The following is a 57,404-nucleotide window of genomic DNA, read 5'->3' on the forward strand; positions in this document are numbered from 1 at the left end:
ATGGGTCCCGCCGAGCCCTGGGTGTAGCCGGCGAACTCGACCTCGTCATACCCGTATTTCTCCAGTTCCGCGAAGACGGGGGCGAAGCCGAGCGTGGAAACCTTGTCGCGCAGGCTGTACAGCTGGATGCCGAGCCGGCCGGGCGGCAGGACGGGGCGACCGCGGCCCGCCGCCGAGCTCGCGGCGTCCGTGCCGTCCGCGGCGGCGGTGGCGGGGGCCGCGGCGGCGCCCAGCAGGGCGGCGGCGGAGGCACCGGCGGCCACGCCGAGCATGCCTCGTCTGGTGAGCCGGTGGGTGAGTTCGGGGTCGGACCGGAAGGTGCGGCTCATGCTGGAACTCCTCGAGGTCTCGGGGCGTTGTCAGTGGTGAGTGCTTCACTTGTGACCAGTCAGGACAGATGACTGTCCGGACAGACGACCTGTCAGGACAGGCCGGCCAGTTGGAGCAGGAGTGACTTCACGTCGGTGGCCGCGACACGGTCGCCGACTGCACGGGGGGTGGAGCAGATGAGGAGCGGACCGTCGTCGTCGCTCGCCGGAAGGCGGCCGTGGCTGCCGCGAATAGGTGAGGCGTCCAGGGGCACGACCGCCATGCGGTAACGCATGCCGAGCTTCTTGCGTGCCAGGGCCGTGGCCGCTTTGACCTTCACATACGGGTCGAGCGGATCCATGAAGAGCTCGACGGGGTCGTAGCCGGGTTTGCGGTGGATCTCGACGAGCCGCGCGAAGTCGGGCGCGTGGGCGTCGTCGAGCCAGTAGTAGTACGTGAACCAGGCGTCCGGCTCCGCCACGGCAACGAGTTCGCCGGAGCGCGGGTGGTCGAGATGGTGCTCCTTCTTGCCCTCGTCGTCGAGGATTCGCTCGATGCCGGGCAGATCGGCGAGCGCGGCCCGGGTGGCGTCGAGGTCCTCGGCGCGGCGCACGTAGACATGGGCGATCTGGTGGTCGGCGACGGCGAAGGCACGGGACGCCATCGGGTCCAGGTACTCCATGCCGTCCTGCGTGTGCACCTCGAGCAGTCCGGCGCGGCGCAGTGCCCGGTTGATGTCGACGGGCCTGCTCACGCGGGTGATGCCGTATTCGGAGAGCGCGACGACGGTACGGCCCTCGGTGCGGGCGTCGTCGAGGAGCGGGGCGAGGGCCGCGTCCAGGTCGGTCGCCGCCTTCAGGGAGCGCGGGTCGTCGGGGCCGAAGCGCTGCAGGTCGTAGTCGAGGTGAGGGAGGTAGCAGAGCGTCAGGTCGGGGTGGCGGGTGCGGATGACGTGGCGGGTCGCGTCGATGATCCAGCGGCTGGAGACGAGGTCCGCGCCCGGGCCCCAGAAGTGGAAGAGCGGGAAGGTGCCGAGTTGCGCGGTGAGTTCGTCGTGGAGGGCCGGGGGCCTGGTGTAGCAGTCGGGTTCCTTGCGGCCGTCGGCGTAGTAGATCGGACGGGGGGTGACGGTGATGTCGGTGTCGGCGCCCATGGCGTACCACCAGCAGATGTTGGCGACCGTGTAGCCGGGGTGGGCCCGACGGGCCGCGTCCCACAGCTTGTCGCCGGCGACGAGGCCGTTGTGCTGCCGCCACAGCAGTACGTCGCCGAGCTCGCGGAAGTACCAGCCGTTGCCGACGATGCCGTGCTCCGACGGGAGGGTGCCGGTGAGGAAGGTCGACTGGGCGGCGCAGGTGACGGCGGGCAGGACGGTACCGAGCGGCGCCCGGGAACCGGATCCGGCGAGGGCGTTGAGGTGGGGCATGTGGTCGAGGAGACGGGGGGTGAGGCCGACGACGTCGAGGACGAGGAGAGGAGTGGGGCCCGGGGTGGCCTGGCGGGTACTCATGGCAGTGCGGTGGGTGCTCATGGCAGCTCCTTCAGGCCGAGGTCCGTCAACAGGTCGCGTGCGAGGGCGAGTTCGGCGGCGATGCCGTCGGTGAGCTGGGTACGGGCGCGGGGGCGCAGCTCGGGCGGGAGGGCCTGCCAGGTGTAGGTCTCGACCTCCAGGTGGTGGGTGAGCGGGTGCGGGCCGCCGACGAGCCGGGTCAGCGCGGTCTTCAGCACGGGGAGCGTGGAGGTGAGGGGCGCGGCGGGGGCCGCGTGCAGCGGTACGTGGAAGTGGGCGCGCCAGGGTGTGGTGTCGGGCAGGGCGTCACCCTTGAGCGCCTCGCCGAGGTCATCGGTGCCGCGCAGGCCGACGGCGATGGGGGCCTCTCCCGCTCGGGCCGAGTTGAAAGTGGGGGATGTGCGGGTCTGGTGCAGGAAGCGGGGTTCGTCGAAAGCGGCGAGGGCCTCGCGGACCTCGGGGAGGTGGGGGTGCTCGGCGTGCAGGGCGGCCGAGAGCTGGGACTTGACGATGGGGACGCGGGCTCGGGTGAGGGCGTCCAGGGCGGTGTGCGGGTCTTCGAAGGAGGTGGCGAGGTGACAGGTGTCGACACAGATGCCGATGCGGTCGTGGGCGATCGCGGTGAGCGGGGCGATGGCATCGCCGGTGGTCTCGACGACGCAGCCGGGTTCCGGTTCCAGACCGACGCGGATGGAACGGCCGGTCAGCTCCGCCAGCGCGTCGAGGCGTTCGGCGAGGGCGCGCAGCGCGGCGCGGGCGGCATCGGCGCGGGCGGAGTCCTGGGCGGTGCGCCAGGCGAGCGGCAGGGTGGAGACGCTGCCCTCGGTGACGTCGTCCGGGAGGAGACCGGCGAGGACGCGGGCCAGGGAGGTGGTGTGGTCGAGGCGTTCGGGGTCGGCCCAGTCCGGCTTGTAGACGCGGTACTTGACCTCTTCGGCACCGAAGCCCTCATAGGGGAAGCCGTTGAGAGTGACGACCTCGAGGCCGCGCCGGTCGAGTTCGGTGCGCAGTCCGCGCAGCGCGGACGGGTCGCTGACGAGGGTGCTCGCCGCGTCCCTGGCGAGCCACAGGCCGATGCCGAGGCGGTCGCGGCCCAGGCGTCGGCGGACGGGTTCGCAGTGGTCGCGGAGCTGGGCGAGGACGCCGTCGAGGGTTTCGGCGGGGTGCACGTTGGTGCAGTAGGCGAGGTGGACGGTGGTGCCGTCGGGGTGGCGGAAGCGCATCGCTCACTCCCCGCCACGCAGCAGGGAGTTGCCCTCGTGGGTGGCATCGGGCGCGCCGACGTCGAGGTTCAGGCGTCCGCTGAGTCCGTAGAAGGCGACGGGGTTGCGCCACAGCACCCGGTCGACATCGTCCTCGCTGAAGCCCTCCGTCAGCATCAGGTCGCCGACCCTGCGGGTCTTGAGGGGGTCGCTCCTGCCCCAGTCGGCGGCGGAGTTCACCAGGACCCGCTCGAGCCCGAAGGCATGGAGGATCGCCACCATCCGCCGCTCGTCCATCTTGGTGTCGGGATAGACGGAGAAGCCCAGCCAGCAGCCGCTGTCCCTGGCCTCCTTGACGGTGGTCTCGTTGAGGTGGTCGACCAGCACCCGCTCCAGGGGCAGTGCGGACTCGCGGACGACGTCGAGGGTGCGGCGCAGTCCGGCGAACTTGTCGCGGTGCGGGGTGTGGACGAGCGCGGGCAGGCCGTGGTCGGCGGCGAGCTGGAGCTGGGCCGCGAGGGCCGTGTCCTCGGCGGGGGTCATCGAGTCGTAGCCGATCTCACCGACGGCCACGACGTGGTCCTTGACGAGATACCGGGGCAGTTCGTCGAGGACGGGGACGCAGCGCGGGTCGTTCGCCTCCTTGGGATTGAGGGCGAGCGTGCAGTGGTGGGCGATGCCGTGCTGGGCCGCGCGGAACGGCTCCCAGCCCAGGAGCGAGTCGAAGTAGTCGAGGAAGGAGGCGGGCGAGGTGCGGGGCTGCCCGAGCCAGAAGGAGGGCTCGACCACGGCGCGGACACCCGCGGAGTGCATGGCCTCGTAGTCGTCGGTGGTCCGGGACGTCATGTGGATGTGGGGGTCGAAGATGCGCATCAGGACTCCTCGCCGTGGGGGCGGTCCGTGCGGGGCTCGGAACACGCGGACCGGGTGAGGGTGAGAACGCGGTTCAGGTCCGCAGGGACGGGGCGGTCGGCGGCGGTGCGTTCGGCGGCGTAGTCGGCGAGCATGCGGGCCAGTTCGGGGTCGGCGCGGGCGCGGCGGTCGAGGTCGGTCACCTCGTCGACGGGCACGCCGGTGAAGAGGCACTTCAGAACGGCGTGGCGCCAGGTGTGGGCGTCGAGGTGCCGGGCGCCGTAGGGGCCGACGGCGGCGGCCAGCAGCCGGGTGTCGTTGGTGCGCAGGGCGTCCTCGACGAGCGTGAGGGCGTCGGGGCCCGGCACGAGGTGGGGCAGGGCCTGGAGGACGGCGCGGCGTTCGGCGGCGGTGCCCTGGAAGTAGACGTGGGCGAGTGCGGTCGGATCGGCCCGGGACGCGTGCAGGATGAGGACGCGCACGGCGTCGGCGTGTTCCGCACCGCAGCGGCGCCCTGCCTCGGCAAGGCGCAGCTCCCACACGGAGATGGGCCCGTGGAGTCCGGGGTGGGCGGTGGCGTCGTCGAGAGCTCGCCCGAGCCAGGCGCGGGCGGGGGCGTCGAGGGCGGCGTCGAGGTGGGCGCGCACCTCGGGAAGTGGGGTGTGGGCGACGGCGGGGCCCTTGACGTCGGGGGCCGGTGTCTCTGGGGTCGGGGGCGTCGAGTCGGCCGGGGGGCGGGCCGGGTGGGCCGCGTGCGGGCGCGTCATGAGGGGTTCCCTTCTGGGGTGGCGGAGGGCTCGCCTGGGGGTGGGGCTGCTGGTGCTGTCGGTGGGCTGGGCGGTGCGGTGGCCGTGGCCCGTGGGGGCATCGGCGGGGTGTCCGTCTCTGCCCGGGTGTGAAGAGGTGCGGTGGGTGAGGCGGCATGGCGCAGGAACGGAAGGGAGAGTTCGGCGAAGTGGGGGCCGGCGTGGGAGTGCCGGGGCAGCTCGACGACGGTCAGGCCCCGATAGCCGGTGGCGGCGAGAGCGGCGAGGACGGGTGGGAAGTCGATGTCTCCGTCTCCGAAAGGGAGGTGTTCGTGGACACCGCGGCGCATGTCCTCGATCTGGACGTGACGCAGCCAAGGGGCGGCGGCTCGTACGCAGTCGGCGGGAGAAAGGGGCTCGAGGCACTGGCAGTGGCCGATGTCGAGCGTGAGACCGAGGAGATCCGGGTCGCCGAGGGCTCGGCGCAGTCGGTGGAAGTCGGCGAGAGTGGCGAGGAGATGGCCCGGTTCGGGTTCGACGGCGAGGGGGATGCCGGCGGTGGTGGCGGCGTCCAGGACGGGGGCCAGGGACTCGGCCAGGCGCTTCCAGGCCGTGTCCTCGTCCGTGCCCCTCGGCACGGTCCCGCTGAAGCAGTGCACGGCGTGCGCGCCGAGCTCCGCGGCGACCTGGACGGCACGGATCAGCAGATCGACGCGGCGGTCCCGGTCGTCCGGGTCGGGGTCGAGGAGAGAGGGCCCGTGTTTGCGGCGCGGGTCGAGGACATAGCGGGCGCCTGTCTCGACGGTGACCTCCAGCCCCAGCTCGTCCAGCCGGTGGGCGAGGTGGCGCGTGCGGGCGGCGAGGTCCGGGGCGAGCGGGTCAAGGTGCATGTGGTCGAGGGTCAGGCCGACACCGTCGTAGCCGAGGTCGGCGAGGAGGGCGAGGGCGTCGTCGAGGCGGAGGTCGGCGAGGCCGTTGGTGCCGTAGCCGAAGCGGAGGGAGCTGTTCGGCGGGGCGGGTTCTGCGGCGACCGGGGCGGGGACGGCGGGCGCGGGGGTGGCAGGCGGGGCGGCCCGACCGCCGGGGCGAGGGCTCATGTGACGCTCACCTTCCTCGCGAATCTGCCGGCCGCCGGGGCGAGGGCCGCGACGAGCAGGGCGGTGACACCGGCTCCGGAGCGGGCGGCGAGCGCGGCCTGGAGCGGGATCGTGGCGCGGATGCCGCCGCCGACCGCCCGTTGGGTGAGAGGGGGTGACGGGTTGAGGGCCGCGTGGAAGTAGGGGCGGGCGGCGGTCGCGGCATAGACGGCACCGAGGGCACTACCCAGGGCGTCGGTGACGGGCTGTGCGGGGCGGTCGGGCCCCGGCGGCCCGCCTGCGGGTCGCCGGATCAGCCGGGGCAGGAGTCCGGTCAGCAGGGCGGTCGCCGCGAGGGCTGCCAACGGGGTCCGTGCCGAGCCGCCTCGGGTCTCGTGGCGGGAGACGGCCGTGACCGTGAGGGTGTGGGTGGCCAGCAGGCCGGCCGAGGGCAGCGCCTCGCGGGTGCGGCCGGCGGTGGCCGCGGCGCCCAGGAGGAGGTCCAGGGCACGCGCGGCGGCCATGGCAGCGGGACCGGCCGGCGTGTGCTTCAGGGCGAGGTCGTACGCCCAGACCGTGGCCGCGAGTGGGGCGGCGACCGTGAGTGCGGGGCGGCCGGCGCGGGCCGCGAGGGCCAGTCCGCTCACCGTGAGGGCGCAAGCAGCCGTCAGAGCGGCGGAGGGACGGACTCGGCCGGACGGGAGGGGGCGGTGCGGGCGTTCGGCGGCGTCCTCCTCACGGTCGGCCCAGTCGTTGAGGGCCATACCGGCCTCGTAGAGACACAGGGAGGAACCGATGGCGAGCAGAGTGCGGGAGCTGGGAGGCGCGGTGGTCGCCGCGGCGCCCGCCAGTGCGTCCCCGGGGACGGTGAACAGCGCGGGGATCCGCAGGAGTTCGGCCCAGGCACGGCCGCGTTCCCGGCGGTCGCCCGGGGAGACGGACCGGCCCACGGCCCCACTTCCCCGCCTCACTCCTGCTCCCCCGTTCGGGCGTTCCTCAGCCGTTGCGCGAAGCCGGCCAGTGCCGCGTACTGCTCTCCCAGGGCCGGCGGCCCGTCCCCCACCGGGTCCTTGAAGAAGAAGCCGAGTTCGGTGAGGGGGCCGGAGAGGCCTGCCTCGTGGGCGCGGGAGGTCAGGCGGGCGAGGTCGAGGACGAGGGGTGCGGCCAAGGACGAGTCGCAGCCCTGCCAGATGGTCTGGAGGATCATGCGGGTGCCGAGGAAGCCGTCGAAGGCGATGTGGTCCCAGGCCGTCTTCCACTCGCCGAGCGCCGGTACGTCGTCGATGTGGACCTGGCCCTCCGGGGCGGTGCCCAGGGTGTCGGCGAGGACACGTTCCTTGCCCGCGTTCTTCGCCGCCGCGGCCGCCGGGTCGGCCAGGGCCGCGCCGTCGCCGCCGCCCAGCAGGTTGGTGCCGGACCAGGCCCGGACCGCGAGGGCGCGCTGGGTGAACATCGGGCCGAGGACGGAGCGCAGCAGCGTCTGGCCGGTCTTGCCGTCACGGCCGGCGTACGGCAGGCCGCTCGCGTCGGCGGCGGAGGCGAGAGCAGGATGGTGCAGGCCGGTAGAGGGGGTGAAGTTGACGTACGGACAGCCGGCGCGCAGGGCGGCCGCGGCGTACAGCGAGCTCGGCGGCAGCGTGGATCCGGTCGGCGCGGGTTCGGTGGACGCCACGTTCACCACCACCGCCCGCGCCAGACCGCGCCGTCGTACGAAGTCCCGTAGGTCGGAGGCGAAGGTGCTGATCAGCTCCTCCGCGTCCCGGGTGTCGCCCGGGACCGGGCCTCCTGGCCTGATCTCCCGCTCCGCCGCGTCCAGTTCGGCGGCGACGGCGGACGGCAGGCCGGGGGGCAGTACGCCGCCGGCCGCCAGTTCCTCCGCCCGTTTGGGCAGCGGGCAGTCCACCGTGTCGTGGCCGCCGAAGACGAGCGACGACAACGCCGGCAGGCCGCTCTCCGCGAACGCCGGTGTCTCGGTGACCAGGCCGGTCGGCGGGTGCAGGCCCGCGGTGACGGCGGCGCATCCCGCGACGACGGTGGTGGCGACGGAACCGCGTGCTCCGATCAGCCAGACACCGACACGCGAGCGTGAAACGGATGCGGACATGAGCAGCCTCCTTGTCGAGGACACCGACACGGACAGGACCGACACGGACGGGAAGGAGAGGGACGGCAAGGAGACGGCGGGCGGGAGTCCGGCGTCCCCCGCCCGTCGCCGTTCAGTCGCCCTGCGAAGCCGTACGGACCGAGGGCTTCGCGGGCAGTTCCTTGAGCCGGACGTCACGGAAGGACACCTGGTCGTCGGCTCCGTGGTTCTGGAGACCGAGGTGTCCGTCGCGCAGGCTCCGGGCCGGATCGGTGTTGGTGAAGTCATTGATCTTCACGCCGTTGAGCCACACGCGGAGTCGTTCGCCCTGCACGCGGATCTCGTAGGTGTTCCACTCCCCCGGCGGGTTCAGCGCGCGGTCGCGCTTCCTGATGTCGGCGGACTGGAAGCCGTACACGGCCCCGGTGGTCTTCTCAGGTACGTCCGTGGCGTCGATCTGAACCTCGTAGCCGTTGTTCACCGCCGACCACGGATCCGTCGAGGGCGGAAAGCCCACGAACACACCGGAGTTGTCGTCACCGGAAGCACCGGACGTCTTCCAGTCGAGCTTCAGGGAGTACGCCCCGAAGCTCCGGTCGGCGTACCAGAGCAGGCCCATCCCGCCCGACGACGTCAGCGTGCCGTCGTCGTCGAGAGTGAAGGAGCCCGGGCCCGCCTGCTGCCAGCCGGCGAGCGAAGCCGACGTACCGTCGAAGAGCGGCCGGTAGCCGTTCTCCGGGCGGCAGTCGGCCTGCGCGTCGCCGATCGCCCAGCGGATGCCGCCCAGCAGGTGGGCGAGGAAGGCGGGTTCGGCGTACGACTCGCCCGTGTGGCCGCCTCCCGTGTAGAAGGCGCGGCCGCCCCGGTAGTTCTGGCACCAGGCGATCGGATGGTCGCCGTTCATGGTGCCGCCGGTGTAGGACGACTCGTCGAGCGAGGCGAGGACGTGGGCGTGCTCGCGCGGGTTGGAGCGGTAGTTGTACCACTCGTCGGTGCGTTCCCAGGCCCGCGGCAACCCCGAGGTCGCCGGGTGGGCCCGGTCCTCGACGTTCACCTCGGCCTGCTGGATCGCCGGGTGCGACTGGAAGTAGGCGCCGGCGAGGCCGCCGTAGAACGCCCAGTCGTACTCGGTGTCGGCGGCGGCGTGGATGCCGACGTAGCCGCCGCCGTGGCGGATGTAGCCCTCGAAGGCGGTCTGCTGGGCGGCGTCGAGGACGTCTCCCGTCGTCGACAGGAACACGACCCCGTCGTAGCGGCGCAGGTTGGCGGACGTGAACGCGCCCGCGTCCTCGGTGGCGTCGACGGTGAAGCCGCCGCGTTCGCCGAGCTGCCGTACCGCGGCGACGCCGGCCGGGATCGAGTCGTGGCGGAAGCCGGCCGTCTTGGAGAAGACGAGCACGCGCCTGCCGTCGTGATCGGGCTGGGAGACGGCCGGGTGCGCGACACAGCCGAGGAGCAGGGCCGCCCCCGCGACCGCGGTGGTCAGTTGGCCTCTTCGGCGCATGGGAGCCTCCTCTCAGCCCGTGGTGAAGGTGAAGTCGTCCACGTCGAACAAGGCGCCCGAGCCGCCCTTGAAGACCAGGTAGAGCGTGGTCGTGGCCCTCGGTGCGCGGGACAGGGCGGCGGTGACGTCCTGGAAGTTCTCCCAGCCGCCGGTCACCGGGACGGTCGCCTTGCCGAGCAGGGTGCCCCTCGGGGATCCGGCGCGGACCTCCAGCGTGCCGCCAGCGCCGCCGGAGGAGACGCGTGCCGTGATCTGCCGGGCGTTGCTCAGGACGTACGGCGTGAAGGAGATCCAGTCGCCGTTGTCGATGTCGCCGACGGTCCGGCCGCCGTGCGCGGTGTCCTTCGTGATGACGGTGACGCCGGAGGAGTCACCGAAGTGCTCGGCCTGGCGGTGGCAGGGCTGGGCGACGTTCTGGTCGTGCGTGGTGAGCGCGGCCTGGCCGCCGCCCCCGCCGTCGGTGTACTCGGCGTCGAGGACTCCGAAGATGTTGGCGTCCTCGTCGTGGCCGCCGTCGGCGCTGGTCTGGAGGGTGCCGGTGCAGCCGTTGGCCGAGGTCACCGGGTGGCCGTGGCTGTCGTGGCCGAGGACGAAGGTGACGGTGACCTTGGAGCAGTCGATGCTTCGGTCCTCCGGGTCGGTGACCTTCACCTTGAAGGGGATCGCGTCACCGAAACTGAACAGCTGCCCGTCCTTCGGTGCCTCCAGCACGACCGTGGGCGCGGTGTTGCCGACCACGATCTGCACGCTCGCACTGCCGGTGCGGCCGGTGGTGTCCCGGGTGGTCAGGGTCGCGGTGTAGGTCCCGTTCCTGCGGTACGTGTATGTCGGGTTGGCCCGCGTCGACTTTCCGCCGTCGCCGAAGTCCCAGCTGTAGGTGAGCGCGTCGCCGTCCTGGTCGGCGGTGCCCTCGGAGGAGAACCGGACCTTCAGCGGGGCCTGCCCGGAGGTGCGGCTCGCCGCAGCCTGCGGTACCGGGGAGTGGCCGTCGGTGGCGTTCTCGATGCGGTACAGGGCCGAGTGCTCGTCGCCGCCGAACCACGAGACGCCGTAGTCGAGGACGTACAGCGCGCCGTCGGGGCCGAAGGCCATGTCCATGATCTGGGTGCCGGTCCACGGGATGTCGCTGATCGACTGCACGGTGCCGTTCGCGTCGCTCGTGATCCGCTTGATCCAGCGACGGCCGAACTCCCCGGCGAAGAAGTCCCCGTCGTAGGCCTGGGGGAACTTCACCGGCGAGTCGAGCGAGGCGTCGTAGTGGTAGACCGGGCCGCCCATCGGGGACTCGGAGCCGCTGCCGAACTCGGGGACGGACCCTCCGTCGTACGGGATCCAGGCGGGCTGGGCCGGGGGCAGGTCGGTGAGGCCGGTGTTGTTCGGGGAGGTGTTCTTCGGGGCGGCGCAGTCGAAGGCGGCTCCGGAGGCGCCGGTGGCGAAGTCGTAGTCCACGTAGGCGTCGTTGTCGCCCGTGCAGTACGGCCATCCGAAGTTGCCGGGGCCGGTCACCCGGGCGAACTCGACCTGGCCGCCCGGTCCGCGGGCCGGGTCGGCGGCGCCCGCGTCGGGGCCGTAGTCGCCGACGTAGAGGATGCCGGTCTTCTTGTCGACGCTGAAGCGGAACGGGTTGCGGAAGCCCATCGCGTAGATCTCGGGGCGCGTCTTCTCCGTACCGGGGGCGAAGAGGTTGCCGGCGGGGACGGAGTACGAGCCGTCGGCGTTCACCTTGACGCGCAGGATCTTGCCGCGCAGGTCGTTGGTGTTGCCGGACGAACGCTGGGCGTCGAAGGCCGGGTTGCGGTTCGCCCGCTCGTCGATCGGGGTGAAGCCGTCCGACTGGAAGGGGTTGGTGTCGTCGCCGGTCGACAGGTAGAGGTTGCCCGCCGCGTCGAAGTCGATGTCGCCGCCGACGTGGCAGCACAGGCCCCGGGAGGCCGGGACGTCGAGGATCTTCGTCTCGCTGGCGTTGTCGAGCGTGCCGTCGGTCTTCAGGACGAACCGGGAGAGGCGGTTGACGCCGTCGAAGGGCGCGAAGTCCGCCGCGGTGCCGGTCTCGGGGGCGTCGCCGGCCGGGGTGTTCAGCGGAGGCGCGTAGTAGAGGTAGATGAAACGGTTCTCTGAGAAGGCCGGGTCGACGCCGATGCCCTGGAGGCCCTCCTCGTCATGGGAGTAGACGTCGAGCTTGCCGGCAAGCCTGGTGTTGCCGGCCGCGTCCGTGAGACGGAGTTCGCCGTCGCGTGAGGTGTGCAGGACCGAGCGGTCCGGGAGGACGGCGAGCGACATCGGCTCGCCGACCTCCGCCTCGCCCTTGGCGAGGGTGACCTGCTGGAAGTCCTCGGCGGCGGCCGCCGCCTCCCGGCCGGCGACGGCTGCGCCGGCCGTGGGTGCGGTGAGGCCGAGCGACGCGCCTGCCAGCAGAACCCCGCTGATCAGGGCGGCTGACTTGCGCCAGGACAGGCGTCGTCTGTGGGTCATTGTTCGGTCGGTGCGGGTGGTGCGGGTGGTGCAGTCGTTCCCGTGCACGGATGCCTCCAGAAAGGGGCCGGTTGTACGGGCGGGTACCTGCGCCGGGATGCGCCGTCATCCCGGAGAACCAGAGAGCCGGAAAGCCGAAGAGCCAAGGAGCCGGAGAGCCGGAGAGCCGGAGAGCCGGAGAAGAGCTGACGAAAGGTCAGTTACCGAACGCCGCGTCGAAGGAGACCGAAGGCGGCTCGAAGTCGTACGCCTTGAGGTGGGTCAGGGCCTCGGGGGCGCCCTGGAGCCGGTCCATGCCGGCGTCCTCCCACTCCACGGAGATGGGGCCCTGGTAGTCGATGGAGCGCAGCATCCGGAAGACGTCCTCCCAGGGGACGTCGCCGTGGCCGGCCGACACGAAGTCCCAGCCGCGGCGCGGGTCGCCCCAGGGCAGATGGGAGCCGAGGCGGCCGTTTCGGCCGTCGAGACGTCTGCGGGCTTCCTTGCAGTCCACGTGGTAGACGCGGTCGCGGAAGTCCCACAGGAAACCGACCGGGTCGAGGTCCTGCCAGACGAAGTGGCTGGGGTCGAAGTTGAGGCCGAAGGCCGGTCGACGGTCGACTGCGTCCAGCGTGCGTACGGTCGTCCAGTAGTCGTACGCGATCTCACTCGGGTGGACCTCGTGCGCGAACCGCACGCCCTCCGAGTCGAAGACGTCGAGGATCGGGTTCCAGCGCTCGGCGAAGTCCTCGTATCCGCGCTCGATCATCGACTCGAGTGCGGGCGGGAACATGGCGACCAGGTGCCAGATGGCGGAGCCGGTGAAGCCGACCACGGTCTCGACGCCGAAGGCGGCCGCGGCGCGGGCGGTGTCGGCGATCTCGGCGGCGGCCCGCTGCCGGACGCCTTCCGGCTCACCGTCGCCCCAGATGCGGTCGGGCAGGATCGCCTGATGACGTTCGTCGATGATGGCGTCGCAGACCGCCTGGCCGACCAGGTGGTTGGAGATCGCCCAGCACTTCAGGCCGTACTTGTCGAGGAGTTGGTGGCGGGAGGTCAGATAGGACGGGTCGGCGAGGGCCTTGTCGACCTCGAAGTGATCGCCCCAGCAGGCGAGTTCGAGCCCGTCGTAGCCGAAGTCGCGGGCGAGACGGCAGACCTCCTCCAGGGGCAGGTCGGCCCACTGGCCGGTGAAGAGCGTGAACTGGCGCGCCATACGGGGGCCTCCTCAGACCGCTATCGGGGTGTAGACGGAGTTCTTCTCGGCGCTCTCCTCCACCGCCGCGAGGACGCGCTGGACCTGGAGTCCGTCGGCGAAGGAGGGTTCGGGGCGGCGGCCCTCGGCGATGGCGTGGACCAGGTCGCGGGCCTGGTGGACGAAGGTGTGCTCGTAGCCGAGACCGTGACCCGGGGGCCACCAGGCGTCGATGTAGGGGTGGTCGGGCTCGGTGACGAGGATGCGCCGGAAGCCGGCCTGTGCGGCGGGCTCCGAACCGTCGTGGAACCAGAGCTCGTTGAGGCGCTCCAGGTCGAACTCCAACGAGCCGTGCTCGCCGTTGAGTTCGATGCGCAGGGCGTTCTTGCGTCCGGTGGCGTACCGGGTGGCCTCGAAGGAGGCGAGGGCGCCGGAGGCGAAGCGGCCGGTGAACAGGGCGGCGTCGTCCACGGTGACCGTGCCGGTTCCGGCGGTGGACACGGCAGCCAGTCCGCCGGTCGCTCCCCCACCGGGCAGCGGCCGCTGCCGTACGAAGGTCTCGGTGAGCGCGGAGACACCGGCCAGCCGCTCCCCCGCCAGGTGCTGTGCGAGGTCGACGATGTGCGCGCCCAGGTCGCCGAGTGAGCCGGATCCCGCGAGTTCCTTGCGCAGCCGCCAGGTCAGCGGGAAGTCCCGGTCCACCAGCCAGTCCTGAAGGTACGTCACCCGCACGTGCCGCAGGGTGCCGAGCCTGCCCTCCGCGACCATCCGGCGGGCCAGCGCGGTGGCCGGCACCCGGCGGTAGTTGAAGCCGACCATCGCCAACTGGCCGCGCCCGTATGCCTCTTCGGCCGCATGCGTCATGCTCTCGGCCTCCTCGACGGTGTTCGCCAGGGGCTTCTCGCACAGGACGTGCTTGCCGGCCTCCAGGGCGGCGAGGGCGATCTCGGCGTGACTGTCGCCGGGGGTGCAGATGTCGACGACGTCGATGTCGTCCCGTGCGATCAGGGCGCGCCAGTCGGTCTCGGCCGCCGCCCAGCCGTGCCGGTCGGCCGCCGCGCGCACGGCCGCCGCGTCCCGGCCGCAGATCGCGGCGAGGACCGGGCGGCGGGGCAGGTCGAAGACATGGCCCGCGGTGCGCCAGCCCTGGGAGTGGGCGGCGCCCATGAAGGCGTAGCCGACCATGCCGACGCGCAGTGGTGGCTTGTCGGCCTCCGGTCCTGCTGACTGCTGCGGCTGTTCCATGCAGAGGTCCTCCTCGTCGTCATGGCGCGGTGGGGGGCGCGGGGCGGGGCGCCTCATGGGAAGGGGGTGGACATGTCCCCACGGGTGTGGCTCAGCGGAAACCCGTGGACATGTACTGGTCGACGTTGTCCTTGTCGACGACGGCCGAGTAGAGCGTGATCGACGCGGGGATCTCGTACTCGGCGAGGCCGCCCACGCCCTTGCCCTGGCCGAGGGCGCGGGCGAGGTCGATCGCGGAGGCGGCCATGGTCGGCGGGTAGAGGACGGTCGCCTTGAGGACGCCGTTGTCCTGCTTGATCGCCTGGAAGGCGGAGAGCGCGCCCGCGCCGCCGACCATCAGGAAGTCGTCGCGTCCGGCCTGCTCGACGGCGCGCAGGGCGCCCACGCCCTGGTCGTCGTCGTGGTTCCACAGCGCGTCGAACGTGGACTGGGCCTGCAGGAGTTGGGCCATCTTGGCCTGGCCGGACTCGACCGTGAAGTCGGCGGCCTGGCGGGCCACCTTCCTGATGTTGGGGTAGTTCTTCAGCGCGTCGTCGAAGCCCTGGGTGCGCTGCTTGGTGAGTTCCAGGTTGTCCAGGCCGGCCAGCTCGATGACCTTGGCGTTCGACTTGCCCTTCAGCTTCTCGCCGATGTAGCGGCCGGCGTTGAGCCCCATGCCGTAGTTGTCGCCGCCGATCCAACACCGGTAGGCCTGCGGGGTGTTGAAGATACGGTCGAGGTTGACGACGGGGATGCCGGCGCGCATCGCCTTCAGTCCGACCTGGGTGAGGGCCTTGCCGTCGGCGGGCAGGACGACCAGGACGTCGACCTTCTTGTTGATGAGGGTCTCGATCTGGCCGATCTGCGTGGCGGTGTCGTTGGAGCCCTCGGTGATCTCCAGGGTGACGTCCGTGTACTTCTTCGCCCGGTCCTTGGCGTTGTCGTTGATGGCGTTGAGCCAGCCGTGGTCGGCCTGCGGTCCGGCGAAGCCGATGGTGACCTGCTTGCCGGGCTTGTCGTCGGCGGCCGGCTGATCGTCGGCGGCCGGCTTCTCGTCGCTGGGTTCGTTACTCGTGCAACCTGCGAGGAGGGCACCCGCGGACACGGCGGCGGTGCCGAAGAGCAGTCCTCTGCGACTGGTGAGGTGCGACATGGCGGTGAACCCTTTCCTCAGGTCGTGCTCGCGGTACGGCGCTGGACCAGCACGGCGGCGACGATGATCGCGCCCTTGGCGATCTGCTGGACGTCGCTCTGCAGGTTGTTCAGGGCGAAGATGTTGGTGATCGTGGTGAAGATCAGGACGCCGAGCACGGAGCCGGTGATGGTGCCGCGGCCCCCGCTGAGCAGCGTGCCGCCGATGATCGCGGCCGCGATCGCGTCGAGTTCGTAGAGGTTGCCGTTGGTGTTCTGGCCCGAGCCGGCCAGGACGATCAGCAGGAAGGCGGCGATGCCGCAGCACAGCCCGGACAGCAGGTAGAGGTAGAGCCGCTGGCGGCGGACGTCGATGCCGGCGAGGCGGGCGGCCTCCGCGTTGCCGCCGACGGCGACCGTGCGGCGCCCGAAGGTGGTCCGGTTGAGCAGCAGCCAGCCGATGACCGTCACGACCGCGAAGACCAGGACGAGCGGCGGGATGCCGAGCACGTAGGAATCCCGCTCGCCCAGATCGAGGATCCCCTCGATGGTGACGACCTGCGTCCTGCCGTCGGTGATCTGCAACGCCAACCCGCGTGCCGAAGCCAGCATCGCGAGCGTGGCGATGAAGGGGACCATCGCGCCGTACGCGATGAGCAGCCCGTTCACCAGGCCGCAGCCGAGCCCGACGAGCAACGAGGTGAAGAGGATGCCCGCGAAGCCGAACTCCTGGGTGGCGACGGTGGTCGCCCACACCGAGGCGAGCGCGACGATCGCGCCGACGGAGAGGTCGATGCCGCCGGATGTGATGACGAAGGTCATGCCGACGGTGACAACGCCGATCACCGAGGCCTGGGTGAGGACGAGTTGGAGGTTGCGGGTGTCGAGGAACTCGTCCGGCTTGGTGATACCGCCGATGACGATCAGTACGGCGAGCACACCGAGGAGGGAGAGGGTGCGGACGTCGGCGAGGGCCACGAGGACGCGCCACGCGGGGAGTTGGTGGATCGGCGGCACCTTGTCGGTGCTGTCCCGGGGCGGGGAGACGGGCTGCGTCATGACACCGGGCTTCCTTCCATGACGAGGTCGAGTACGCGGTGTTCGTCGAGCTCCCGGGCGGGCGCCGTGTGGACGACGCGGCCTTCACGGAGCACCAGCACGCGGTCGGCGAGGCCGAGCACCTCCGGCACCTCGCTGGACACCAGCAGCACGGCGAGGCCTTCGTCCGCCAGTCGGCGGACGACTGCGTACAGGTCGGCGCGGGCGCCGACGTCGACACCCCGGGTGGGCTCGTCGAGCAGCAGGACACGGCAGCCGCGCAGCAGCCAGCGCGCCAGGACGGCCTTCTGCTGGTTGCCGCCGGAGAGGGTGCGCACGGGGACCGACGGGTTGTCGGGGCGCAGCGACAGCTCGCGGGTCGCCGCCCGCGCCGCGCCGAGTTCGGCGCGCCGGTCGATCCAACCCCCGTGCGAGAAGCGGGACATGGAGGAGACCGAGACGTTGCGGGTGACGGACTCCAGCATCAGCAGCGCCTGCGCCTTGCGTTCCTCGGGCGCGAGACCGAGGCCGGCGCGGACTGCCGCGCGCACGCTGCCGGGCCGCAACGGCCGTCCGTCGACGAGGACGTGGCCCTTGCTCGGCTTGCGGGCGCCGTAGACGGTCTCCAGGATCTCCGAGCGTCCGGAGCCGACCAGCCCCGCGAGTCCGACGATCTCTCCCGGGTGCAGGTCGAGGTCGAAGGGCGCGAACTCGCCGTCCCGCGCCAGCCCCCGCACCTGGAGAAGCGGCGGCCCGGCCGGCTCCGCCCCCGCCGCCGACCGCTGCGGGAAGACGTACTCCACGTTCCGCCCCGTCATCAGCGCTACGACCTCACGGGTCGGGGTCGTCTTCGCGGGCAGCCCGCCTGCCACCGCGCGGCCGTCCTTCAGCACGGTCACGCGGTCGCCGATGCGGCGGATCTCCTCCAGGCGGTGCGAGATGTAGACGACGGCGACGCCCTCGGCGGTGAGGTCGCCGACGATGCGGAAGAGGTTGTCGACCTCATCGGGGTCGAGGGCCGCCGACGGCTCGTCCATGACGATGAGGCGTACGTCGTGGGAGAGCGCCCGCGCCATGGAGACGATCTGCTGCTGTGCCGCCGACAGGGCGCCGACGAGCCGGGACGGATCGATCTCCGGATGCCCAAGCCGCTTCAGCAGAGCCGCTGTTGACGTGCGCGCCAGCTTTCCCCTCACGACGAAGCCGGCGGCCGTGGGTTCGTGGCCGAGGTGGACGTTCTCGGCGACGGACAGGTGCTCCACCAGGTCGAGTTCCTGGTAGATGGTGGCGATGCCGAGGCGCATGGCGGCGATGGGCGAGCGGAGGGTGACGGGCTCGCCTCGCCAGTGGATCGTGCCGGTGTCGGGCTGGTGGGCGCCGGCCAGGACCTTGATGAGGGTGGACTTGCCGGCACCGTTCTGGCCGAGCAGGCAGTGCACTTCACCGGCCTGGACGTCGAGGTCGACGCCGTCCAGGGCGCGGACGCCGGGGAACGACTTGGTGATGCCGGACATGGTGAGCAGCGGTGGTTCTGGTGCCATGTGGGTTCCCCTCGGCGGACGTGCGGGCCGGTTTGAGGGCGATTCACCTGCCGCGTAGGGCTCTTGAGGCAGAGCAGGCGTCTTTTTGGGCAGAGAAGGCGTTTTCAGGCAGGGCAGAGCGGTGCGCTGTGCTGGTGAGCCGAACCGGGGTCAGGGTCTAGGCGGGCGAGAAGAGGTGGTCGCTGATGAGCCGGGCAGCGCCGATGACGCCGGCGGTCGGGCCCAACTCCCCCAGAACGATGGGCAGGTTGTTTGTCGCGAGGGGCAGTGACTGGCGGTAGACCTGGGTGCGGATCGCGGCGAGCAGGGTGTGGCCGAGTCCGGTCACCCCGCCGCCGATCAGCACCAGGCCGGGGTTGAAGAACGAGACGAGTCCGGCGATGACCTGGCCGACACGGTTGCCGCCCTCGCGGATCAGGTCGAGGGAGGTGGCGTCGCCCGCGGCGGCCGCGGCGGCGACGTCGACGGCGGTCAGGCGGCCGCCGTTCGCCTCCAGCCGGGTCGCGAGTTCGACGCTGAGGCCCTGCTGGGCGGCCTCCAGCGCGTCGCGGGCCAGTGCCGCCCCGCTGAAGTGGGCCTCCAGGCACCCGCGGTTGCCGCAGGCGCAGGGCCGTCCGTCGGGCACGGCCTGGATGTGCCCGATGTCGCCCGCGCTGCCCGTCGTGCCGCGGTGGACCTCTCCGCCGACGACGATGCCGCAGCCGATGCCGGTGCCGATCTTGACGCAGAGGAAGTCGCCGACGGAGCGGGCGACGCCCGCGTGCTGCTCTCCCATCGCCATGAGGTTCACGTCGTTGTCGACCATGACCGGGCAGCCGAGTTCCTGGCTGAGCGCCTCCCGCACGGGGAAGCCGTCCCAGCCCGGCATGATCGGCGGCGCGACCGGTACGCCCTCGGGGAAGCGGACCGGGCCGGGGACGCCGATGCCGGCGCCGTCGAAGCCCTCCGCGAGCCCTGAGGCACGCAACTTGGCGGCCATGGAAAGGACTTGCTCGAAGACCGCGACCGGTCCCTCGCGCACGTCCATGGGTTGGTTGATGTGGCCCAGGATCTCCAGTTCGGCGTTGGTGACCGCGACGTCGACGGAGGTGGCGCCGATGTCGATGCCGAGGAAGCGGAGGCCCGGCGCGAGCCGGATGTTGTGGGAGCGGCGCCCGCCGCGCGAGGCGGCGAGTCCATCGGCCACGACCAGCCCGGTCTCCAGCAGCCGGTCCACCTCCACGGCCAGCTTGGACCGCGACAGGTCGACCTGATCGCCCAGTTGGGCACGGGAGTTGGGGCCGGAATCACGCAACAGCTTGAGCAGCCGGGCCTGGTGCGCGTTGGCGGGGCGTGCCGTCATACGTCTCACGAGCCCCTCCCCGCATCAATTCGGCCACCCGTGTCGGGCTTTCGAGGGGAACGTAGCAGCGACTGCCGGGGCTGGGAAGAAGCCGTGCACGGATTGCTGCGAACTTTCTCCACTGACAGGACAAAGCAAGCGGCACAGAAGGGCGGACTCAAGGCTGAGGGATCACGCGGGAGGGAAGTCCCCTGCCTCGCTCAGGACTTGGCTCGCGCGTGATACGACTTGCGCGTGTGCTCCGTGTGTTCGCGCATGAGGCGGGCAGCCTCCTGCGCGTTCCCGTCCGCGATCTCGGCGATGAGCTCCCGGTGCTCGGTCCAGGACTGGCCCCCGCGCTGCCGGGCGACCGGCGTGTAGTACCAGCGCACGCGACGGTCGACCTGGGCCGCGAGTTCCGCGAGGACGGCGTTGCCGGCCAGCTCCATGATCTTCGCGTGGAAGCGGGCGTTCAGCGCGACGGCGCGGTCCACGTCGTCCGAGGCGACGGCGGTGAAGCCCTCCCCGCAGATCTCGTCCAACGCCTCGATCCCGGCGCTGTCCGCGTTCAGTGCGGCGAGCCGGGCGGCCTCCGCCTCCAGGAGCGTACGGACCGTGAGGAGCTGGTCGGCCTCCTCCTCGGTCGGCTCGTGCACGAACGCACCCTGGGCGGGCCGCAGATCGACCCAGCCCTCGGTGTTCAGCCGCTGGAGCGCCTCGCGCACCGGCTGCCGGGAGACCCCGAGGTGCCCGGCGAGTTCGCTCTCGACGAGGTGCTGGCCGGGCTGGAGGGCGCGGGTCGTGATGAGTTCGAGCAGGGCCTCGTAGACACGGTCGCGCAGCGGGCCGGGCCGTTCGAGTCTGGGCACCGCGCCCTGCGGCAGTCCTGTCGACAACATCGGTCGGTCCCCCTCCTGAGCGGCGCCGGGCTCACCACGGCCGGACCATCAGTATCGATTGTCTTTCGTCTACAGTCTACGGCGCACAATGGCCAGAGCAGGGCGCAGTTGGCCTCGTCACACGCCCCCTCACGGGCAACACACTCGTGGACAGCGCCCCCACACCAGCGCATTCACGGACAGCGCACGACCTGCCCCGCGTACGACAGGTTGCCGCCGAACCCGAACAGCAGCACCGGGTCGCCCGAGGAGATCCCGCCCTGCTCCACGAGCTTGGAGAACGCCAGCGGGATGCTCGCGGCCGAGGTGTTCCCGGACTCGCACACGTCCCGCGCGACGAGGGCGTTGACCGCGCCGATCTTCCCCGCGAGGGGCTCGATGATGCGCAGGTTCGCCTGGTGCAGGACGACGGCGGCGAGGTCCTCGGGCGCGAAGCCGGCCCGCTCGCAGGCCTGCCGGGCCAGGGGCGGCAGCTGCTGGGTCGCCCAGCGGTAGACGCTCTGCCCCTCCTGCGCGAACCGCGCCGGCTGCCCCTCGATGCGGACGGCGTGCCCCATCTCGGGCACCGAGCCCCACAGCACGGGCCCGATGCCGGGCTCCTCACCCGGCGGGCAGGCCTCCACCACGGCGGCGCCCGCCCCGTCCCCGACGAGCACGCACGTCGTACGGTCGGTCCAGTCCGTCACCTCGGACATCTTGTCGGCGCCGATGACAAGTGCGCGGCTCGCCGCGCCCGCACGCACGGTGTGGTCGGCGGTGGCCAGCGCGTGGGTGAATCCGGCGCACACCACGTTGACGTCTATGGCGGCGGGGCCCGGGATGCCGAGTCGGGCGGCGACACGGGCGGCCATGTTCGGGGAGCGGTCGACGGCCGTGGAGGTCGCGACCAGCACCAGGTCGATGTCGCCCGGCGTGAGACCCGCCGTGGCGAGCGCCTTGGCGGCGGCGTGCGCGGCGAGCTCGTCGACGGGCTCGTCGGGGCCTGCGATGTGCCGTGTGCGGATGCCCACTCGGCTCATGATCCACTCGTCGCTGGTGTCGACCAGGCCCGCCAGGTCCTCGTTGGTGAGTACCTTGGCGGGCTGGTAGTGGCCGACGGCGGCGATGCGCGAGCCGTTCATTGGGTGGTCCCCCTCGTTGCCTTGGATAGCAGGACCCACCAGTCTGATCAGTGACTCACCAGTACGACGGCAGGTGAAGCCACAGGAAACGAGCGTCGGGGTTGTCGGCTTCCGTCAGACCGCCGGACGCCCGATCACCTTTCGAACGTCTACCCGGTGAACAGCTGCTTCGCCTTCAGGACGAGTTCGTACAGCCCGTAGACGAGCGGCGCGCCCACCCACAGCCAGGCGAAGGCGATCAGCGGCCGGCGGGGGTCAGGCTGACTCGGGCTGCTGTCGTGCGACATCGGCGGCCTCCCTCGGGGCGGGGATGTGATGGCGGGCGTCGACGGGCCGGACGAGTTCGTTGGCGACGAAGCCGACGACGAGCAGCCCGATCATGATGCCGAAGGACAGACCGTACAGCGACGCGCCGTGCTTGCCGGCCTCCTCCTGCCGGTCGGCGATCCAGTTCACGATGAGCGGGCCGAGCACGCCGGCCGTCGACCAGGCGGTCAGCAGCCGGCCGTGGATCGCGCCGACCTGATAGGTGCCGAAGAGGTCCTTGAGGTAGGCGGGGATCGTCGCGAAGCCGCCGCCGTAGAAGGAGAGGATCACCAGCGCGCACAGGATGAACAGGGGCTTGGAGGAGTCTCCGAACAGGGCGATCAGCCCGTACATCAGGGCGCCGACGCCGAGGTAGACGCGGTAGATGTTCTTGCGTCCGATCAGGTCGGAGGTGGAGGACCAGCCGATGCGGCCCGCCATGTTGGCCGCGGACAGCAGGGCGACGAAGCCGGCGGCGGCCGTCACGGAGACCGGGGTCGAGGTGTCGGCGAAGAAGTCCGTGATCATCGGCGCGGCCTTCTCCAGGATGCCGATGCCGGCGGTCACGTTCATGCACAGCACGACCCACAGGCACCAGAACTGCGGAGTACGCACGGCGTTACGAGCCGAGACCTGAGGCCCCGTCGGCACACTCGGCCCGCTGTCGACCGGCCGCTCGGTGCGTGGCACCCGCACCAGCAGCACGCCCAGCAGCATGAAGACCGCATACGACAGCCCGTGGACGAGGAACGCGAGCGCGATCCCGGAGTGGTCGGAACCGAAGGACTCCAGCATCTGCGCCGACCAGGGAGAGGCGATGAGCGCACCGCCGCCGAAGCCCATGATGGCGATGCCGGTGGCCATGCCGGGCCGGTCGGGGAACCACTTGATCAGTGTCGAGACCGGCGAGATGTAGCCGATGCCGAGGCCGATCCCGCCGACGAAGCCGTAGCCGAGGACGATCAGCCAGTACTGCTCCGTCGCCGCGCCGAGCGCGGAGATCAGGAAGCCGGACGAGAAGCACACGAGGGCGACCGTCATCGCCCAGCGCGGCCCGTTCCGCTCCACGAGCGTGCCCCCGAACGCGGCGGACAGCCCGAGCATCACGATGGCGAGCTGAAAGGGCAGCGCGCTCTGGGTGCCACTGAGACCGAGCGCGGACTCCAGCGGCGGCTTGAAGACGGACCAGGCGTAGGCCTGGCCGATGGAGAGGTGGACGGAGAGAGCGGCGGGCGGAACCAGCCAGCGGCTCCAGCCCTGGGGGGCGACAGGGGGACTCATGATCCCGAACGGTAGGAACCGGCAGGGCAGTTGAAAAGGCGGCGCGTCGACCGTATGCGATGAACGGTATCCGGGAGGCGCCGAACGGTCGGACCGACCGGTATCCCACGGCGCGTCCGAGCCGCTCCCGGCACTTCACGCGCTGCGCGAACTCTTGCTGGCCCAACTTCCATACTGTAGACAATATTTCGTCGACACAAAGTGGACCGTTGCTCGACAGTTCCTCGGTATCCCTCGACCGAACGGAGCTCCCTCACCATGAAAGTCGCAGTTCTCGGCGCCGGAGCCATCGGCGCCTACGTCGGTGCCGCGCTCCACCGTGCGGGCGCCGATGTGCATCTCGTCGCCCGTGGACCGCATCTGGCGGCCATGAGGCGGGACGGAGTACGGGTGCTCAGCCCGCGCGGCGACTTCACCGCTCGCGCCCACGCCACCGACGACCCGGCGGAGATCGGCCCGGTCGACTACGTCTTCCTGGGCCTGAAGGCCAACTCGTACGCGGCGTGCGGGCCGCTGATCGAGCCGCTGCTGCACGACACCACGGCGGTCGTGGCCGCCCAGAACGGCATCCCCTGGTGGTACTTCCACCGGCACGGCGGTCCGTACGACGGCCACCGCGTCGAGAGCGTGGACCCCGGTGGCGCGGTCAGTGCGGTGCTCGCGCCCGAACGGGCCGTCGGCTGTGTCGTCTACGCGGCGACCGAACTCGAAGGGCCGGGCGTCGTACGGCACCTGGAAGGCACCCGGTTCTCCGTCGGCGAGCCCGACCGCAGCACGTCGGCGCGCTGTCTCGCCTTCAGCGAGGCCCTGCAGACCGGCGGGCTCAAGTGCCCGGTGGAGCCGGACCTGCGCAACGACATCTGGCTCAAGCTGCTGGGCAACATCTCCTTCAACCCGATCAGCGCGCTGGCCCGCGCGACCATGCGGCAGATGTGCCTGCACGGCGGCACCCGCAGGGTCATCGAGATCATGATGGCGGAGACGCTCGCCGTCGCCGAGGCCCTGGGCTGCGAGGTCGGCGTCTCCATCGAGCGCCGTCTCGCGGGCGCGGAGCGCGTCGGCGACCACCGCACCTCCACGCTCCAGGACCTGGAGCGCGGCAAGCCGCTCGAACTCGACGTACTCCTCGCCGCCGTCGTCGAGTTGGCGGAGATCACCGGTGTGGAGGTGCCCACCCTGCGCACCGTCCACGCCATCTCGGACCTGCTGGCACGGAGGAGCGCCGCATGAGCAAACGGCAACCGAAGACCTACACCCGGCTCACGCACCCCCTTGTCCGGGACTCCCGCGACGAGCCCCTCCGGCAGGCGAGTTGGGAGGAGGCCCTGGGCCGCGCCGCCCGGGGACTGGAGCGCAACCGCGGTGCGTTCGGCATGTTCTCCTGCGCCCGCGCGACCAACGAGATGAACTACGTGGCCCAGAAGTTCGCGCGGGTCGTCATGGGCACCAACAACGTCGACTCCTGCAACCGGACGTGTCACGCCCCGAGCGTCGCCGGGCTGTCGGCGGCCTTCGGCTCCGGCGGCGGCACCTCCTCGTACGAGGAGATCGAGCACACGGACGTCGTCGTGATGTGGGGCTCCAACGCCCGCTTCGCGCACCCGATCTTCTTCCAGCACGTCCTGAAGGGGATCAGGAACGGCGCCCGGATGTACGCCGTCGACCCCCGCCGCACCTCCACCGCCGAGTGGGCGGAGAGCTGGCTCGGCCTCAACGTCGGCACGGACATCCCGATGGCGCACGCGATCGGCCGCGAGATCATCCACGCGGGCCTGGCCAACGAGGCGTTCATCGAGCGGGCGACCTCCGGCTTCGAGGAGTACAAGGCGCTGGTCGAGCCGTGGACACTGTCGCTCGCCGAGAAGGTGACCGGCGTACCGGCCCGCGCTATAAGGGAGTTGGCGCACGCCTACGCCCGCGCCGAGCGCGCCCAGCTGTGCTGGACCCTCGGCATCACCGAGCACCACAACGGCACCGACAACGTGCGCGCGCTGATCAACCTCTGCCTGCTGACCGGGCACGTCGGCCGGTACGGTTCGGGCCTGCAGCCGCTGCGCGGGCAGAACAACGTGCAGGGCGGCGGCGACATGGGCGCCATCCCCAACCGTCTCCCGGGCTTCCAGGACATCCTCGACGCCGCATCGCGGCTGAAGTTCGAGTCCGCCTGGGACACCGTCATCCAGCCGCACTACGGGCTGAACCTGACGGAGATGTTCGAGGCGATGGAGGAGGGCACGCTCAGGGCGGTCTACTGCATCGGCGAGAACCCCGCGCAGTCGGAGGCCGACAGCGAGCAGGCCGTACGGCGGATGCGAGCGCTGGACTTCCTCGTCGTGCAGGACATCTTCCTCACGAAGACGGCCGAGTTGGCCGACGTCGTCCTGCCCGCGACCGCCGGCTGGGCGGAGACCGAGGGCACCACCACCAACAGCGAGCGCCGCGTTCAGCGGGTGCGCCGGGCCGTCACCCCGCCCGGCGAGGCGCGCGAGGACATCGACATCATCTGCGACCTCGCGGCCCGGCTCGGCCACGACTGGAAGTACGCCGGTTCCGAGGCCGTCTGGAACGAGCTGCGCTCGGTCTCCCCGGACCACTACGGGATGACGTACGACCGCCTGGAGGAGCACCAGGGCATCCAGTGGCCGTGTCCGAGCCCGGACCGGCTGGAACCGACCTATCTGCACGGGCGGTTGTGGGAGACGGACCCGGAACTTCGGGGCAGACGGGCACCCTTCGGGATCGTGCAGCACGATCCGCCGGTCGACCTCACGGACGAGGAGTACCCGATCCGGCTGACCACCGGCAGGCGGCTCGACTCCTACAACACCGGTGTGCAGAGCGGGAGTTTCGCCTCCCCGCTGCGCCGGGGCGAGTATGTCGAGCTGTGCCCGGAGGACGCCGAGCGCTACGGGGTGGTGGTCGGTGAGGAGGTACGGGTGTCGTCGCGACGGGGCTTTGTGGTGGCGCCGGTGTGGGTCGACACCGCGCTGCGGCCCGGGCTCGCCTTCATGACCATGCACTTTCCCGACGAGGTGGACACCAACCAGCTGACGATCGAGGCCAACTGCCCGATCGCGGGGACGGCGGAGTTCAAGGCGTCGGCGATCCGGATCGACAAGCTGCCGGTTGTGACCTACGTGAGGTGACGCAAGTGGACCTGCACTTCGGCGACAGCAAGCCGACGGACGAGGAGCGGGCGGCGGTCGACGCGCTGCTCGGGCCTCCCGAGTCCTCGTGGGAGGGCGCCGCCCGCGACGAGATGCGGGCCGCCGACCTGAGGTGGGCCCGCGGTGGTCGCGAGGCCCGGGACCGCCGCGACCTGCTGTTGCCGGGGCTGCACGCGATCAACGACCGGGTCGGCTGGATCAGCGAGGGCGCTCTCGGCTACCTGTGCCGCCGGCTGACCGTGCCGCCGGCGGAGGCCTACGGGGTCGCCACCTTCTACGCGATGTTCTCGGTCGGGCCCCGTCCCGCGACCGTGCTCCACGTCTGCACGGACCTCGCGTGCACGGCCGCGGGGGCGAGCGAACTGTGCGCGGGCGTCGAGGCGCGGCTGGGCCCGGGCAGCGGGGTGGCGGTCGAGCGCAGCCCCTGCCTCGGCCTGTGCGAGCGCGCTCCGGCGGCCCTCGCGATCAAGGCCGGCGATCCGGTCCGTACGGCCGTGTCGGCGCCGACGACCGTCGAGGCCGCCGTGCTCGCCGCGCGTGCCCCCGACTCGGCACCTCAGGAGCCACCGGCGGCGCTGGCGGTGCCCCAGGCGGGGGACCCGTCGCTGACCCTACTGCGCCGCGTCGGAGTCGTCGACCCGTCCTCGCTGGACGACTACCGTGCCCACGGCGGCTACACGGCCCTGCGCCGGGCCTTCGCGCTCGGCCCCGCCGGCGTCATCCGCGAGGTCACCGACTCCGGTCTGGTGGGGCGCGGCGGAGCCGCCTTCCCGACCGGCCGCAAGTGGCAGGCCACGGCCTCCCGGCCCGATCATCCGCACTACCTCGTCTGCAACGCCGACGAGTCCGAGCCGGGCACCTTCAAGGACCGCGTGATCATGGAGGGCGACCCGTACGCGCTCGTCGAGGCGATGACGATCGCGGCGTATGCGGTCGGCGCGCACCGCGGGTTTCTGTATCTGCGCGGCGAATATCCGCGGGCGACAGACCGTATGCACCATGCCGTCGACCGTGCGCGCGCCCGTGGACTGCTCGGCGAGGACATCCTCGGCCAGGGCTACGCCTTCGACATCGAGATCCGGCGCGGGGCGGGCGCCTACATCTGCGGCGAGGAGACCGCCCTGTTCAACTCCATCGAGGGCTACCGGGGCGAACCGCGCTCGAAGCCGCCGTTCCCCGTGGAGAAGGGGCTGTTCGGCAGGCCGACGGTCGAGAACAACGTCGAGACGCTGGTCAACGTCCTGCCGATCCTGACGATGGGGGCACCGGCGTACGCGGCGATCGGGACGCAGCGGTCCACGGGGCCCAAGCTGTTCTGCGTCTCGGGCAGCGTGGAGCGGCCCGGGACCTACGAGCTGCCGTTCGGCGCGACACTGGGCGAACTGCTGGAGAAGGCCGGCGTGCGCGAGCGGCTGCGGGCCGTGCTCCTCGGCGGGGCGGCCGGCGGCTTCGTACGGCCCGACGAGCTCGACATCCCGCTCACCTTCGAAGGCACCCGGGAGGCCGGCGCCACACTCGGCTCCGGGGTTGTCATGGCCTTCGACGACACCGTCCCCCTTCCCCGGCTCCTGCTCCGCATCGCCGAGTTCTTCCGCGACGAGTCCTGCGGCCAGTGCGTGCCGTGCCGGGTCGGGACCGTGCGCCAGGAGGAGGCGCTGCACCGGATCGCGGAGCGCACGGGCGCGGCGGCCGCGGACGACATCGCCCTGCTCAGGGAGGTCGGCCGCGCGATGCGGGACGCCTCGATCTGCGGTCTCGGGCAGACCGCGTGGAACGCCGTGGAATCCGCCATCGACCGTCTGGGGGCGTACGAATGACCGCGATACCGCTCGGAGTGCCGCGCAGGCTGGTCGAGTTCACCATCGACGGGGAGGAGACCAGGGTCCCGGAGGGGTCGACGATCCTCGACGCCTGCCGGGCCGCCGGGAAGGACGTGCCCACCCTCTGCCAGGGCGACACCCTCACCCCGAAGAACGCCTGCCGCGTGTGCGTGGTGGAGGTGGAGGGATCCAGGACCCTCGTGCCGGCCTGCTCCCGCCGGGCCGAGCCGGGCATGGAGGTGAGGACGGACACCGAACGCGCCCGGCACAGCCGCAGAATCGTCCTGGAGCTCCTCGCCTCCTCGGTGGATCTGTCGACGACCCCGCGGGCCGGCGAGTGGATCAAGGAGTACGAGGCGAAGCCGGACCGGTTCGGCCCCGAAGCGGCGCGCCTGAACGAGGAACCGAGGATCGACAACGATCTGTACGTGCGCGACTACGACAAGTGCATCCTCTGCTACAAGTGCGTCGACGCCTGCGGCGACCAGTGGCAGAACACCTTCGCGATCTCCGTCGCGGGGCGCGGCTTCGACGCCCGGATCGCGGTCGAGCACGACGCCGCGCTGACCGACTCGGCGTGCGTGTACTGCGGGAACTGCATCGAGGTGTGTCCGACGGGTGCGCTGTCGTTCAGGTCCGAGTTCGAGATGCGCGCGGCGGGTACCTGGGAGGAGTCGGCGCAGACGGAGACGACGACGGTGTGCGCGTACTGCGGAGTGGGCTGCAACCTGACGCTGCACGTGCAGGACAATGAGATCGTGAAGGTCACCTCACCGCACGACAACCCGGTGACCCACGGCAACCTCTGCATCAAGGGCCGTTTCGGCTACCAGCACGTACAGAACCGGGGCTGATCAGACCATGGGACGAGTCACGGAACGACGCAAGGTACTGCGCATACGGGACGGGGCGGTCTCCACCCGTCCGGACACGCTCGTCGCCGAGGAACCCCTGGAGATCAGGCTCAACGGGAAGCCGCTGGCGATCACCATGCGCACGCCCGGCGACGACTTCGCCCTTGCCGCCGGTTTTCTGGTGAGCGAGGGCGTACTGGCGACCGCATCCGATCTGCAGAACATCGTCTACTGCGCCGGGGCGACGGCAGACGGGTCGAACACCTACAACGTGGTGGACGTGCGGACTTCCCCGGACGTCGTCGTCCCGGAGATCACTCTGGAACGCAACGTCTACACCACCTCGTCGTGCGGCCTGTGCGGCAAGGCGAGCCTCGACGCGGTGCGGACGACGACCCGCTGGCCCATCGCCGACACTCCCCCGGTCCGGGTGGAGCCCGAGCTGCTCGCGAGCCTCCCCGACCGGCTCCGGGCGGCCCAGCGGGTCTTCGACCGGACCGGGGGCCTGCACGCGGCGGCCCTGTTCTCGGAGCGCGGGGAGCTGCTCGACGTCCGGGAGGACGTGGGCCGGCACAACGCGGTCGACAAACTGGTCGGCCGGGCCCTGCAGAACGGGGACCTGCCGCTGTCGCGCACGATCCTGCTGGTCTCGGGGCGGGCCTCCTTCGAGCTGGCGCAGAAGGCCGTGATGGCGGGCGTTCCGATGCTGGCGGCGGTTTCGGCGCCCTCGTCGCTGGCCGTGGATCTGGCCGCGGAGACCGGTCTGACGCTGGTGGGCTTCCTGCGGGGCAGCTCCATGAACGTGTACGCGGGCGAGGACCGCGTCGCCCTGCGGGCCGCGGCCACCCAGGGCTGACCGGCTGCCCGCGACACGGCGGCGGGGCCCCGACCGGCGGGGAGCGCCCCCTGCGCCGCAGGGGCCCCGTCTCAGTCGACCGTTCGCTCTCCTCGGGCGGTCAGTCCGCCGTGCCCGAGATCCGGGTCAACAGGCCCATGAACTGGTCGCGTTCGGCCGGTGAGAGCGGGGCGAGCAGCGCGTCGTTCGCCTCGCGGGCGACCTTCTCGCAGCGGGCCAGCATCCTGGCGCCCTCCTCCGTCAGGGACACCGCGTTCTTGCGGCGGTCCCTGGGATCCGGCTCACGCACGACGAGTCCGGCGGACTGAAGGTCGTTGAGGATGCCGACCAGATCCTTCGGATCGAGCCGGACACCGCGGCCGAGGTCCGCCTGGGCGACGGGCGCGAGATCGCGGACGGCGGAGAGCACCACGTGGTGCCACATCTTCATGCCCTCCACGGCCAGCGCCTCCGCCACCAGGGCTCGTCCACGGGCGGCCGCCCGGCCGAGGAGCCAGCTGGGGAGCGAGCGGATCGCGGGGAGGGGTGCTTCGGCCATACCGGAATCCTAACGAATGATTATTGGACTTCCCAATGATCGTTCGTTACCGTTGGGGTTCCCAACGATTTCATGGGTGTTCCCCACGAGTGCGCGGAGCATCCTCACGATGCCCGGAGGTGCGATGCGCCGCGTCCGCTACGAGTCCGCCGGCGGCCCTCTCTTCCTCGAAGAGGCCCCCGTCCCCGAGCCCGGCCCCGGTGAACTCCTCGTGCGCTGCGAGGCCGTGGGCGTCACGCTCCCCGTCGTCCGCAAGGTCACCGAGGCCGCCGAGCCGGTCCCCCTCGGCGGCGAGGTCGCCGGGGAGGTCGTCGCCGTCGGGGGCGGCGTCACCCGCTTCCGGGCCGGCGACCGCGTGACGGGGCTCTGCTTCGGACACGGCTACGCCGACTTCGCGACCCTGCACGAGGCGATGGCCTCGCCCGTGCCCGAGGACGCCTCGGCCGTCGACGCGGTCACCCTCGTCCGCAGCGGCCTGGTCGCCCTGGGCGCACTCGCGGCGGCGCGCCCGGAGCCCGGCGAGTCGGCGCTGGTGACGGCCGCGGCGAGCGGGGTCGGGCATCTGGCCGTGCAGCTCGCCCGGGCACGGGGCGCGGCCCGGATCGTCGGCGCGGTCTCCGACCCGGCCAAGGCCGGCTTCGTGCGCTCCCTCGGCGCGGACGAGGTGGTCGGCTACGGCGACGAGAGCTGGGGCGAGAGCGTCGACTACGTCCTCGACGCGGTCGGCGGCGAGCTGCTCACCCCGGCCGTCGCGGCCCTCGCGCCCGGCGGGCGGCTGGTGGCGTACAGCTCGGGCGGCGGGACGATCCAGGCGTGCGACCTCCTGGTCGGCGCGAGGTCCGTGATCGGGTTCCAGATGGCGCGGATCGCTCGCGGTGAGCCGGAGTTGTACGAGCGGTGGCGGCGGGAGCTGTGGCAGCTGTTCGCCGACGGGGCCGTACGGCCCGCCGTGCACGGGGAGTTCACCCTGGAGGAGGCGGCCAAGGCCCACGAGGCGATCGAGTCGCGGGCCAACACGGGCAAGGTCGTCCTGATCCCCTGACGCACGCTTCTTGTGAGGCGCCGAAGACGCCAACTAACGTCTGAGGTGCGCACGTTGGACGTAGAATGTCCGAATGTCCAGACGCTGAAGGGCAGGTCGCACCATGCCGTCAAGTGTTCGCGCACGTCTCAGAACCCCCGTGGCCACCCTGATCGCGGCGGCCGCCGCACTGTTCTCGCTCCCGGGCCCGGCGCAGGCCGGGCCGGCCGCCACCACCCCGCAGTTCGAGCAGCAGACCCTCTTCAAGGCCTCCCAGGACCCCGGCTACGCCTGCTTCCGCATCCCCGCGATCGTGCGGACCAACGACGGCACGCTGCTCGCGTTCGCCGAGGGGCGGGTCCTCAACTGCGGTGACGCCGCCGACATCGACATCGTGCTCAAGCGGTCCACCGACGGCGGCCGCACCTGGGGGCCGCTCCAGGTGGTCGACGAGGGCGGCGGCGACACCCACGGCAACCCCGCACCGGTCGTGGACCGCGAGACCGGCCGCATCCTGCTGGCCGAGACGTACAACACGGGCCGTACGGACAGCGCCGGCTGCCAGGTCCCCTGCGACCGCACCCCGCACCTGCGCCACAGCGACGACGACGGCGCGACCTGGTCCGAGCCGCGCGACCTGAGCGACGAGATCCTGCCCGGGAACTGGAACTCCTGGTACGCCACCGGCCCCGTCCACGGCATCCAGCTGACCCGGGGCCGACACGCCGGGCGGCTCGTGTTCGGGGTCAACACCGAGACGTGGGACGGCAATCGGGTGAGCGCGAACCACGCGGCGCTGATCGTCAGCGACGACGGCGGCGACCACTGGAAGGTCGGCGCCACGGACTCGTGGCCGATAGCGGCCGACGGCGTCTTCCGCCAGAAGCCGTCCGAGGTGACCCTGACCGAGCGCGCCGACGGCTCGGTCCTCGTCAGCGGCCGTGAGCAGGACGGCACCGACCTCGGTCACCGCACCCAGGCCGTCAGCCGCGACGGCGGCGACAGCTTCGCCGCCCCCTTCCAGGACCTCCCGGACCTCTACACCCCACAGGTCCAGGGCTCGATGCTGCGCCTCGGCGACCGCATCCTGCTGGCCTGCCCGGGCGACCCCGACCGGCGCCGCACGATGATGATCCGCTCCTCCTACGACGGCGGCCGCACCTGGGACAGCGTGGACCGCGGCACGGTCGTCACCACGGACTGGTCGGGCTACTCCGACCTGGTGCACATCGGCGGGGACGCGGTGGGCCTGCTGTACGAGGGTGGTGCCGTCGACGCCCGCGACGAGATCCGCTTCGCACGCTTCACCGAGGACTGGCTCACACCGCGCCGCGGCCCGGACCCGACCACACCGGACCTGACGTCGCCCACGAAGCCCGCCGCCGTCCTCGGGGGCGCCCAGGAGACGGACGGCGTCTTCGGCGGCGCGCTCTCCTTCGACGGCGCCGACGACGCCGTACGCCTGCCGTACCGCGCCCGACTGCCGCTCGGCACCAAGGACTTCACGGCCTCGCTGTGGTTCCGCTACACCGCCACGACGGGCGAACAGCCGCTGCTGTGGATGGGTGGCATCGGCACGGGCCAGCCCCAGGTCTGGCTGCGCGGCGAGCCGGCCAACAACCGCGTCCAGGGCCTGATCACCGTACGCGACGGCGCCTCGCCCCCGCGGTCGGCGTACGTGCGCACCGACGGCGCCTACAACGACGGCGAGTGGCACCACCTGGCCCTGCGGCGCGGCGGAGGGCAGCTCACCCTCTTCATCGACGGTACGGCGATCAGCACGGCGGACGTACCCGGTTCGGTCAGCCGCAACTCGCCGTTCGGCGTGCACGTCGGCCAGCGCATGGACAGCCGGGCCTTCTTCACCGGCGCGATCGACGACGTGCATGTGTGGGACCGGGCGCTGACCGACGCCGAACTGACGGGCCGCCGGCAGCTCGGCTCCGGCCGGGGCAGTGTCCTGTGGCTGCCCCTGGACCGGGTGCGCGGCGGGCGCTGAGACCGAGGGCGCGGGCGGGCGTCAGCGCGCCCGCGTCCCCGTACCGACCGCGTTGCGCGCCCCTTCGGCCGACTCCGCCGGCTCCGTCACCCCGGCCGGCTCCGCCTGCGGGTCGCGTGCCCGGCGCTTGGCGATCACCGCGCAGACCATGAGCTGCATCTGGTGGAAGAGCATCAGCGGCAGCACCGCCAGCGAGGCGTGCGCGCCGAACAGGACGCTCGCCATGGGCAGCCCGGAGGCGAGGGACTTCTTGGAGCCGGCGAACTGGATCGCGATCCGGTCCCCCCGGTCGAAGCGCAAAGCCTTGCCGCCGTACCAGGTCAGCAGCAGCATCACCGCGAGCAGGACGGCCTCGACGACCAGCAGCCCGCCGAGCCGGACCGCGCTGACCTGGTGCCAGATGCCCTGGACCATGCCCTCGCTGAACGCGGTGTAGACGACGAGGAGGATCGAGCCGCGGTCGACCAGCCCGAGGACCTTCTTGTGCCGGGTGACGAAGCCGCCGATCCACCGGCGCAGCAGCTGACCCGCCACGAACGGCACGAGCAGCTGGAGCACGATCTCGACGAGGGAGTCGGCGGAGAACCCGCCGGCGCTGCTGCCGAGCAGCGCGGCGGCGAGCAGCGGGGTGATGACGATACCGACGAGGGAGGAGAAGGAGCCCGCGCAGATCGCGGCGGGCACGTTGCCCCGGGCCATCGAGGTGAAGGCGATCGACGACTGGATCGTCGACGGGACCAGGGTCAGGAAGAGCAGGCCCTGGTAGAGCGGGTGGGTCAACAGGACAGGGACCAGGCCGCGGGCGGCCAGGCCGAGCAGCGGGAAGATCACGAAGGTGCAGGCCAGCACGGTGACGTGCAGCCGCCAGTGCTTGAACCCGTCGAGCGCCTCGCGGGTGGACAGGCGGGCCCCGTACAGGAAGAAGAGGAAGGCGATCGCCGCCGTTGAGGCGCCGGAGGCGACGTCGGCGCCCGTGCCGCGCGCCGGGAAGAGGGCCGCGAGGCCCACCGTCCCCAGCAGCAGCAGGATGTACGGGTCGATCGGCAGCCGGCTCGGCCAGCGCAGGCGTTTCACGGTGCTCCACTTGCTCGTTCGTCTTGCTCGTTCGTCTTGCACGTTCGTTCACGGCGCCACTGCGCCACGGGCCCGGAAGGGCCCCCTCCATGGTCCTCCTCGCACGCGTGATCGGGAATCCGTCATACCGCTCTGACTGTCATCGCGTTCCGTGATGACCAGGTACCGTGGTACGGGTGTACGACCCCTCTCATATGCGTACCTTCCTCTCGGTGGCGCAGACCCTGAGCTTCACGCAGGCCGCCCGGCGGCTCGGCCTGCGTCAGTCCACGGTCAGCCAGCACGTGCGACGCCTGGAGGAGGCGACCGGGCGGCAGCTGTTCACCCGGGACACCCACTCGGTGGAGCTGACCGAGGACGGCGAGGCGATGCTCGGCTTCGCGCGCCGGATCCTGGAGGTGCACGAGCAGGCGACGGCGTTCTTCACCGGCACCCGGCTGCGCGGCCGGCTGCGCTTCGGCGCGTCGGAGGACTTCGTGCTGACCCGGCTGCCGGAGATCCTGGAGGGTTTCCGCCACGACCATCCCGAGGTCGACCTGGAGCTGACCGTCGAGCTGTCGGGCACGCTGCACGAGCAACTCGCGGCCGGGAAGCTGGACCTGGTACTGGCCAAGCGGCGTCCCGAGGACCCGCGCGGGGAGCTGGTCTGGCAGGACGAGCTGGTGTGGATCGGCGCGGAGCGGCTGCGCCTGGACCCCGCGCGACCGGTGCCGCTCATCGTCTATCCGCCGCCCGGCATCACCCGCGCGCTCGCCCTGGAGGCCCTGCAGCGCCAGGGCCGCGAGTGGCGTGTCGCGTGCACCAGCGGCAGCCTGAACGGGCTGGTCGCGGCGGCCCGGGCGGGGCTCGGCGTGATGGCGCACTCGCGGGGCCTCATCCCGCCGGGCCTGGTGCGGGTGCGCGAGCGGGCGGGGCTGCCGGAGCTGGGCGGCGTCGACTTCGTGCTGGTCCACGGCCGCCGCCGCGCCTCCGCGCAGGGCGCGGCGGACGCGCTGGCGTCGGCGATCCTGGCCGGCGGGAGCCGGTTGGTGACTACGGGGTCGCGGCCTCCCAGGGTTCGTTGAGCCAGCTCCGGTACCTCCGGCAACTCCGACAACTCCGGAAAGGACTGCTTCGGCCCAGGCCCGCACCGTCTGATCATGGTGCTGTCGGCCTGACCGACCGTGTCGTGCCGCCCGGGGCGGGCCGCTGGTACGTCAACTGCTTGACGCGGCGCAGGAAGGGGCTCGTCTCCACGTGCTGGACGCCCTCCAGGCGCCCGATCGGGCCGCGCAGGTAGGCGTACAGGCCCGCCGTGTTCTGGACGACGGCCGTGACGACCAGGTGGGAGGGGCCGGCCGTGGCGGCGGCGAAGGCGACCTCGTCGTGGCCGGCGAGGGCCTCCCCCACGGAGTGCAGGGCGCCGGGCGCGGTGGTGATCCACAGGATCGCGGCGACGGGGTAGCCGAGGACCTCGGACCGGTACTCGACGTCGATGTACACGGCTCCGGAGGCGCGCAGCGCGGCGAGGCGGCGTTTGACGGCGGACTCGGAACGGCCGGTGGCGCGCTGGAGTTCGGGGTAGGAGGCACGTCCGTCGCGTTCGAGGACGGCGAGCAGGGGTTCGTCCTCCGCTTCGATGCGGGCCGGTCCGGCGGGCGGACGGTGGTCGGGACGCAGGGCGTCGATCTGGTCGTCGGTGAGGGCGCGGAACTTGCGCGACCAGCCGGTGGGGCCGCCGTAGAAGCGGTGGAGCAGTTGCTGGGCGCGGATCTCCACGACGCGCGGGGTGCGGGGCAGTTTGCCGAGGAAGAGGTCGTCGTGGTCGTCGGGATGGAGAGGTCGGGTCATGCAGATGATCTCGGTGCCGCCCGAGGCGAGGCCTATCCAGGAGGTGTCGTGCCGCTTGGCGAGGGCGTCCGCGATGACGGTGGCGCTGTCCGGGGCGCAGCGCAGGCGCAGCATCCACTGGTCCTGGCCGAGCGCTTCGGCGTCCCGGAGGGCGAGGACCCTCAGGCCCGCCTCGGCGCACAGCCGGCGGTAGCGGCGCGCAATGGTCTGGTCGGAGACGTTGAGAACCGCTCCGAGACGGCTGAAGGAGGCGCGGCCGTCGACCTCCAGGGCGGACAGCAGCTGCAGGTCCAACCGGTCGAGCGTGTCGGATTCCATCTCCATCGGGCACTCCTGTGTCGGGTTCCGGCGATGGCCAGGTCCTCTTCGCCGTGATCGTCCGGTCGGAGCCCATCGTACGAGTCGTACGCATCCGTCGACGAGGGAGTGGGACATGCGCACATGGGGGCCGCTGACAGCGGTATGCCTGGGGACGTTCATGTTGTTGCTGGACGTGACGATCGCGATCGTCGCGCTGCCCGACATGGCGCGGGCGCTGGACGCGTCGCTGAGCGATCTGCAGTGGGTGATGGACGGGTACGCGCTGGCGCTGGCCGCGCTGCTGCTCGGAGTGGGAGCGGCGGCCGACGTGCTGGGGCGGCGCCGGGTGCACGTGGTGGGCATCGTGGTGTTCGCGGTCGCCTCGCTGCTGTGCGGACTGGCGAGCGGCCCGCAGATGCTGGTCGCCGCGCGGGCGGTGCAGGGCCTGGGCGCGGCGGCGATGTTCGCGACGACGCTGCCGCTGCTGGGCTCGGTCTACCGGGGCAGGCAGCGGTCGGTGGCGCTCGGGGTCTGGGGTGCCGTCAGTGGCGCGGCGGCCGCGGTCGGGCCGGTGCTCGGCGGGGTGCTCACCGACGGGCCGGGCTGGCGGTGGATCTTCTATGTGAACCTGCCGGTGAGTGTGGCCGCGTTCTGGCTGACGCTGCGGGTGGTTCCCGAGTCGCGGGGGCCGCGTGGGCGCCGCGTCGACTGGGCGGGCACGGTGACCTTCGCGGCTTCGGCGGGCGCGCTGACGTACGGGGCGGTACGGGCCGGGACGCACGGCTGGACGGAGAGCGGGACGCTGGTGTCGTTCGTGCTCGCGGCGGTGGCGCTGGTCTGCTTCGTCGTGGTCGAGCGGCGGGGCGCCGACCCGCTGCTCGATCCGCGGCTGTTCCTGAAGCCGGCGTTCGCGGGGGTGATGGTGGGGGCGTTCGCCTTCAACGCGGCGGCGTTCGGCGCCCTGGCGTACACCTCGATCTGGTTGCAGACCGTGCTCGGGATGAGTCCGGTGCGCGGTGGGGCGGTCTTCCTGTGGCTGTCGGTGGCCTCCTTCGTGGTGGCCGCGGCCGGCGGCCGACTGCTGCACGGGGTGCCGGCGCGGTTCACGGTCGGAGGCGGACTGCTGCTGACGGGCGCGGGCCAGTTCTGCATGGCGGGGCTGGACGCGGGGTCGACGGCGGGAGCGCTGGTGCCGGGGCTGGTGCTGGTCGGCATCGGGACGGGGCTGGCGCTGCCGGCGATCGCGGGCGCCGCGTTGGCCGCCGTCGAGCCGGAGCGGGCCGGGATGGCCGGCGGCGCGGTCAACACGTTCCGCCAGCTCGGCTACGCGCTCGGGGTCGCCGTCTTCGGCACGGTGCTGACGTCGGACATGCGGGGGACCCTGCCGCACGACGCGGCGCACGCGCTGGCGGGCGGCGCCACCGGCGCCCTGCGCGGCACGTTCCCCGAACACACCCTGCGCAGCGCCTTCACCTCGGGGCTCGACACCGTCGCGGTGACCGCGGGGCTGGTCGCGACGGTCGCCGGGATCCTGGTCCTCGCCCTGGTCAGGGCACCTCGCGCCCGGCGAACCGACGTAACGGAATCCACCGTTCCAACGCTGGAAGAAGAGGAGGCCGCACCCCGGCACTGACCCTCCGGAAGAGGGCTCACGTGCCGTGATCGGGTGGTGCCGATTCGGTGGAGATTACGGCACCGAAACTTACTCAATCGTCAGTTTTCTGTCCGACCCTTCCGTATGTGAGCCCATTTTCCGGTACTGACCAGCGCATACAAGAGCGTTGCTCGCGTTCACGCCCCCTCCCGCCCCGTCATCGGGTGGGGTAGCTTTCACGGCGCTGTGCGGAGCGTCAATAAGCGGGAGCGGGTTTGCGCGAGTTCACCAACCCTCCGTTGACGTTGGCACCGCCGGTGGGCGGTCTGGCCGACGTCGTCTTCCAACACGCCCAGGAGGACCCGCTGTACATCGCGCTCGGCCGCAAGGACGAGCTGGGCCAGTGGCGGGACGTGACCGCCGCCGAGTTCCGCGACGAGGTGCTCGCCCTGGCCAAGGGCCTGCTGGCCCGGGGCATCCGCTTCGGCGACCGGGTCGCCATCATGTCCCGCACTCGCTACGAGTGGACGCTGTTCGACTTCGCACTGTGGACGATCGGTGCCCAGGTGGTGCCGATCTACCCCACCTCCTCCGCCGAGCAGTGCTTCTGGATGCTCTACGACGCCGAGGTGACCGCGGCGGTCGTGGAGCACGAGGACCACGCGATGACCATCGCCACGGTCATCGACCGGCTGCCGCAGCTGCGCGAGCTGTGGCAGCTCGACTCCGGCTGCGTCCAGGATCTCTACGACTCCGGCGCCCATGTCGGCGACGACGTCGTCCACCGGCACCGGCAGGCGGTCACCCCCGAATCGGTCGCGACGATCATCTACACCTCGGGCACGACGGGCCGCCCGAAGGGCTGTGTCATCTCGCACGGCAACTTCATGATGGAGGCGGACACGGTCCGTGAGCGCTGGGAGCCGGTGTTCCACTCCAAGCGGGGCGACGAGGCGGCGACCCTGCTGTTCCTGCCGCTCGCGCACGTCTTCGGGCGGATGGTGCAGGTCGCCGCGATCCGCGGCAAGGTCCGCTTCGGCCATCAGCCCCAGCTGAACGCGGCGGCGCTGCTGCCTGACCTGGCCGCGTTCCGGCCGACGTTCTTCCTCGCCGTGCCGTACATCTTCGAGAAGGTCTTCAACGCGGCCCGCCGCAAGGCCGAGCGGGAGGGCAGGTCCGGCCCGTTCGAGAAGGCCGTCGACATCGCCGTGAAGTACGCCGAGGCGATGGAGGCGAAGGCCTGGAGCATCGGGCCCGGCCCGTCGGCCGGCCTGCGCATGCAGCACCAGCTCTTCGAAAAGCTCGTCTACTCCAAGGTGCGCGCCGCGATGGGCGGCCGGGTCCGGCACGCCATGTCCGGCGGCTCGGCGATGGACCGCACGCTCGGGCTGTTCTTCGCGGGCGCGGGCGTGCTGATCTACGAGGGGTACGGCCTCACCGAGTCGACCGCGGCCGCGACCGCCAACCCGCCCGAGCGCACCCGCTACGGCACCGTGGGCCAGCCCATCCCCGGCATGACCGTGCACATCGCGGACGACGGCGAGATCTGGCTGCGCGGCGACAACATCTTCCAGGGCTACCTCAACAACCCCAAGGCCACCGACGAGGCCCTGCACGACGGCTGGCTCGCCACCGGCGACCTGGGCGCCCTCGACGACGACGGCTACCTCACCATCACCGGCCGCAAGAAGGAGATCCTCGTCACCTCCGGCGGCAAGAGCGTGGCCCCCGGACTGCTCGAGGAACGCGTCCGGGACCATCCGTTGGTCAACCAGTGCATCGTCGTCGGCAACGACCGCCCGTACATCGCGGCCCTGGTCACCCTCGACCAGGAGGCCGTCGAGCACTGGCTCCAGATGCGCAACAAACCGCAGCTGACACCCGCCGAACTGGTGCGCGATCCGGACCTGGAGACGGAGGTCAGGCGTGCGGTGGTCGCCGCCAACACGCTCGTGTCGCAGGCCGAGTCGATCCGCACCTTCCGCATACTCGCCCAGCCGTTCACCGAGGAACACGGCCTGCTGACCCCGTCGCTGAAGCTGAAACGCAAGGCGATCGAGAACGCCTACGCCAACGAGGTCGAGGCGCTGTACCGAGCCTGAACCCCCGAGGGACCAATTCGTGGGTCAGGAATGCATCACGCCTCGTGATCGTTGACGATGGGAGTACCACCCGACGGACAACCGAAGGATCAAGAGCTCGTGAGCAGCAAGGTCCCCCCGATCATCCTGAACAACGGCGTCGAGATGCCCCAGCTGGGCTTCGGCGTGTGGCAGGTGCCGGACGACGAGGCGGAGCGAGCCGTCGCCGCCGCGTTCGAGGCCGGGTACCGCAGCATCGACACAGCGGCGATCTACGGCAACGAGGAGGGCACCGGCAAGGCCATCGCCGCCTCCGGCCTCCCCCGCGAGGACATCTTCGTCACCACCAAGCTCTGGAACGCCGACCAGGGGTACGACTCCACCCTCCGTGCCTTCGACACCTCCCTGGCGAAGCTCGGGCTGGACTACCTCGACCTGTACCTGATCCACTGGCCGCGCCCGGCCAGGGACCAGTACGTCGACACCTACAAGGCGTTCGAGAAGCTCCTCGCCGACGGCCGCGTGCGGGCCATCGGTGTCTCCAACTTCCTGCCGGAGCACCTCGAGCGGCTGACCGGCGAGACGTCGATCGTCCCGGCGGTCAACCAGATCGAGCTGCACCCGCACCTGCAGCAGCACGCCTCCCGTGAGTACCACGCGCAGCAGGGCATCGCCACCGAGGCCTGGTCGCCGCTCGGCCAGGGCAAGGGCCTGCTGGAGGTCCCGGCGATCATCGCCATCGCCCAGAAGCACGACCGCACCCCGGCCCAGGTCGTGCTGCGCTGGCACCTGCAGCTCGGCAACGTGGTGATCCCGAAGTCCGTGACGCCGTCGCGGATCAAGGAGAACATCGACGTCTTCGGCTTCTCGCTGGACGACGAGGACCTGGCGGCGATCAGCGCGCTGAACGAGGACCGGCGCATCGGCCCGGACCCGGCGACGCTCGACGCGGGCTGAACCCCGTCCCGCACCATACCTGTGCCCCGGACCCGTACGGATCCGGGGCACAGGCGTCTCTTCTCTCAGTTGGGCTGCCCGATCGGCCGTACGACGACGGTGTTGACGTCGACTCCCTCGGGCTGCCGGATCGCCCACACCACCGAGTCGGCGATCTGGTCGGCGGTGAGGAGATGGCCGGGCGGCAGGCTGCCGTAGCCGTCCCAGAACGGGGTCTCCACCCGGCCCGGGGCGACCAGCGTGACGCCGATGCCCCACTCGGTGACCTGGCGGCGCGTGTTCTCGGCGAGACCGGTCACCGCCCTCCCCCACTCTCGGCTTCGCTCGAGCGGGAGGGACCCCCATCGTCGCCCCGTAGACATTGCCCGGCGTGGCCACGAACCCGGCGACGCTGCCGACGAGGACGATCCGGCCGCGGGACTCCTTCAGCGCCTCGACGGAGGCCCGGCTGAGGAAGGCCGGACCGAGGACGTTGGTCAGCACCATGTCGGTCCAGCCGGCCGGGTCGCCCTCCGCGACCGAGTCGTGGGTGGCGGAACCGGCGTTCGCGACGACTGTGTCCAGCCGACCGAATTCCTTGAGCGTACGGTCGACCGCCGACTGTACGTCGTCGTACTCGGCCGCGTTGCCGACGACCGTCAACAGCCCCTCCGGGTTGCCGAGTTCCTCGGCGAAGCCGCGCAGCCGCGCCTCTCCGCGGCCGGTGACGGTCACCCGGTACCCGGCCGCAAGCAACTGCCGCGCGACGGCGGCACCGATGCCGCTGCCGCCGCCCGTGATCAGTGCGACCCGAGAGTCGGTCATGGTGTTGCCCCCTGTTTTCTTGGTGAACGGCAGGGAGTTCATCACGTGGAGTGTTCTCGAAGTCAAGGGCCGACCGGTGGCCGCTGCGGCTACACCGCCCGGACCGCCGTGTACACGGTGTGCGCCGCCAGCACGAACACGTCCGACCGCCGGTGCACGCTCGCCTCGTCGTCCGCGTCCAGGAGCCGGTCCAGGGTGGCGCGGTCCTCGGCGTCGAGGTCGTCGGCCAGGCCGTCGCGCAGCCGGGACAGATGGGCGGCGACGTAGGCGCGGGCCCGGTCGGAGGCCGGGGCGGGCAGGTCGAGGAGGAAGCTGCGGGTGCGGGTGTGCTTCAGGCCCGCGGTGGCCAGCAGGGCCGGCCAGTCCTCGGTCTCGGCGACGGAGCCCGGCAGGCCGGCCCTCATCCGGGTGAACCACTCCTGCTCCCCCACCTCCAGCCGCGCCTGCAGGCCGGGGCGGCCGATGCCGATGTCGCGAGGCAGGAACCGCGGGGCGAGGCCGCCCTCCATGAGCGCCACCGTTCCCCCGGGTGCCAGTCGCTCGGCGAAGGCGGTGAGGGCGGTGCGCTGGTCGCCGAGGTGGTGCAGGCTCCGGCCCGCCCACAGCAGGTCGGCCGGGTAGTCCAAGTCGCTCAGCACGTCGGGGAGTTCACCGGCCAGGGTGTCGAAGCGGTCGCCGTATCCGAGTCGCTCGGCCCGCGCCCGGGCTCGTTCGAGGAGGGGCGCGGAGCCGTCCACGGCGACCACGCGGGCGCCGGGGAAGACCTCGGCGAACAGACAGGAGACCACGCCGGGGCCGCTGCCCGCGTCGACGATCAGCCCCGGCTCGGTCACCTCCTTGCCCAGCCAGGCCAGGGCCCGTTCGTACAGGGGTGCGTAGAGCTCGGCCTGGGATTCCAGGTGCGGGGCCATCTCGGCCCAGTCGATGTCGGTGTGGTCGTGGTGATCGCGGTTGCCGTGGTGGTTGTGGTGGTCGTGCGCCATGGCGGACAGCCTCTCGCTCGGTGTGCCGCCAGCCTGCGCCGACGCACCGTGCGAGAGCCACTGCTGTTGCCGGGGCGGCAAAAAACCGGTGAGGCATGGCCCAGGTGTTTTCGCGCGGTCCGCCGGGGCCTCGGTCGAGGGGAGTGACCGAGGCCCCGGCGGACCGGGTTCAGCGGATCAGGGCAGCGGCGGGTACGCGTTCTGCATCAGCTGCTGGAACTGGGCGGAGAACCACTTCCCGGACAGCGGCGCGTTCGGCAGCGCGCCGGACATGTGGTTGTTGTTGCGCGGGTTGCCCGTGTACGTGGGGTCGCACATGCGGTCGAAGCCCTTGCCCTCGTCGTTCGGGATCGCGCTGCTGGACCCGTCGGACTCCCCCGGCGGCTTCATCCACACGTAGGCGTCGATCCCGGTCGCCGGGCTGGCCTTGGGCCGCTCGCCGAGGCCGGCACCGGACTGGTTGCACCAGTTGCCCGTGTTGAGGCGACGGTCGTAACGGCCGCCGTCGACGTAGGTGTCGACGCTGGTCGAGGCGCCGGGGCCGGTGGGCCGGGCCGAGCCGCCCCAGCCGTTGCGGGAGGTGTCGATCAGCATGCCGATGTTGGAGTTGAAGCCGGACGACACCAGCTGGTTGCGGAACGCCTGGGCGAAGGACTGCTCGTCGACGTAGCGGTTCCAGTCGACCCACTTGGACTCGCGGACCGACTTGCCGGCCACGGAGTCGTTGATGGTGAAGTTGTTCTCCTTCAGGGCGCTGTAGTTGGCCGTGTTGGCGATGAAGCCGTGGACGTCGTTGACGGTGGCGCCCTCGGAGGTGGCCGCCTCCTTCATCAGCGTGGCGCTGGCCGCGAAGTTGTCGTCCCAGCCGATCCAGCCGTGGTGGCCGGCGTCGATGTAGTTGTAGACGTTGGGCACGTCACCGAGCTTGTTCAGGGCGTAGCCGACGCCCTTCTGGTAGTTGCCGTTGGCCTTCATCACGTCGCACTGCGGGGTGGCGGTGGGCCGGCTGCCGGTGTTGGTGACGAGGTTGGGCAGCGAGTCGATCTCGATGGTGGTGACGATCCGCAGGGAGGCGTACTTCGAGTCGGAGAGGATCGTCTTGATCGGGTCGATGTACTGCGTCTTGTACTTGTCGATCTCCGTCGGGCCGAGCTCGCCGTTGGAGGCGAGGGCCGCGCAGTCGCGTCCGGGCAGGTCGTAGATGACCAGCTGGACGACGAGCTCGCCGGAGCCCTTCTGCTTGAGCGCCTCGTCGAGGTGGGCGCGCAGGCCCATGCCACCGCCCACGCCGTTGATCGCGGCGATCCGGTCCAGCCACACGCCGGTCGGCTGGTTGGAGATCCGGCTGCCGCCCGGCTCGGCGGCGGCCTTCGCGGACCACTCGGGGTTCACGTACACCTTGGCGCCGGAGTACGGGTTGTCGACCCTGTTGGAGGGGGTGCCGGGGTCCGTCGGGCCCGGGTCGGTGGGGCCGCTGCCGCCGTCGACGTTGCAGGTCACGCCGTCGAGGGTGAAGGTGGCCGGGATGGCGTTGGTGCCGCTGTAGGTGCCCTGGAAGCCGAAGCTGACCGAACCGCCGGTCGCCAGCGTCCCGTTGTAGGACTCGTTGCCGGCCGTGACGGCGGTGCCGCTCTGGCTGACCTTGGCGTTCCAGAAGTTGGTGACCTTCTGGTTGCCGGCGTACGACCACTTCACCGCCCAACTCGACTTGGCGGCACTGTTGTTGGTAACGGTGACGGCGGCGGTGAAGCCGGTGTCCCACTGGTTTTGCACCTTGTAGTCCACGGTGCAGGGGACGGCGGCGAGGCCGGCGTCCGAGGGCACGACGGCGAGTGCCGTCCCGGAGGCCCCGGCGACCAGTGCCATGGCGGCGAGCATCGCTGTTCTGGTACGGCTCATGAGTGCGGGTTTCCCTCTCCGTTGCGGGTGTTCGGTTGCGGGTGGTGGGGGTTCATCCGTTCAGGGCGCGCAGATGGTCGCGCAGCCCGATGCCGAACGACGTGGGGGTTCCGTCGTAGTTGGAGATCAGGGCGGGGCCGGAGGAGCAGTTCCAGGCGTTCCAGGTCCAGCCCAGGTAGGACAGGCCGCGGTCGTCGAACCACTTCATGACCTGGTCGATGAAGGAGTGCGCGCAGGTGTTCTCGCCGATCTCCCCCGCGACCAGGGGAACTTGGGCGGCGACCGGGGCCAGCTGGGAGTTCCAGCAGCTCTCGTTCGAGCAGGAGTTGAAGTTGTACACGTGCCAGGCGGCGGCCAGGTTGCCCGTCGGGTCGGTGGGCTTGTACGTGAGCCACTGGCTCAGGTCGTTGGAGTACGCGATCCCGCCCGCCAGGATCACGTTCTTGGCGCCGGTGGCCCGTACGGCGTCGACGAGGTCCTGCATACCGGCGACTTCGTATCCGATGCCGGGGCAGGTCCCGCCGTCGCGCCAGCACTGCCACGCCTGGGTGGTCGTGGAGGTGGCACGGTCCGGGTAGGGCTCGTTGAACAGGTCGAACACCACGGCCGGGTCGCTCTTGAAGGTGTTGGCCACCGAGGTCCAGAACGACGGCGTGTACTGCATGTCCGGCATCGGCTTCTGGCAGCTGGCGTGCACGTCGGAGCAGCCCGCCGAGTTGCCGGTGTACTGGCCCCAGGTCCAGTGCAGTTCGACCAGGGGGGTCATCCCGTGCGCCTTCACCTTCGCCACCAGGTCCTTGACGGCGTTGATGTAGTTCGCCCCGGCGTACTCGGGCCTGATGTTGGACAGCCCGAGCCAGCACTCCTCGTTGAGCGGGATGCGGACGGTGTTGGCCTTCCAGTCCGCGATCGCCTTGATCGCGGCGTCGTCGACCGGTCCGTCCCAGATGCCGCGGTCCTGGACGCACATGAACTCACCGCCGGAGCGGTTGACGCCGAGCAGACGGCGGGTCTTGCCGCCGGCGTCCACGAGCTTGTTCCCCACGACGTGCAGCGCGGGCGGCTTGTCACCGGTGTCCGGCGGGTCGGTCGGAGTCGGCGTGGGCGTCGGGTCGGTGCCGACGTTGCAGGTGGTGCCGTTCAGCCTGAACGAGGTCGGTACGGGGTTGGTGGCGGACTTGGACGCGATGAACCCGGCGCTGACGCTCGCGCCGGTGCCCAGCGAGCCGTTCCAGCTCTCGTTGGACGCGGTCACGGTCGCAGCGGACTGGGACCACTTGGCGCCCCAGCCCTGGGTGAGCTTCTGCCCGCCTGCGAAGTCGAAGCCGAGGCTCCAACCGCTCAGGGCCGCGGCGTTGTTGGTGATCTTCACGGCGCCCTGGAAGCCGGTGTCCCACTGGCTGGTGACCGAGTACTCCACCGTGCAGGCAGGGGTGGCGCCCTGGGCCGTGACCACCGGAACGGTCACGCCTCCTACGAGGGCGGCCGCGCCGGCGACGGCTAAAAGTACTGAACGCGGGGGGTGTCGCATGAGCGACTCCTTGCAGCTCAGCGCGTTGTGTCCAACGCGTCGACTGATGGAATCGCTCCCACTGGTGTCAATGAAGCTAGCGCCAAGCGTCAGCAAAGAACAGGGGAGTAACTGACTTTCCCTCAACTCGTACAGGTCGAATCTTTTCGAGTCTTCAAACATCTTGACCCCTAGCACACCCATCCCCACTATGGGAGCGCTCCCACTGGTTCAAGCCTTGACTTCTCCGAGCCGCAAGGAGGAACCAGCACATGCATCCCAGACGCAGACGTCGCAGCGCGCGGCGGCTGTGGACCGCCGTGGTGGCGGCCCTGGCCCTTCCGTTGACCATGCTGAGTACAGGATCAACTCCCGCTCAGGCGGCGGCACTTCAGTGCAGTGTCGACTACAAGACCAATGACTGGGGTTCCGGCTTCACCGCGGACCTGACCCTCACCAACCGGGGCACGGACCCGATCAACGGCTGGACGCTGACGTACGCGTACGCGGGCAACCAGAAGCTGACCAACGGGTGGAACGGCACCTGGTCCCAGTCCGGACAGTCCGTCACGGTGAAGAACGCGACGTACAACGCGAACATCGCCGCCGGGGCGGCGGTGACCACGGGTGGGCAGTTCACCTACAGCGGCACCAACACCGCGCCCACCTCCTTCGCGATCAACGGCACCCCCTGCACCGGCGCGCACCAGCCGCCGATCACCGTGCTGACCAGCCCCGCGGCCGGCGCGGTCTACTCACAGGGCGACGCGGTCCCGCTCGCGGCCACCGCCGCGGCCGCGGACAGCGCGACCATCAGCAAGGTCGAGTTCTACGACAACACGACCCTGCTGGGCACGGACACGAGCGCGCCGTACACCCTGTCCGCCTCCGGGTTGACCGTGGGCAGCCATTCTCTGCTGGCCAAGGCGTACGACAGCCTGGGCGCCTCCGCGGAGTCCACGCCGGTCGGCATCACCGTCGCCTCGGGTCCCGCCGTGGTGGCCTCGCCGACCCAGCTGCCCGTACAACAGGGCAAGACGGCCACGTACGACGTGAAGCTGTCGACCCAGCCGTCGGCGAACGTGACCGTGACGACCACTCGTACCGGCGGCAACACCGGCCTGTCGGTGACCGGCGGGGCGTCGCTCGTGTTCACCCCGTCGAACTGGAACACCGCGCAGAAGGTGACCATCACCGGCAACGCCTCCGGCACCGGCGCGGCGACCTTCGAGTCGACGGCCACCGGGCACGCCAAGGCCACGGTGACGGCCACCCAGATCGCGGCGACCAAGGAGTACGACGCCCGGTTCCTGGAGCTCTACGGCAAGATCACCAACCCGGCGAACGGCTACTTCTCACCCGAGGGAATCCCCTACCACTCGGTGGAGACGCTGATCGTCGAGGCTCCCGACCACGGCCACGAGACCACGTCGGAGGCCTACAGCTACCTCCTGTGGCTGCAGGCGATGTACGGCAAGGTGACGGGCGACTGGACCAAGTTCAACGGCGCCTGGGAGATCATGGAGAAGTACATGATCCCCACCCACGCCGACCAGCCGACCAACTCCTTCTACAACGCCTCCAAGCCGGCGACGTACGCGCCCGAGCTCGACACCCCCAACGAGTACCCGGCGAAGCTGGACACCGGGGTCTCGGCGGGCTCGGATCCGATCGCCGGTGAACTGAAGACCGCATACGGTACGGACGATGTCTACGGCATGCACTGGCTGCAGGACGTCGACAACGTCTACGGCTACGGCAACTCGCCCGGCAAGTGCGAGGCGGGCCCCTCGGACACCGGCCCGTCGTACATCAACACCTTCCAGCGCGGCGCCCAGGAGTCCGTCTGGGAGACGGTCCCGCAGCCGACCTGTGACGCCTTCAAGTACGGCGGCACCAACGGCTACCTGGACCTGTTCACCGGTGACGCCTCCTACGCCAAGCAGTGGAAGTTCACCAACGCCCCGGACGCCGACGCGCGCGCCGTGCAGGCCGCGTACTGGGCGGACATCTGGGCCAAGCAGCAGGGCAAGGGCTCGGACGTCACCGCGACCGTGGGCAAGGCCGCGAAGATGGGCGACTACCTGCGCTACGCCATGTACGACAAGTACTTCAAGAAGATCGGCAACTGTGTGGGGCCCTCGTCCTGCCCGGCCGGCACCGGCAAGGACGCCTCGCACTACCTGCTCTCCTGGTACTACGCCTGGGGCGGCGCCACCGACTCCAACGCGGGCTGGGCCTGGCGCATCGGCTCCAGCCACGCCCACGGCGGCTACCAGAACCCGCTCGCCGCGTACGCGCTGAGCAACTACGCCCCGCTGAAGCCCAAGTCGGCGACCGGGCAGGCGGACTGGGGCAAGTCCCTGGAGCGGCAGATCGAGTTCTACCGCTGGCTGCAGTCCAACGAGGGCGCCATCGCGGGCGGTGCGACCAACAGCTGGGCGGGCCGGTACGCGACACCGCCGGCCGGCAAGTCGACCTTCTACGGCATGTACTACGACCAGCAGCCCGTCTACCACGACCCGCCGTCCAACCAGTGGTTCGGCTTCCAGGCGTGGTCGATGGAGCGGGTCGCCGAGTACTACCAGCAGACGGGGAACGCGGCTGCCAAGGCGGTCCTCGACAAGTGGGTCGACTGGGCGCTGTCCAAGACCACGATCAACCCGGACGGCACCTACCAGATCCCGTCGACGCTCCAGTGGTCGGGCCAGCCCGACACCTGGAACGCCTCGAGTCCGAGTGCCAACAGCGGACTTCACGTCACCGTCGCCGACTACACCAACGACGTCGGTGTGGCGGCCGCGTACGCCAAGACCCTGACGTACTACGCCGACCGGTCCGGTGACACGGAGGCGAAGACGACGGCGAAGGCGCTGCTGGACGGCATGTGGAACAAGCACCAGGACGCGCTCGGGATCGCCGTGCCGGAGACCCGCGCCGACTACAACCGCTTCGACGACGGCGTGTACGTCCCGAGCGGCTGGAGCGGCAAGATGCCGAACGGCGACACGATCAACTCCTCCTCGACCTTCGCCTCGCTCAGGTCCTTCTACAAGAGCGACCCGGCCTGGTCGAAGATCGAGAGCTATCTCGCGGGCGGTGCCGCGCCCTCGTTCACGTACCACCGGTTCTGGGCCCAGGCCGACATCGCCCTGGCCATGGGCTCGTACGCGGAGCTCCTCGAATAAGTCCCCGCTAAGACTCCGCGTACCGCGCCGGACGGCCCTCACCCGCACAGAGGGCCGTCCGGTTGTCGCGCGTTCCGCTCCCCCACGAAGGACCCCCAGGAAGGACCCCCACCGTGCGAAGAACCCGTATCCTCACGGCCGTCCTCGCGCTTGCCGCCGGCCTGCTCGCCGGCACTCCGCCCGCACTGGCCTCGGCCGACGGCAAGGTGACGATCGCCGCCGAGTCGTACACGTGGAAGAACGCACGCATCGACGGCGGCGGCTTCGTGCCCGGCATCGTCTTCAACCGCAAGGAGAAGAACCTCGCCTACGCCCGCACCGACATCGGCGGCGCGTACCGCTGGCAGGAGACCGGCAAGACGTGGACGCCGCTGCTCGACTCGGTCGGCTGGGACGACTGGGGGCACACGGGCGTGGTGAGCCTCGCGTCCGACTCCGCCGACCCGAACAGGGTGTACGCGGCGGTCGGCACATACACCAACAGCTGGGACCCGAAGAACGGGGCCGTGCTCAGGTCGTCCGACCGGGGCGCCAGCTGGCAGAAGGCGAACCTGCCGTTCAAGCTGGGCGGCAACATGCCCGGGCGTGGCATGGGAGAGCGGCTCGCGGTCGACCCGAACAAGAACAGCGTGCTGTACCTGGGCGCGCCGAGCGGCAAGGGCCTGTGGCGGTCGACCGACTCGGGGGCCACCTGGGCGCAGGTGACGAACTTCCCCAACGTCGGCAACTACGTACAGGACCCGAGCGACACCTCCGGCTACGCCAGTGACAACCAGGGCATCGTCTGGGTCACCTTCGACGAGTCGACGGGCACGTCCGGCAACGCGACGAAGACGATCTACGTCGGGGTCGCCGACAAGGACAACGCGGTGTACCGCTCGACCGACGCGGGCGCGACCTGGACGCGGCTCGGTGGGCAGCCGACGGGCTACCTCGCGCACAAGGGTGTACTGGATACGGTCAACGGCCATCTGTACCTCGCCTACAGCGACAAGGGCGGGCCGTACGACGGCGGCAAGGGCCAGCTGTGGCGGTACGCGACCACGACGGGCACCTGGACGAACATCAGCCCGGTCGCCGAGGCGGACACGTACTACGGCTTCAGCGGTCTGACGGTCGACCGGCAGAAGCCGGGCACGGTGATGGCGACCGCGTACAGCTCCTGGTGGCCGGACACGCAGATCTTCCGCTCGACGGACAGCGGCGGCACCTGGACGAAGGCCTGGGACTACACGTCGTACCCCAACCGCTCGAACCGCTACACGATGGACGTGTCGTCGTCCCCGTGGCTGACGTGGGGCGCGAACCCGTCGCCGCCCGAGCAGACGCCCAAACTGGGCTGGATGAGCGAGGCGTTGGAGATCGACCCGTTCAACTCGAACCGGGTGATGTACGGGACGGGTGCGACGATCTACGGCACCGAGAACCTCACGAACTGGGACGGCGGCAGCCAGTTCACCATCAAGCCGATGGTGCAGGGGCTGGAGGAGACCGCCGTCAACGACCTCGCCGCTCCCCCGTCGGGCGCGACGCTGCTCAGCGCGCTCGGTGACATCGGCGGGTTCCGGCACACGGACCTGACGAAGGTCCCGACGATGATGTACACCTCGCCGAACTTCACCACGACCACGAGTCTGGACTTCGCCGAGACGAACCCCAACACGGTGGTGCGCGTGGGGAATCTCGACTCCGGGCCGCACGTCGCGTTCTCGACGGACAACGGCGCCAACTGGTTCGCGGGGACGGACCCTTCGGGGGTCTCGGGCGGCGGGACGGTCGCGGCGGCCTCCGACGGCAGCCGCTTCGTGTGGAGCCCGGCCGGCGCGGGGGTGCAGTACACGACCGGCTTCGGCACGTCGTGGCAGGCGTCGAGCGGGATCCCGGCCGGTGCGATCGTCGAGTCGGACCGCGTCGACCCCAAGACCTTCTACGGCTTCAAGTCCGGGAAGTTCTACGTCAGTACGGACGGCGGCGCCACCTTCACGGCGTCCTTGGCGACCGGCCTGCCCAGCGGCGACAGCGTGCGCTTCAAGGCACTGCCCGGCGCGAAGGGCGACGTGTGGCTGGCGGGTGGCGCCACGGACGGTGCGTACGGCCTGTGGCACTCGACGAACGGCGGCACGACGTGGACCAAGCTGTCGGGCGTCGAGCAGGCGGACGCGATCGGCTTCGGCAAGGCCGCCGCGGGAGCCTCCTACCAGACCCTCTACACCAGCGCGAAGATCGCCGGAGTGCGGGGCATCTTCCGCTCCACCGACAAGGGCGCGACCTGGACCCGTGTCAACGACGACGCCCACCAGTGGGGTTGGACCGGCGCGGCGATCACCGGTGACCCCCGGGTCTACGGCCGCGTCTACGTCTCGACGAACGGCCGCGGTGTCATCTACGGCGACACCTCGGACACCGGCGGCGGAGGCGGGGGCGGCGGGACCGACCCCACGCCCACCCCGACCGGCGCCTGCGCGGTGACGTACAAGATCACCAACCAGTGGTCCGGCGGCTTCCAGGCAGACGTCCAACTCGCCAACACCGGCACGACCCCCTGGTCCGGCTGGTCCCTCAGCTGGGCCTTCCCCAACGGCCAGACCGTCTCCCAGGCCTGGAACGCCGACTACACCCAGTCGGGTTCGACGGCCACGGCGAAGAACGTCGGATGGAACGGCAACGTGGCCGCCGGCTCGTCGGTGAGCTTCGGCTTCACGGGCAACTGGTCGGGCACGAACACGAAGCCCACCGCTTTCAAGGTGGGTGAGCAGAACTGCACGGTGAGTTGACCACGAAGGGCGCGTGCCCAAGACGGCACGCGCCCTCCTCCGTACCAGCGCCTACGGCGTGTACACCGTCGGCCGCGGTGCCGTCGGCATGCCGTTGCCGATGAAGAAGCTCGGGTGCGGGGGCTGGTTGTATGCCGTGTTCTGCCAGGCGATGCCCGTGCGGTACATCGTGTCGTGCAGGAGTGTGGTGATCCTGGTGCCGGTCTCGATCGGAGTGGAGTAGATGCGCAGAGCCGTGTTGTCCGACGTCGGCCAGACGACCTCCTCGCGCCAGTCGCCGAGGATGTCCCCGGAGAGGGACGGGGTCGCCTTGGTGCTGTTGTTGGAGTGGACGGAGGATCCGGTGAGGAGGCGGGTGTCGGAGGAGGTGCCGTACTTGTCGATGTGGGTGCCGTCGAGGAGTTCGCGGACGGGGTCGGCGTCCCACCAGGAGAGGAAGTTGACGGAGGACGGCTCGCGGCCCTTCGTGGCACCGGCCTCGTCACGGAGGGAACTGTCGGACGCGGACCACACCTCGGCACCGTCGTTGCCCGCCCAGATGTCCCCGGCGACGCCGCGGCCGTTGTCGCAGCAGGCGGCCAGCTTCCAGTTCACGGTGCCGTTCGCGGGGTTGATGTACAGCTCCGCCGGCTGAGAGGTGGACTCGGAGACCTTGAAGTACTCCAGGCCCGCGTGCCCGGGGTCGAGGTCGCCGAGGTGCTGGGCGTCGCCGTGGCCGGTCTTGGTCGTCCACAGACCGTTGCCGTTGTCGTCGACCGCCATCGCGCCGTAGACGATCTCGTCCTTGCCGTCGTTGTCGACGTCGCCGACGGAGAGGCTGTGCGAGCCCTGGCCGTCGAAGCCCTTGCCGCTGTTGGTGGAGGAGTTGGTGTCGAAGGTCCAGCGGCGGGTGAAGGACCCGTTCCGCCAGTCCCAGGCGGCGATCACCGTGCGTGTGTAGTAGCCGCGCGCCATGATCAGGGAGGGGCGGGAACCGTCCAGGTACGCCGTACCCGCCAGGAAGCGGTCCACCCGGTTGCCGTACGAGTCGCCCCAGGACGAGACCGTGCCGCGGGCCGGGACGTAGTCGACGCTCTGCATCGCCTTGCCCGTCTGGCCGTTGAACATCGTCAGGTACTCGGGGCCCGACAGCACGTATCCGCTGGAGTTGCGGTAGTCGGCGGACGAACTGCCGATCACCGCGCCGGTGCCGTCCTTCGTGCCGTCGGCCGTCTTCATGGCGACCTCGCCCTTGCCGTCGCCGTCGTAGTCGTACACCTGGAACTGCGTGTAGTGCGCGCCGGAACGGATGTTGCGGCCCAGGTCGACGCGCCACAGCCGGGTGCCGTCGAGCTTGACGCCGTCGATGATCGTGTTGCCGGTGTAGCCGGACTGGGAGTTGTCCTTGGCGTTGGTGGGCTGCCACTTGAGGACGAAGTCCAGGGCGCCGTCGCCGTCGAGGTCGCCGACCGAGGCGTCGTTCGCCTCGTAGGTGTAGGCGACGCCGTCGGGTGTCGTACCGCCGGCCGGCGGGGTGATGGGGACGTCCTTGTAGCCGGTGCGGAACTGGATGGCGTGGACGGAGTCGGCCTGTTCGACGCCGTTCACGATCGCGCGGACGGTGTAGTCGGCCGAGTTGGGCGCGCCGGAGTGGAAGTAGTTCGTGGAGCCGGTGATCGGCGTGGAGTTGACCTTCGTACCGGCCCGGTAGACGTTGAAGGAAACGTTGTCGGGGTCGGTGCCGAGCCAGCGCCAGCTGATCAGGTTGCCGCTGTCGGTGTGCACGCTGACGACACCACGGTCGAGCTTCTCCACCTGGCGGGCCGTGGCGGCCTCGGCGGTGTCCGTGGCGAGCGCGGTGAGACCGGCGCCGGTCAGGGCCACCGCGGCGGTCAGGGCGGCGAGGACGGCGGGCCGGCGTCTGCGGCGCGGGTGGGGGTGGTCGTGGGGGTGCGGGTGCTGCACGGGACGAACCTCCTGAAGGACGGACGGGTTCCGCTCCTTCAGTCGTCGCCGGGCGCACCCGGGTTGCCGTATCTTCCGGCCAGTTCGGCGACCGTCCGGGCGATGCGTGCGCGGAGCTCGGGCGGCTCGAGGACCTCGATCTCCGCGCCCAGGCGCAGGAATTCGGCGTGCGCGCGGTCGACGGACTCGATGGGGACGGTGGCCAGGATCCAGCCATCCGCTTCCGCGGTCGCGTCCTTGTGCGCGTCCTTGTGCGCGTCGGCCGTCACCGCCCCGGCGAGCTGGACGCCCGGCGCCAGCCGCACCAACGCTTCTCCGCGGTGCAGGCGTTGGTGGAAGTCGCGTTGGTGCGCCGTCCAGTAGGCGGCCAGGTCGAAGTCGTCCGGGCGGGTGAACTCCTCGTCGGTGGTGGTGAGTTCGAGGATCTGGTCGACGCGGAAGGTGCGGGGCCCTGGGCCTGCGATCACGTACCAGCGGCCTGCCTTCAGGACCAGTCCGTACGGCTCCAGACGGCGTTCCACGTCGGTGGGCTCACGCCATCGACGGTATACGGTATGCAAAATACGATTGTTCCATACGGCGTCGGCGACCGCCGGCAGATACGGCACCTCGTCGGCGGCCGCGTACCAGCCGGGGGCGTCCAGGTGGAAGCGTCCGCTGATCCGGTCGGCGTGGGCCCGCAGCTCGGGCGGCAGGGCGGCGCGGACCTTGAGCTGGGCGGCGGCCAGGACCGAGCCCAGGCCGAGCTCGGCGGCCGGGCCGGGAGCGCCCGCGAGGAAGAGGGCCTCGGCCTCGTCGGCGGTGAGGCCGGTCAGGCGGGTGCGGTAGCCGTCGAGGAGGCGGTAGCCACCGGCGTGGCCCGCGTCGCCGTACAGCGGGACGCCCGCCGCGCCGAGCGCCTCGACGTCCCGGTAGACCGTGCGCACCGACACCTCCAGCTCCTTGGCGAGCTGGGCGGCGGTCATCCGGCCCCTGGTCTGGAGCAGGAGCAGGATCGAGACGAGTCGGCTGGACTTCACTGACACAGGATGTCAGTGAAGCGGGCTTAGCGTCCCGCCATGAGCTTCACCGAGAAACTGCTGACCGTGCCACCACCCGTCGAGGTGGCGGGCCGGCACATCAAGCGCTACCACGTCACCGCCGACCCCGAGGGCATCGCCGCCGATGTGCAGGATGCCGCGTACAAGATCCTGCCGACCCTGCTGCCGGATCCCGACGGCACCCCACCGGCGACCTTCGTGGTCCTGCACCGGGGCGGCGACGACGGCGCCTACCTGAACGCGTACAGCTGGACCTGGGACAACGTCCTGCACCTCCGGTTCGCCGCGGCGGGGGGGGGGGGGGGGGGGCGGGCGCCCGCCCGCCCCCCCCCCCCCCCGGGGGGGCCGCCGGCGCCCCCCCCCCCCCCCCCCCCCCCCCCCCGCGACCCCACGCACTTCATCAGGCCGGACAAACCATGGATCGGCTGCGTCTGGGAGCTGCCGCCGATCCTGCACGAACGGGACGCCTGGGTGCGGCACATGCTCGCGCCCGACGTCCCCGACCTGAACGCCTACCTGACCGATTCCCTGCCCGAGGGCACGACGGGAGACCGCGCATGAGCAGCCCGCACGACTTCGACTTCTTCCACGGCGACTGGGAGGTCCACCACCGTCGGCGCACCGACTTCCTCGACCCCGACAGCGACTGGGAGGAGTTCCCGTCCACGTCCCGCTGTTGGCCGCTGTTCGACGGGGCCGCGAACATCGACGAGATCGACATGCCGCATCTCGGGGCGAAGGGACTGACGCTGCGACTCTTCGACCAGGAGACCCGGCTGTGGTCCCTGAACTGGTCCTCCAGCCGCAGCGGCAGGCTGTTCCCGCCGGTGGTCGGTGCCTTCGACGGCGGCCGCGGCGAGTTCTACGGCGACGACACCCACGACGGCAAGGACGTGCGGGCCCGGTTCGTCTGGTCGGGGGTGTCGGACACCTCCGCCCGCTGGGAGCAGTCGTTCTCGCTGGACGGCGGGGAGACCTGGCTGACCAACTGGATCATGGAGTTCACGCGTCCGGCGGCCTCAGGAACGCCCGCAGGGTGAACTCGGGGTCGGGGCGGGGCCGGTCCTGATCGGGCAGGGCCTGGAGCCGGGCGGCGAACCCCTCCGCGAGCGGTTCGCCGGGCGGCAGCGTGACGAACCAGCCGCGCCGCAGGTCCGCGACGGCCCGGCGCGGGCTGCGGCCCTGCCCGCGGCCACGGAAGCGGGCCTGCCCGGCCGGGACCAGACCGCAGGCGAGGGCGTACGACTCGACGAGGGCGGCCGCGTCGGAGGCCGGGCGTCGGGGACGGGTGGCGAGCACGGCGTCGATGTCACTGCCCACGTTGTGCGAGGCGCCCTTGTCGACCGTGGTGACGTACACCCCGCCCGGTCGGAGTACCCGGGCGCACTCGGCGACGACGCGTCGCACATCCTCGGCCGGTTCCACGAGGTGCAGCAGCCACACGCTGCTGACGGCGTCGAACTCCCCGTCCCGAAAGGGCAGTCGGCGGCTGTCGGCGCGCACGACGGCACCGGGCAGCCGGGCGGCGGCATGCCGCGCCATCGTCTGCGCGAGGTCGACTCCGGTGACGCGCAGGCCGTCGTGGGCCGCGAGGCGCCGGGTGACGATGCCCGTGCCGCAGGCGATGTCGAGCAGGCCGCTCGCCCGGGGCGGTACGAGGCTCAGGACGGCCTCGGCGGCGGCCGCCGCCCTGGGCTCGCCCCCGCGCGAGACGTCGTATCGCTCGGCTTCCTCGTCGTAGTCCAGCACGTCCGCTCCCCCGTCGCCGTCCCGTCGTACCCGTAGCCCCAGACGTCGTGGCCGCCGCTTGCCGGTCGTTCGTTCCCGACTCCGTCACCGCACCCCGTGCCCGGGAGCCAGCTCCTCCACGCGTCGGGCCAGCTCGAAGTCCTGTTCGGTGACGGCTCCGCCCGCGCTGTGGGTGTTCACGGCGAGGGAGACCGTGTTGTAGCCGAGGGTCAGCTCGGAGTGGTGGCCGAGCTCCTCCTGGACCTGGGCGATGTGGACGACCAGCGCGGTCGCCGCGAAGTGGTCGGCGAGCCGGTAGGAGCGGGCGATGCGGTCCCCGTCGAGGGACCAGCCGGGCAGCTCGGCCAGGCGGTCCTCGATCTCCTTCTGCGACAGCGGCTCGGAGGGCATGACGGTGGCTCCCTTCGTGGGTGTCACGTACCTGTCCAGCCTGCCACAGGAGCGTCGCCGCGGCCCTGGTCAGGCCCGTCCGGGGCACATGGGGGCGGCCCTCTTGTACGGTCGTGCGCATGACCACTGTCGCGTTCGGCCACGCCGGCTCCGCCGCTCCCGTCGACAAGGGCGTGGGCCCGCTGCTGCGGGCGTGGCGGGAGCGGCGGCGGGTGAGTCAGCTGGAGCTTGCGCTGCGCGCC

General features: G+C 71.0%; 46 protein-coding genes and 1 pseudogene (2 of these 47 cut by a window edge). 16 read left to right on the forward strand and 31 right to left on the reverse strand.

Translation table 11 applies throughout. The annotated features are described in order from the left end of the window. The 20 genes from ACFYWX_RS00490 to ACFYWX_RS00585 all read right to left on the reverse strand — a co-directional run. Positions 1 to 329 carry the 5' portion of a sugar phosphate isomerase/epimerase family protein gene (locus ACFYWX_RS00490; protein WP_389421799.1) on the reverse strand. Its footprint begins 721 nt before the window's first position, so the window shows 329 of its 1,050 coding nt (coding positions 1–329); its start codon is at positions 327 to 329; its stop codon lies beyond the left edge, outside the window. A gap of 92 nt (positions 330 to 421) precedes the next feature. Continuing rightward, positions 422 to 1,840, reverse strand: a complete 1,419-nt coding sequence (locus ACFYWX_RS00495) for an alkaline phosphatase family protein (protein WP_389421800.1) — start codon at positions 1,838 to 1,840, stop codon at positions 422 to 424. Continuing rightward, on the reverse strand, positions 1,837 to 3,042 hold the full coding sequence (eboE, locus tag ACFYWX_RS00500; protein ID WP_389421801.1) for a metabolite traffic protein EboE: 1,206 nt from the start codon (positions 3,040 to 3,042) through the stop codon (positions 1,837 to 1,839). Before eboE ends, ACFYWX_RS00495 begins: the two co-directional genes overlap by 4 nt. A gap of 3 nt (positions 3,043 to 3,045) precedes the next feature. Continuing rightward, positions 3,046 to 3,894, reverse strand: coding sequence for a TatD family hydrolase (locus ACFYWX_RS00505; protein WP_389421802.1), 849 nt, complete (start codon positions 3,892 to 3,894; stop codon positions 3,046 to 3,048). Further along, complete coding sequence (locus tag ACFYWX_RS00510) at positions 3,894 to 4,640, reverse strand: EboA domain-containing protein (RefSeq protein ID WP_389421803.1); 747 nt, start codon at positions 4,638 to 4,640, stop codon at positions 3,894 to 3,896. Before ACFYWX_RS00510 ends, ACFYWX_RS00505 begins: the two co-directional genes overlap by 1 nt. Further along, complete coding sequence (locus tag ACFYWX_RS00515) at positions 4,637 to 5,716, reverse strand: sugar phosphate isomerase/epimerase family protein (protein ID WP_389421804.1); 1,080 nt, start codon at positions 5,714 to 5,716, stop codon at positions 4,637 to 4,639. Before ACFYWX_RS00515 ends, ACFYWX_RS00510 begins: the two co-directional genes overlap by 4 nt. Further along, positions 5,713 to 6,645 carry an SCO3242 family prenyltransferase gene (locus ACFYWX_RS00520; RefSeq protein WP_389421805.1) on the reverse strand — a complete coding sequence of 311 codons (933 nt, stop codon included), beginning with the start codon at positions 6,643 to 6,645 and terminating at the stop codon, positions 5,713 to 5,715. The genes ACFYWX_RS00515 and ACFYWX_RS00520 overlap by 4 nt, the downstream gene beginning before the upstream one ends. Positions 6,646 to 6,662: 17 nt before the next feature. Further along, positions 6,663 to 7,799 carry an inositol-3-phosphate synthase gene (locus ACFYWX_RS00525; RefSeq protein WP_389421806.1) on the reverse strand — a complete coding sequence of 379 codons (1,137 nt, stop codon included), beginning with the start codon at positions 7,797 to 7,799 and terminating at the stop codon, positions 6,663 to 6,665. A gap of 112 nt (positions 7,800 to 7,911) precedes the next feature. Next, positions 7,912 to 9,282 (reverse strand): ThuA domain-containing protein, encoded by a 1,371-nt coding sequence (locus ACFYWX_RS00530; protein WP_389421807.1) that lies wholly within the window; start codon positions 9,280 to 9,282, stop codon positions 7,912 to 7,914. Positions 9,283 to 9,294: 12 nt separating this feature from the next. Continuing rightward, positions 9,295 to 11,754 carry a PQQ-dependent sugar dehydrogenase gene (locus ACFYWX_RS00535; protein WP_389421808.1) on the reverse strand — a complete coding sequence of 820 codons (2,460 nt, stop codon included), beginning with the start codon at positions 11,752 to 11,754 and terminating at the stop codon, positions 9,295 to 9,297. A 196-nt stretch (positions 11,755 to 11,950) separates the two neighbouring features. Beyond that, on the reverse strand, positions 11,951 to 12,949 hold the full coding sequence (locus ACFYWX_RS00540; protein ID WP_389421809.1) for a sugar phosphate isomerase/epimerase family protein: 999 nt from the start codon (positions 12,947 to 12,949) through the stop codon (positions 11,951 to 11,953). Between the two features lie 12 nt (positions 12,950 to 12,961). Next, positions 12,962 to 14,173, reverse strand: a complete 1,212-nt coding sequence (locus ACFYWX_RS00545; RefSeq protein WP_389421810.1) for a Gfo/Idh/MocA family protein — start codon at positions 14,171 to 14,173, stop codon at positions 12,962 to 12,964. A gap of 91 nt (positions 14,174 to 14,264) precedes the next feature. After that, entirely contained in the window at positions 14,265 to 15,305 is a 1,041-nt protein-coding gene (locus ACFYWX_RS00550; protein ID WP_389421811.1) for a substrate-binding domain-containing protein, read from the reverse strand. A 17-nt stretch (positions 15,306 to 15,322) separates the two neighbouring features. Further along, on the reverse strand, positions 15,323 to 16,342 hold the full coding sequence (locus ACFYWX_RS00555; RefSeq protein WP_389421812.1) for an ABC transporter permease: 1,020 nt from the start codon (positions 16,340 to 16,342) through the stop codon (positions 15,323 to 15,325). After that, positions 16,339 to 17,862, reverse strand: a complete 1,524-nt coding sequence (locus ACFYWX_RS00560) for a sugar ABC transporter ATP-binding protein (RefSeq protein WP_389421813.1) — start codon at positions 17,860 to 17,862, stop codon at positions 16,339 to 16,341. Before ACFYWX_RS00560 ends, ACFYWX_RS00555 begins: the two co-directional genes overlap by 4 nt. A gap of 157 nt (positions 17,863 to 18,019) precedes the next feature. Next, a complete protein-coding gene (locus ACFYWX_RS00565) occupies positions 18,020 to 19,204 on the reverse strand; it encodes an ROK family protein (protein ID WP_389422155.1) in 1,185 nt (394 codons plus the stop codon). A 200-nt stretch (positions 19,205 to 19,404) separates the two neighbouring features. Beyond that, entirely contained in the window at positions 19,405 to 20,082 is a 678-nt protein-coding gene (locus tag ACFYWX_RS00570; RefSeq protein WP_389421814.1) for a GntR family transcriptional regulator, read from the reverse strand. A 173-nt stretch (positions 20,083 to 20,255) separates the two neighbouring features. Then, a complete protein-coding gene (locus ACFYWX_RS00575) occupies positions 20,256 to 21,203 on the reverse strand; it encodes a beta-ketoacyl-ACP synthase III (RefSeq protein WP_389421815.1) in 948 nt (315 codons plus the stop codon). Between the two features lie 149 nt (positions 21,204 to 21,352). Further along, positions 21,353 to 21,490: a hypothetical protein gene (locus ACFYWX_RS00580; RefSeq protein WP_389421816.1), complete on the reverse strand. Its 138-nt coding sequence runs from the start codon at positions 21,488 to 21,490 to the stop codon at positions 21,353 to 21,355. Then, positions 21,459 to 22,790, reverse strand: coding sequence for an OFA family MFS transporter (locus ACFYWX_RS00585; protein WP_389421817.1), 1,332 nt, complete (start codon positions 22,788 to 22,790; stop codon positions 21,459 to 21,461). Before ACFYWX_RS00585 ends, ACFYWX_RS00580 begins: the two co-directional genes overlap by 32 nt. A 258-nt stretch (positions 22,791 to 23,048) precedes the next feature. Here ACFYWX_RS00585 and ACFYWX_RS00590 point away from each other — a divergent pair, with 258 nt between their 5' ends. Genes ACFYWX_RS00590 through fdhD form a run of 5 tightly spaced genes read left to right on the forward strand, consistent with a single transcriptional unit; the run spans position 23,049 to position 29,487 of the window. Then, positions 23,049 to 24,020, forward strand: a complete 972-nt coding sequence (locus ACFYWX_RS00590) for a 2-dehydropantoate 2-reductase (RefSeq protein ID WP_389421818.1) — start codon at positions 23,049 to 23,051, stop codon at positions 24,018 to 24,020. Beyond that, a complete protein-coding gene (locus ACFYWX_RS00595) occupies positions 24,017 to 25,936 on the forward strand; it encodes a molybdopterin oxidoreductase family protein (protein WP_389421819.1) in 1,920 nt (639 codons plus the stop codon). Before ACFYWX_RS00590 ends, ACFYWX_RS00595 begins: the two co-directional genes overlap by 4 nt. A 5-nt stretch (positions 25,937 to 25,941) precedes the next feature. Beyond that, positions 25,942 to 27,774, forward strand: a complete 1,833-nt coding sequence (locus ACFYWX_RS00600) for an NADH-ubiquinone oxidoreductase-F iron-sulfur binding region domain-containing protein (protein WP_389422156.1) — start codon at positions 25,942 to 25,944, stop codon at positions 27,772 to 27,774. Further along, positions 27,771 to 28,631: a 2Fe-2S iron-sulfur cluster-binding protein gene (locus ACFYWX_RS00605; RefSeq protein ID WP_389421820.1), complete on the forward strand. Its 861-nt coding sequence runs from the start codon at positions 27,771 to 27,773 to the stop codon at positions 28,629 to 28,631. Before ACFYWX_RS00600 ends, ACFYWX_RS00605 begins: the two co-directional genes overlap by 4 nt. A 7-nt stretch (positions 28,632 to 28,638) precedes the next feature. Further along, positions 28,639 to 29,487 (forward strand): formate dehydrogenase accessory sulfurtransferase FdhD, encoded by an 849-nt coding sequence (gene fdhD, locus ACFYWX_RS00610; protein ID WP_389421821.1) that lies wholly within the window; start codon positions 28,639 to 28,641, stop codon positions 29,485 to 29,487. Between the two features lie 100 nt (positions 29,488 to 29,587). On the opposite strand, the gene ACFYWX_RS00615 is transcribed toward fdhD, so the two are convergent. Continuing rightward, the gene (locus ACFYWX_RS00615; protein ID WP_389421822.1) at positions 29,588 to 30,025 is read right to left on the reverse strand and encodes a MarR family winged helix-turn-helix transcriptional regulator; all 438 of its coding nucleotides are present in this window, start codon (positions 30,023 to 30,025) and stop codon (positions 29,588 to 29,590) included. A 124-nt stretch (positions 30,026 to 30,149) separates the two neighbouring features. On the opposite strand from ACFYWX_RS00615, the gene ACFYWX_RS00620 reads away from it, so the two are divergent. Together ACFYWX_RS00620 and ACFYWX_RS00625 are read left to right on the forward strand one after the other, a co-directional pair. Next, complete coding sequence (locus tag ACFYWX_RS00620; protein ID WP_389422157.1) at positions 30,150 to 31,067, forward strand: zinc-binding alcohol dehydrogenase family protein; 918 nt, start codon at positions 30,150 to 30,152, stop codon at positions 31,065 to 31,067. A gap of 103 nt (positions 31,068 to 31,170) precedes the next feature. After that, positions 31,171 to 33,045: an exo-alpha-sialidase gene (locus ACFYWX_RS00625; RefSeq protein WP_389421823.1), complete on the forward strand. Its 1,875-nt coding sequence runs from the start codon at positions 31,171 to 31,173 to the stop codon at positions 33,043 to 33,045. Positions 33,046 to 33,066: 21 nt separating this feature from the next. On the opposite strand, the gene ACFYWX_RS00630 is transcribed toward ACFYWX_RS00625, so the two are convergent. Continuing rightward, a complete protein-coding gene (locus tag ACFYWX_RS00630; protein WP_389421824.1) occupies positions 33,067 to 34,119 on the reverse strand; it encodes a bile acid:sodium symporter family protein in 1,053 nt (350 codons plus the stop codon). A 176-nt stretch (positions 34,120 to 34,295) separates the two neighbouring features. Here ACFYWX_RS00630 and ACFYWX_RS00635 point away from each other — a divergent pair, with 176 nt between their 5' ends. After that, on the forward strand, positions 34,296 to 35,183 hold the full coding sequence (locus tag ACFYWX_RS00635; protein WP_389421825.1) for a LysR substrate-binding domain-containing protein: 888 nt from the start codon (positions 34,296 to 34,298) through the stop codon (positions 35,181 to 35,183). A 73-nt stretch (positions 35,184 to 35,256) separates the two neighbouring features. On the opposite strand, the gene ACFYWX_RS00640 is transcribed toward ACFYWX_RS00635, so the two are convergent. Continuing rightward, positions 35,257 to 36,273, reverse strand: coding sequence for an Lrp/AsnC family transcriptional regulator (locus ACFYWX_RS00640; protein WP_389421826.1), 1,017 nt, complete (start codon positions 36,271 to 36,273; stop codon positions 35,257 to 35,259). Positions 36,274 to 36,382: 109 nt separating this feature from the next. Here ACFYWX_RS00640 and ACFYWX_RS00645 point away from each other — a divergent pair, with 109 nt between their 5' ends. From ACFYWX_RS00645 to ACFYWX_RS00655, 3 genes are all read left to right on the forward strand, one after another. After that, positions 36,383 to 37,882 carry an MFS transporter gene (locus tag ACFYWX_RS00645; protein ID WP_389421827.1) on the forward strand — a complete coding sequence of 500 codons (1,500 nt, stop codon included), beginning with the start codon at positions 36,383 to 36,385 and terminating at the stop codon, positions 37,880 to 37,882. A 236-nt stretch (positions 37,883 to 38,118) separates the two neighbouring features. Next, positions 38,119 to 39,945, forward strand: a complete 1,827-nt coding sequence (locus tag ACFYWX_RS00650) for an AMP-dependent synthetase/ligase (RefSeq protein WP_389421828.1) — start codon at positions 38,119 to 38,121, stop codon at positions 39,943 to 39,945. A gap of 99 nt (positions 39,946 to 40,044) precedes the next feature. Further along, the gene (locus tag ACFYWX_RS00655) at positions 40,045 to 40,881 is read left to right on the forward strand and encodes an aldo/keto reductase (protein ID WP_389421829.1); all 837 of its coding nucleotides are present in this window, start codon (positions 40,045 to 40,047) and stop codon (positions 40,879 to 40,881) included. Between the two features lie 65 nt (positions 40,882 to 40,946). On the opposite strand, the pseudogene ACFYWX_RS00660 reads toward ACFYWX_RS00655, so the two are convergent. From ACFYWX_RS00660 to ACFYWX_RS00675, 4 genes and pseudogenes are all read right to left on the reverse strand, one after another. Continuing rightward, positions 40,947 to 41,685, reverse strand: a pseudogene (locus ACFYWX_RS00660) (SDR family oxidoreductase). An 89-nt stretch (positions 41,686 to 41,774) separates the two neighbouring features. Then, positions 41,775 to 42,668, reverse strand: coding sequence for a class I SAM-dependent methyltransferase (locus ACFYWX_RS00665; protein WP_389421830.1), 894 nt, complete (start codon positions 42,666 to 42,668; stop codon positions 41,775 to 41,777). Between the two features lie 177 nt (positions 42,669 to 42,845). Beyond that, positions 42,846 to 44,567, reverse strand: coding sequence for a glycoside hydrolase family 6 protein (locus ACFYWX_RS00670; RefSeq protein ID WP_389421831.1), 1,722 nt, complete (start codon positions 44,565 to 44,567; stop codon positions 42,846 to 42,848). A gap of 52 nt (positions 44,568 to 44,619) precedes the next feature. Continuing rightward, positions 44,620 to 46,098, reverse strand: a complete 1,479-nt coding sequence (locus tag ACFYWX_RS00675; protein ID WP_389421832.1) for a cellulase family glycosylhydrolase — start codon at positions 46,096 to 46,098, stop codon at positions 44,620 to 44,622. 251 nt (positions 46,099 to 46,349) lie between these two features. Here ACFYWX_RS00675 and ACFYWX_RS00680 point away from each other — a divergent pair, with 251 nt between their 5' ends. Together ACFYWX_RS00680 and ACFYWX_RS00685 are read left to right on the forward strand one after the other, a co-directional pair. Beyond that, positions 46,350 to 49,265, forward strand: coding sequence for a glycoside hydrolase family 48 protein (locus ACFYWX_RS00680; RefSeq protein ID WP_389421833.1), 2,916 nt, complete (start codon positions 46,350 to 46,352; stop codon positions 49,263 to 49,265). Positions 49,266 to 49,378: 113 nt separating this feature from the next. After that, positions 49,379 to 52,039, forward strand: a complete 2,661-nt coding sequence (locus ACFYWX_RS00685; protein ID WP_389421834.1) for a cellulose binding domain-containing protein — start codon at positions 49,379 to 49,381, stop codon at positions 52,037 to 52,039. A gap of 51 nt (positions 52,040 to 52,090) precedes the next feature. Here ACFYWX_RS00685 and ACFYWX_RS00690 read toward each other — a convergent pair whose 3' ends face one another. Beyond that, the gene (locus tag ACFYWX_RS00690) at positions 52,091 to 53,983 is read right to left on the reverse strand and encodes a rhamnogalacturonan lyase (protein ID WP_389421835.1); all 1,893 of its coding nucleotides are present in this window, start codon (positions 53,981 to 53,983) and stop codon (positions 52,091 to 52,093) included. A gap of 38 nt (positions 53,984 to 54,021) precedes the next feature. Next, a complete protein-coding gene (locus ACFYWX_RS00695) occupies positions 54,022 to 55,002 on the reverse strand; it encodes a helix-turn-helix transcriptional regulator (protein ID WP_389421836.1) in 981 nt (326 codons plus the stop codon). Between the two features lie 39 nt (positions 55,003 to 55,041). On the opposite strand from ACFYWX_RS00695, the gene ACFYWX_RS00700 reads away from it, so the two are divergent. Together ACFYWX_RS00700 and ACFYWX_RS00705 are read left to right on the forward strand one after the other, a co-directional pair. Next, positions 55,042 to 55,584 (forward strand): hypothetical protein, encoded by a 543-nt coding sequence (locus ACFYWX_RS00700; protein ID WP_389421837.1) that lies wholly within the window; start codon positions 55,042 to 55,044, stop codon positions 55,582 to 55,584. Next, entirely contained in the window at positions 55,581 to 56,063 is a 483-nt protein-coding gene (locus ACFYWX_RS00705) for a hypothetical protein (protein WP_389421838.1), read from the forward strand. The genes ACFYWX_RS00700 and ACFYWX_RS00705 overlap by 4 nt, the downstream gene beginning before the upstream one ends. On the opposite strand, the gene ACFYWX_RS00710 is transcribed toward ACFYWX_RS00705, so the two are convergent. Both ACFYWX_RS00710 and ACFYWX_RS00715 read right to left on the reverse strand, forming a co-directional pair. Further along, positions 56,026 to 56,772 (reverse strand): class I SAM-dependent methyltransferase, encoded by a 747-nt coding sequence (locus ACFYWX_RS00710; RefSeq protein WP_389421839.1) that lies wholly within the window; start codon positions 56,770 to 56,772, stop codon positions 56,026 to 56,028. The genes ACFYWX_RS00705 and ACFYWX_RS00710 overlap by 38 nt on opposite strands. Positions 56,773 to 56,856: 84 nt before the next feature. Further along, positions 56,857 to 57,162 (reverse strand): 4a-hydroxytetrahydrobiopterin dehydratase, encoded by a 306-nt coding sequence (locus tag ACFYWX_RS00715; RefSeq protein ID WP_389421840.1) that lies wholly within the window; start codon positions 57,160 to 57,162, stop codon positions 56,857 to 56,859. Positions 57,163 to 57,281: 119 nt separating this feature from the next. Here ACFYWX_RS00715 and ACFYWX_RS00720 point away from each other — a divergent pair, with 119 nt between their 5' ends. Beyond that, positions 57,282 to 57,404, forward strand: the beginning of a protein-coding gene (locus ACFYWX_RS00720) for a helix-turn-helix domain-containing protein (protein ID WP_389421841.1). Its footprint extends 705 nt past the window's final position; only the first 123 of its 828 coding nucleotides appear in the window; its start codon is at positions 57,282 to 57,284; the stop codon falls past the right edge of the window.

It is taken from the genome of Streptomyces sp. NPDC002888 (genome assembly GCF_042888465.1).
Lineage (GTDB): Bacteria > Actinomycetota > Actinomycetes > Streptomycetales > Streptomycetaceae > Streptomyces.

Coding starts and splice junctions, on each gene's coding strand:
- ACFYWX_RS00570 (WP_389421814.1), bottom strand. CDS start 20,082: ATGTTGTCGACAGGACTGCCGCAGGGCGCGGTGCCCAGACTCGAACGG.
- ACFYWX_RS00515 (WP_389421804.1), bottom strand. CDS start 5,716: ATGAGCCCTCGCCCCGGCGGTCGGGCCGCCCCGCCTGCCACCCCCGCG.
- ACFYWX_RS00705 (WP_389421838.1), top strand. CDS start 55,581: ATGAGCAGCCCGCACGACTTCGACTTCTTCCACGGCGACTGGGAGGTC.
- eboE (WP_389421801.1), bottom strand. CDS start 3,042: ATGCGCTTCCGCCACCCCGACGGCACCACCGTCCACCTCGCCTACTGC.
- ACFYWX_RS00580 (WP_389421816.1), bottom strand. CDS start 21,490: ATGTCGCACGACAGCAGCCCGAGTCAGCCTGACCCCCGCCGGCCGCTG.
- ACFYWX_RS00675 (WP_389421832.1), bottom strand. CDS start 46,098: ATGCGACACCCCCCGCGTTCAGTACTTTTAGCCGTCGCCGGCGCGGCC.
- ACFYWX_RS00615 (WP_389421822.1), bottom strand. CDS start 30,025: ATGGCCGAAGCACCCCTCCCCGCGATCCGCTCGCTCCCCAGCTGGCTC.
- ACFYWX_RS00625 (WP_389421823.1), top strand. CDS start 31,171: ATGCCGTCAAGTGTTCGCGCACGTCTCAGAACCCCCGTGGCCACCCTG.
- ACFYWX_RS00680 (WP_389421833.1), top strand. CDS start 46,350: ATGCATCCCAGACGCAGACGTCGCAGCGCGCGGCGGCTGTGGACCGCC.
- ACFYWX_RS00550 (WP_389421811.1), bottom strand. CDS start 15,305: ATGTCGCACCTCACCAGTCGCAGAGGACTGCTCTTCGGCACCGCCGCC.
- ACFYWX_RS00505 (WP_389421802.1), bottom strand. CDS start 3,894: ATGCGCATCTTCGACCCCCACATCCACATGACGTCCCGGACCACCGAC.
- ACFYWX_RS00605 (WP_389421820.1), top strand. CDS start 27,771: ATGACCGCGATACCGCTCGGAGTGCCGCGCAGGCTGGTCGAGTTCACC.
- ACFYWX_RS00510 (WP_389421803.1), bottom strand. CDS start 4,640: ATGACGCGCCCGCACGCGGCCCACCCGGCCCGCCCCCCGGCCGACTCG.
- fdhD (WP_389421821.1), top strand. CDS start 28,639: ATGGGACGAGTCACGGAACGACGCAAGGTACTGCGCATACGGGACGGG.
- ACFYWX_RS00585 (WP_389421817.1), bottom strand. CDS start 22,790: ATGAGTCCCCCTGTCGCCCCCCAGGGCTGGAGCCGCTGGCTGGTTCCG.
- ACFYWX_RS00535 (WP_389421808.1), bottom strand. CDS start 11,754: ATGACCCACAGACGACGCCTGTCCTGGCGCAAGTCAGCCGCCCTGATC.
- ACFYWX_RS00530 (WP_389421807.1), bottom strand. CDS start 9,282: ATGCGCCGAAGAGGCCAACTGACCACCGCGGTCGCGGGGGCGGCCCTG.
- ACFYWX_RS00620 (WP_389422157.1), top strand. CDS start 30,150: ATGCGCCGCGTCCGCTACGAGTCCGCCGGCGGCCCTCTCTTCCTCGAA.
- ACFYWX_RS00555 (WP_389421812.1), bottom strand. CDS start 16,342: ATGACGCAGCCCGTCTCCCCGCCCCGGGACAGCACCGACAAGGTGCCG.
- ACFYWX_RS00700 (WP_389421837.1), top strand. CDS start 55,042: ATGAGCTTCACCGAGAAACTGCTGACCGTGCCACCACCCGTCGAGGTG.
- ACFYWX_RS00665 (WP_389421830.1), bottom strand. CDS start 42,668: ATGGCGCACGACCACCACAACCACCACGGCAACCGCGATCACCACGAC.
- ACFYWX_RS00565 (WP_389422155.1), bottom strand. CDS start 19,204: ATGACGGCACGCCCCGCCAACGCGCACCAGGCCCGGCTGCTCAAGCTG.
- ACFYWX_RS00495 (WP_389421800.1), bottom strand. CDS start 1,840: ATGAGCACCCACCGCACTGCCATGAGTACCCGCCAGGCCACCCCGGGC.
- ACFYWX_RS00645 (WP_389421827.1), top strand. CDS start 36,383: ATGCGCACATGGGGGCCGCTGACAGCGGTATGCCTGGGGACGTTCATG.
- ACFYWX_RS00590 (WP_389421818.1), top strand. CDS start 23,049: ATGAAAGTCGCAGTTCTCGGCGCCGGAGCCATCGGCGCCTACGTCGGT.
- ACFYWX_RS00595 (WP_389421819.1), top strand. CDS start 24,017: ATGAGCAAACGGCAACCGAAGACCTACACCCGGCTCACGCACCCCCTT.
- ACFYWX_RS00575 (WP_389421815.1), bottom strand. CDS start 21,203: ATGAACGGCTCGCGCATCGCCGCCGTCGGCCACTACCAGCCCGCCAAG.
- ACFYWX_RS00545 (WP_389421810.1), bottom strand. CDS start 14,173: ATGGAACAGCCGCAGCAGTCAGCAGGACCGGAGGCCGACAAGCCACCA.
- ACFYWX_RS00540 (WP_389421809.1), bottom strand. CDS start 12,949: ATGGCGCGCCAGTTCACGCTCTTCACCGGCCAGTGGGCCGACCTGCCC.
- ACFYWX_RS00560 (WP_389421813.1), bottom strand. CDS start 17,862: ATGGCACCAGAACCACCGCTGCTCACCATGTCCGGCATCACCAAGTCG.
- ACFYWX_RS00525 (WP_389421806.1), bottom strand. CDS start 7,799: ATGTCCGCATCCGTTTCACGCTCGCGTGTCGGTGTCTGGCTGATCGGA.
- ACFYWX_RS00670 (WP_389421831.1), bottom strand. CDS start 44,567: ATGAGCCGTACCAGAACAGCGATGCTCGCCGCCATGGCACTGGTCGCC.
- ACFYWX_RS00640 (WP_389421826.1), bottom strand. CDS start 36,273: ATGGAGATGGAATCCGACACGCTCGACCGGTTGGACCTGCAGCTGCTG.
- ACFYWX_RS00715 (WP_389421840.1), bottom strand. CDS start 57,162: ATGCCCTCCGAGCCGCTGTCGCAGAAGGAGATCGAGGACCGCCTGGCC.